Here is a 57,671-nt window from a genome sequence, read left to right on the forward strand (position 1 = left end):
AGTACGATCTTCAAAGTTAAGATGATGGTATGACAATTTTATATACTCCATAAACCCTTTAAATTAATTAGGTGGTTTATGTCGCACTTCAAGTTTTACTCTGCCCTATTTTATGATGCAGATGCCTTTCAGCGATATTATAGGGATAATACAGCCCCACATACTGTTGAACAAATCAAAGACGATATTTTTTACAGCATCATCGATTTATGTTGTTTGGGGAGTTACAAAGATACCTTAGATAAGATTACAGCAATATTAGGTGAGGTTACAAAGATTCAATTATCCGGGGATATTTCATTGTATGCAACAAACTCAGTAAGACAGGGTTTATGCCATCATTTAGTTAATGAAGGACATTTGAATTGGAAATTATAGAGCAGAAGAATATTAATATATTTAATAGTCCACTCGAGGTTGGATTCAGAGTGTTGATTATATTGGATGCTTTTTACCCGAGATCTTTAGATTTAACTTATTTGACTTGGTTTGATCATTTGGTAATTAACTCTGCAGATTTTGGTGGTGAGAGTAGCCTTCATCCTAAAATACCTTTTAGGGTGGGAGAGATATTGGTCAAAAGAAATTTAATTAAAGATGGGTTGGAACTAATGATGAAATATAGGCTTATCCATATTGTTAATAGTAATAATGGTATTTTGTATCAAGCTACAGATGAATCAAACTTCGTAATAGATTTAATATCAAGTGAGTATGGGATAAACCTGAAAGATAGATCGAATTGGCTATTAAATACCTTTGGAGAAAAAAGCTTTAGTGAGTTGAAATCGGTGATAGAAGATAAACTTGGTAAATGGAATGTTGAATTTCAAAATAGCTATAAAGATGGTGTTTAAAAAATGAAGCAAGTTAGAATAATTTTTTTGGAAATTCATGGTGATAATAAAATTCCTGCTAAGGTGGAGTTTTCAAAAAAATTAAACATTATCTATGGTGCATCTAATACGGGAAAATCATATATTCTTAAAGTCTTGGATTATATGTTTGGTGCGGAAAAGCTAAATAAAAAAATAAAATTTGCAAATGGTTATTCTAAGATTTTAATGGGTTTTTATTTGGATGGTAAAGGTGATTTTATTTTAGAGAGAAATATTAAGGGGGGAGATTTTTTACTGAAAAGCACGATGAATGATGAAGAAAAAAACATTATATTAAAATCTGATAATTCGAGTGTAGATAGTTTTTCATCTTTTATATTGGAGTATTTAGGGTGGGATTTAAAAAAATTAGCTAAAAACGCTAGTGGAGAAACTCAAAGTCTAACATTGAGAAATTTAGCATTTTTATCCTTAGTAGATGAGGTTTATATACAGTCTGAAGTATCACCAATATTAACTACTATTTATACTGAAAATACAGTTAGAAAAAGCTTTTTTAGATTTTTGTTAACATTCAAAGATGATTCTAATATTGTTGCAGTTGTGGATGATAAAACATTCAAGGTGAATAAAGAGGCTACTATAAAGGTTTACCAAGAAATTTTAGAAGATCTTAATTCTAGATTAGAAAATATTGATGATTATAATAATATTGAGGAGCAACTGGAGAGAATTGAAAATTTTATAAAATCATCATTTTTAGATATTGATAGATTGAAAGGTGATGTGAATTTAAAATTGAAAGAAAAGAGGTATTTTGTAAACAAATTAAATGAGTTTCAAGATTTAATAGCACAATCAAATATTCATAAAAATCGGTTTGTCACTCTAGATGATATTTATAATAGCGATATTGAAAGGTTGAAATTTGTTGAGGAAGCTGGTTTTTTAACTTTATTGAATGATCCAGAAAGATGTAAAAAATGTGGTTTTGAAATTCAAGATTCTAATTTTAGTATTTCTAGTAGTATAAAATCATCTGAAGTTGAAATAAAAAAAATTCAGTCTTTAAAGGAAGATTTGTCTTTAACTATTAAAGATGTAGATATTCAATTGAATGAATACAAAAGGGAATTGAAGTATACGGAAGAGCTTATTGTTAATATTGATTTTTCTATTAACACATTGTTGTCTGATTTAAATGTTCAACAAGAGAGTATTAACAGTTTGTTTTTGCAACGTGATTTTTTAAAACAAAGTCTAGATATCTTAGAGCAGAAAAAAAGATACACTAAAAAATTAATAGATGTGGAAGAAACTCGAAAGCCTCAAAAAAATGATAAACCAAATTTAGAATTTTCTCCAAATGATCTTAAATTATTTTCAGATATTGTATCCGACATACTTAAAGAGTGGAAATTTCCAGGTAGCAATGAGGTTGTATTTGATCTGAAAAGTTCAGACCTTGTGATTGATGATCAAGATAGGGTAAGTAATGGTAAAGGTGTTAGAGCTTTAACACATACTGCTTTTAAAGTCGCTACTGTATTATATTGCCATCAAAAAAATATTCCCCACCCTTCCTTTATGGTATTAGACACACCTCTATTGGCTTATAGAGATCCTATTTTACATAAAGCAGGACTTCTTGAAGAAGATGAAATTCAAATACAACATAATTCTGTGAAAGAGGCTTTTTTCAGGCATTTATTAAAAATATCAGATATATGTCAATTTATAATTTTAGAAAATATAGATCCTCCTGACTTTTTATATCAAGAACCTGATGTCAAAATAATTCAATTCAGTGGTAATAGTCAGCAAGGAAGGCCTGGATTTTTTCCAATTAGATAACTTTCTTATGGAAGTTTTATTATATTTGTATTTCCATGACTCTGAGGGATTTAATGATTATTGTTCGAAATCTGCTACAATTGCGCCAATTTTAAGTTATCACTTCACTGGCTTGATACACATTTATAAATGTGTACAAAACTGTGTACATATTGAAGATTTCCCATTATGTTTAAAGATCAATTAGCTAGAGAAGTAGCGGCTCGCAGGACTTTTGCTATTATTTCCCACCCCGATGCCGGTAAAACGACCATGACAGAAAAATTACTGTTATGGGGGCAGGCGATCCAGGTTGCCGGTATGGTAAAAAGCCGTAAGTCTGACCGTGCGGCGACTTCGGACTGGATGGAAATGGAAAAGGAACGTGGTATTTCGATCACGACCTCGGTCATGCAGTTCCCGTTTAAAGACAAGACGATCAACCTGCTCGATACCCCGGGGCATGAAGACTTCTCGGAAGATACCTACCGTACCCTGACTGCTGTGGACTCGGCGCTGATGGTAATTGATGGTGCAAAAGGTGTCGAGGACCGTACCATTAAATTGATGGAAGTGTGTCGTATGCGCGATACACCAATTATCTCTTTCGTCAACAAAATGGACCGTGAAATCCGTGAGCCGCTTGAGCTTCTAGACGAGATCGAAAACGTCCTGAAAATTAAATGTGTGCCAATCACCTGGCCGCTGGGTACTGGTCGTGACTTCGCTGGTGTATACAACCTGATTGAAGAAAAATTCTATGTCTATAAGGCGGGTTTCGGTTCAGTGATTACTGACATCGAAGTACGTGATGGTTATGACCATGCGGATCTGCGTGAAAAAGTAGGTGAGCTGGCATGGGCAGCATTTGAAGAATCTCTTGAACTGGTTCAAATGGCCAATGAGCCATTAGACCGTGAAGAATTCCTGGCAGGTCGCCAAACACCAGTGTTGTTCGGTACGGCATTGGGTAACTTTGGTGTAGACCATGTCCTGAATGCATTTAGTGAATATGCACCGGAGCCGAAAGCACATCCAACACAAAACCGTAAAGTTGAAGCAACTGAAGAAGGTTTTAGTGGTTTCGTCTTCAAGATCCAGGCCAATATGGATCCGAAGCACCGTGACCGTATTGCCTTCATGCGGATCTGTTCAGGTAAGTATGAAAAAGGCCTGAAAATGAAGCATGTGCGTCTGGGTAAAGATGTACGTATTAGTGATGCATTGACCTTCTTGGCGGGTGACCGTCAGCATCTGGAAGAAGCATGGCCAGGCGATATTATTGGCCTGCATAACCACGGTACTATTCAGATTGGTGATACTTTTACTTCAGGTGAAGATCTGCAGTTCACAGGTATTCCACACTTTGCGCCGGAAATGTTCCGTCGTGTACGTCTGAAAGATCCATTGAAATCTAAGCAGTTACAAAAAGGTCTGAAAGAGCTTTCTGAAGAAGGCGCAACCCAGGTCTTCATGCCGCAACATAATAATGACCTGATCGTTGGGGCAGTGGGTGTGCTACAGTTCGAAGTTGTCGCATATCGTCTGAAAGAAGAATACAAAGTAGACTGCGTGTACGAGCCAGTGAGTATTAATACTGTGCGTTGGGTTTCTTGTGATGATGAAAAGAAATTTAATGAATTCAAGAAAAAAGCCCATGACCAGTTGTCTGTTGATGGTGGCGGCCATCTGACTTATCTGGCACCAAGCCGTGTCAATCTGCAACTGATGCAGGAACGTTACCCTGACATCGTGTTCCGTAATACCCGTGAACACTAAGTAATAAAATGATTTAAAAATAAAACAGCTTCTCAGGAAGCTGTTTTATTTTGTGCTACATTCACTTATCTTTTCAAATTTGCTTGGGAATATGAAACTTAGCAATGCAGTCATGCTGAGTTCAGCAATCAGTTTAGGATTATTGCTGGGCGCCTGCGATCAAAAAAAATCAGAACCAGAAACAAAAACTCAGGATACGGTAGTCGAAATTAAGCAAGTAGAAAAGGCAGATGTATTGCCTTATCTGAATATTCAGGAACAGCCGGCCAAGATTGCACTCCCATTTTGTGAAACCAAAAACTGTATCGAACTGGATATTCAGACATTGGATACGGTAGATCCATGGCTGAACCAGTGGATGGAACGTAAACAGGCACTGGTGATTCAGGATCAGATTCGGGATAAAGATCAGCTGCAGGACATGAACTTACAACAGGCCGTCAATGCCTATGTAAAAAAGTCAGATGCCTGGCAGGAACAGATTAAAATCAATAAAGCCTATCAACTATCCATGTATACCCGCATCCCTTATCAGCATAATCAGTATGTGTTAATGCAGATTGGGGTGGATACAGAGCAGGAAAATGTTACGGTGAAGGAACGCTATTATTTTTATGTGGCAGACCGCCGCAGTCAAAAAAATCTGACGGCCTTAGATATTATTGATCCACAAAGACGGGTCACGATGGACAAGATCGTGCAAGATGCTTATGCAAAATGGCTAAAAGAAAATAGTAAAGAAGTCCGACAAACTGCTCCGAAAAAACTGTATTGGGGGCAAGCTGACTGGTTCTTTGATCAGGAGGGGATTGGGCTGCATTATCGTGGTAGGGAAATTGTCAAGGATGCTAAACAACTTGATATTTATCTTAGTCAAGAACAAACACAACAGGTCTTGAAAGCTGAAGTGTATCAGCATATGTTTTAGGATTGATGCCCGAAAACGGGTGGAATGTGATGTAACACAAAAGGGTATTGAATGCCAAAATATAACAAGATATTCGGCCTGTCTCTATTGGCGACAGTGATTCTGTTGACTGCCTGTCAGCCTCGAGAAAAGGAAGCCAAAGAGGTTAATCCACCGGAAGTCACTCAGGCAGAGCCTGAAATCGTCCAGCTCAAGGGTGAAACCGAAAAGCTTAACCTGGATCTCCCGGAATGTGATGGTAAAAGCTGTCCTGAAATCACCATTGAACGTCTGAACAGTAATCAGCGTTTTATTGATGAATTTATTGATCAACAGATTTTAGCCCGGCTGAAGGGTATGCTTGATGTTGATGCGATTACGTCAGCGAAAGTACAAGCTGCCAGTGAGCCAACACCTGCTCAATTCGCAGCTTCAGAGGCAGCTGTAACTCAACCCCAGCTCAGTGCACGTCAGCAGCTGGAAAAGCAGACTATTCCTTATATGCAGACTTTCCTGAATCTGGACAAGGAGCTGAAAGCACTCAGTGCCAATCACAGTATTAGCCTGATGATCAAGCCGAAGATCCTGAATCCTGGAAATCCGCTGGCCACAGTAGTATTAAATAGCACACATTATCTGGGTGGGGCACATGGTTCTACTGCACAGAACTATTATAACTTTGACCTGGACAGTAAAAAGCTGGTCAAACTGGATGATATTGTCCTGCCAAAACAAAAGGCGCAGCTGGAAGCTAAAGCGCATGAAGCCTTTAAAACCTGGGTAATTGATTCAGAGCTGGCAACTGATGTTGCAGAATACGAGCAGGCCTGGAAATTCAAGTTAACGGATAATTTCTTCCTCACCAAACAAGGTCTGGCACTGCAATATGCAGAATATGAAATTGGACCTTATGTGGTCGGCTTGCCGCGTTTAAATATTCCTTATAGTGATTTACAGGGAATCTTAAAACCAGAGTATCTGCCGAAAACTGAACAGGCTGCTTCAGAAGCTCAAGTTGCAAAATGAGCCTAAAACTGTTTGATACGCATACCCACTTCGATGTTCCTGATTTTGAGCATGATCGGGAACAGTTAGCTTATGCCGCTAAAAAGGCAGGAGTGGAAGGGCTAATCCTGATCGGCTTTTTACAGCAGCGTTTTCAGGACCTGATTCAAACCCAGCATTTTTTAAATAATCTTGCCGATGCGCCAAGGAGCTATCTAGCCCCCGGCTTACATCCTTTTTATATCGAGCAACATCAGCAGGATCATTTGCAGGATTTAGAGCAGATCCTGCAAACTGAAGACTGTATTGCCATTGGTGAAATCGGCCTGGATACGTTTCTGAAACAGCATAAGCAAGCAGAAATTTTCCAGAAGCAGAAAGACTTTTTTGCTGCTCAGATTGAACTGGCACAGCAGTATGACAAACCGATTTTACTGCATATTCGTAAATCCCATGCGGAAGTACTCAAAATACTGAAAGAGCATCAATTTCAACAGGGCGGTATTGCGCATGCCTTTGGTGGGGGAATTGAAGAAGCCAAGGCTTTTGTCAAACTGGGTTTCAAGATTGGGGTGACAGGACAAATTACCAATTCCAATGCCCGAAAACTGCATCAGGTGGTACAGCAGATGGGCCCGGAACATCTGGTCCTTGAAACCGATTGTCCAGACATGACGCCCTTATGTTGTCAGCATTCTACTGAACAGCGTACCCGCAATACGCCTGCAAATCTGCCCTATGTGCTGCAAGGACTGGCTAAAAGTTTGTATATGGATCAAGAGGAACTGGCAGAACAGCTCTGGAAAAATACCCATCAGGCTTTGCTTCTGGATATCTAATATAAAATCCTTGCATCAGTTGAAAACTGTATTTCAATGTATGATCCAATGAAAAAAGGCGCATTATGCAATTTCTAAAATGCTTTAGACTTGGCATCATGCATATAAATTATTTTGAGTGAGATTCACATGGCACAAGGACTATTGGCGGGTAAGCGCTTCCTGATCGCAGGTATTGCAAGTAAATTATCAATTGCTTTTGGTATTGCTCAGGCATTACACCGTGAAGGTGCAGAACTTGCTTTTACCTATCCAAATGAAAAGCTGAAAAAACGTGTAGATGATTTTGCTGCACAATTCGGTTCTGAATTGGTATTTCCTTGTGATGTGGCGGTAGATGCAGAAATTGACCATGCATTTGCAGAACTGGCAAAACACTGGGATGGTCTGGATGGAGTCGTGCATTCAATCGGTTTTGCACCTGCACATACCTTAGACGGTGACTTTACTGATGTGACGGATCGTGAAGGTTTCAAGATTGCACATGACATCAGTGCTTATAGCTTTATCGCGATGGCACGTGCTGCAAAGCCACTTTTAGCTGCACGCCAAGGTTGTCTACTCACTCTGACTTATCAAGGTTCTGAGCGCGTGATGCCGAACTACAACGTGATGGGTCTGGCGAAAGCATCACTAGAAGCGGGTGTACGTTACCTGGCATCTAGCTTGGGCGCAGACGGTATCCGCGTTAATGCCATCTCAGCTGGTCCAATCCGTACCCTTGCAGCGTCTGGCATTAAATCTTTCCGTAAAATGCTGGATCTGAATGAAAAAGTGGCTCCGCTTAAACGTAATGTCACCATTGAAGATGTTGGTAATGCTGCATTATTCCTGTGCTCACCATGGGCGAATGGCATTACTGGCGAAATCATGTATGTTGATGCCGGTTATAATACGGTTGGCATGAGCGCAGAGCTGATGCTGGATGCAGAATAAGATTTTTAATACTTATTTCAAGCAAAGAAAACCCCTCAATTGAGGGGTTTTTATTTTTTATACTAATGGACAATGATGTAAATCTGATGACATCAAGTCTAAAAAATAGGATGAAGATAATTTATCTTTTAATACTTTGCCATTAAGATGCTTAAAACAAAAAAATCAGGAAAATAACCATGTTTAAATCACTGTGGATTAGCATCATTTTCGTTATAGGCTTAGGTCTGGGAACTTCGGCTATGGCAGTAGAAGAGCACCAGCATTACAGCATGCATGACTTGGATAAAAATTTGAAAAAATTTAAAGCTGCAGAGGATTCTAAAGAGGCACAAGCAGCATTACAGATCATGCAGCAAACTGTAGAAAGCTACCAGAAACATTTACCATCCAAGCTCCAAAAACTGAAGGCCGAAGATGCACATGTAGTGGCCTATCAGGGATTGCTAAAGGATTTACTAATAGAGATTAAAAAGGCAGAACAGCTGCTTGCTGCTAAGCAGTTACAGGAAGCCCAAAATTTGTCCGTGAAAATGGATGAGATTAAAAAGCAGGGGCATCAAGCCTTTAAATAACTTATAAACAGACCATAAAAAAGACCGCAATTGCGGTCTTTTTGATTCAGGATCAAACGATTAAGCTTGACCTTCAACAGCAGTAGCTTGCGCACGTTGCATGTTGGCTTCGAATTCAGCATCAAAGTTGATTGGTGTAAGCAGTAGCTGTGGGAAGCTACCTTTAGTGACCAGATCATTCACTGCTTCACGAAGGAATGGGAACAGGATGTTCGGACAGTACGCACCAAGAATGTAAGGCAGACGCTCTTCTTCAACGCTATCAATCAGGAAGATACCTGCTTGAGTGACATCAACGATAAACGCTGTATCACCTTCGTTGTTTGCCTGTACTACCACTTTTAAAGCGACTTCAAAGTGAGTTGGATCAATCTTTTCTGCAGAAGAAGACAGGTTGATGTTCAGCTCAGGTTGCCATTGCTTGGTAAAAACTTGTGCCCCAGGTACTTCAAAAGAAATGTCTTTGGTATAAATACGCTCTAATGCCAATTGTGGTTGAGCTTGTTGTTCTTCACTCATTCTTTAATCCTTAATATGAGGTGATAATTAAAGGGCAATTAAGCCAGTAATTCGTCGAGTTTGCCTTCACGCTCTAAAGCATAAAGCTGGTCAAAACCGCCGATGAATTGTTCATTAATAAAAATCTGTGGCACGGTACGGTGATTGGTGCGTTGCATCAAATCAAGACGAACCTGCGGATCTTCTTTAGACAGATTAATTTCTTTATATTCTACGCCCTTACGCTCAAGGAGCTGTTTTGCACGGACACAGTATGGACACACAGTCGTTGAATAGATAATGACTTCAGCCATGAATGAATCTCCTGATCGTAAATTATTTACTTTTCACCAAAGGTAAGCCTTGGGCTTTCCAGTTGCTGATGCCGCCATCAAGACGGTAAGCATCTGCATGACCGACCTGTTGTAGCGCAGTACCTGCAACTTGTCCAAGATTACAAATGAACACCAATGGGCGATCTGCTGTTTTTAACTCTTCGACATGTTTGGTAATTTGGCTGTATGGAATATTACGGCTACCGCTGATATGACCTTCACGGAAATCTTTGGCATCACGCAGGTCAATCAGCATGGCATTTTTTGCCTTAACCAAAATTCCCAGCGATTGCGGAGAAATTTTACGACCGTTACGTTGACCTTCGATAATGAAGAACAAAACCACCAATGCTGCAAGTGCACCAAACAAGAAGGGGTGATTCCCCATAAACTCGAACCAACGTTCCACAATTCACCTAATTACAATTTCAAAATTGCCAAGAGTATAGCTCATAAATATGGTGATCAAAATCACCGCTTCAAGGGCTAAAGCTTAAGAATATCAATTTTTTTGTTGAGCTTCCGTGATTTCATCAATTAATCGCAGATAGCTGTCCAAACGACGCGGCAAAATTTCACCTGAATCTGCTGCCTGACGTAAAGCACATTGCTTTTCATGCTTATGCGTGCAGTTACGGAACTGACAGTGCCCCAGCAGATTTTCAATCTCTGGAAAACCGGTTTGTACCTTGTCTAAAGTCAGATGCCACAGGCCAAATTCACGAATCCCCGGAGAGTCAATCAGGGCAGCGCCATCACCAAAGGAAATCAGACGTGTTGATGTCGTTGTATGCTGACCAAGTGCCGAGTTCTCGGAAATGATATTGGTTTTCTGTGCTGCATCCGGCACGATCGCATTAATCAGCGTACTTTTCCCGACACCGGACTGACCGACAAAAGCGACCGTTTCATTTTCCAGACGGTTAGATAAAGCGCTCAGGTCGCCATCGGATTGGGTCTGCATCACTTCATAACCGAGGTCTTGATATTCTTGCAGCAGTTCCAGAATTGGATCATTTTCCTTGAGCAAGTCTGATTTATTCAGGACTAGTAGTGCGGGAATCTCTGCATCGGCACAAGCCACCAGATAGCGGTCGATCAGGCCTGGTGCTGGCTCAGGCAATGGTGCAAATACAATCACGATCAGGGAAATATTGGCTGCGACCGGTTTAACCTTGTGATAACGGTCAGGTCGGGTCAGCAGCGATTTACGCGGATGAATCGCAGTGATAATTCCCAAGCCAGTATTTGGATCAGCCTGCCATTTGACCCGGTCACCTGTGACCAGCAATTCAAGGTTAGTACGGGTATGACAGCGCCACACACTGCCCATTTCAATTTCTTTCCAGAAGGGTTCAGGTTCACCTTCAGCCACCACCGGTTTTTCAGGATGCAGTTCAGGAACCGAAAGCGCCTGGACTTCTAGCTGTCGACCATAATGCTGCACGACCAGTCCTTCCAGGTCTTGGGAGGTATCCGCCTCTTCCTGACGCGTTTTGTGCTGTTTTTGAATACGACGTTGTTGTTGTTCAGTTAAACGACGTTTACGTATTAAAGCCATTCAAATCCTAAAAAACCATGGGAGCGAGATGGCAAAAATAGCATGAAGCAGGGTGTCAGTTACAGCATCGACGTAATAAATTTGCTACTATAAATGTTTTATAGCCTAATAAGATTGCACATTTATGAGCAGCACCCCGGATAGCCGCCTGATTTGGATCGACCTGGAAATGACAGGTCTGGATACAGACAATGACCAGATTATTGAAGTTGCAACGATTGTAACCGATGACAATTTAAATATTCTTGCCGAAGGTCCTGTCCTTGCAGTTCATCAGTCGGATCGTGTGCTCAATGCCATGGATGAATGGAATACCCGTCAACATGGACAATCGGGTCTGGTGGAGCGTGTGCGTCGCAGCAAACTTACTGCACAAGATGCTGAACAACAAACCATTGAATTCCTGAAAAAATGGGTCAATCCAAAAGTATCACCCATGTGTGGTAATTCGATCTGTCAGGATCGTCGCTTTTTGCACCGTCTGATGCCAGAACTGGAGCAATATTTCCATTACCGTAACCTGGATGTGTCTTCAGTGAAAGAGTTGGCAAAACGCTGGCGCCCGGAAATCATGAGTGGCCTCAAGAAAAATGCCTCACATCTGGCGATGGATGATATTCGTGATTCAATTGCTGAACTGAAATACTATCGTGAATATTTTTTCATTATGAACAAATAATCCGGACATGGAAAAAGAGGCGTAAAGCCTCTTTTTTATTTACTTGAAGGGAGTCTTTTATTATAAAAATTGTCGCTGCTTTCAAACAGTACCCAGGTGAGCAGGACCAAAGCCAGATGGATCTGGGTTTCATGTTGATCAAAGACAATTAAAGCAAATAATCCCAAGCTCAGTAAGCGGATCATGATACTGAGATAATAATTTTTCTGCTTTTTGAAAACTAAGCCATAAAGATAAAGCAGGAACAGAACAACCATGAGTGCATAAAGGGCGTTAAATAGCATGCTGACCTGACTCCTTGTAAGCTGAGAAGGATTAAAATATTCTGGTTATTAGGGTTTTTTCATAAATCATTTTTTAATCATTAAAATGAAATTTTCCTCTTTGTAGGAGATGAGTAGCACTGCTGCGCAAGGAAAAGGTTATATCTAAGAAATATCCCTCCTCCTCTTGCGAAGTAATACTTCTCATTCCAGAGGGAGAAGGAACTTTCAATATCCATTTAAATATGAATATAACGATCATGTTTTGATTTTTGAAAAAGATCTATTGTGATGATTTTAATGGTGAATAAAATTTGATCGATTTTAAGCTTTTTATGGATGGTTAAAGAATAGTTTTTTGACTGATTTTGTGTCTGAATTTTAGTGGCAGTCAACCGGCTGTGAATTTGCTAAAATGCCCCGATGTTTTTCTTGCTATTGATGACCTATGACTGATCTGCTTCAAGATGATGAATATGACCGCCGCTTTGCCGGTGTAGCCAAAATTTATGGCGATGACAGCTTTCATCATTATGAAAACAGTCATGTGATGGTGATCGGGATTGGCGGTGTCGGTTCATGGGCAGTCGAAGCACTGGCACGTACCGGCATCGGTGAACTGACTATTGTTGATATGGATGTAGTGGCGGCATCGAATATCAATCGCCAGTTACCCGCAATGACGACCACCTTAGGCCGTGAAAAGATTGAAATCATGGCTGAACGCTGCCGTGCGATTAACCCACGTATTAAAGTAAACTTGATTGATGACTATCTCACGCCTGAAAATGTCAAAGAAATCCTGGCAGGTAATCCTGACATTATTCTGGACTGTATTGATGATGTAAAAGCTAAATTTGCTTTGATGCTGCATTGTCGTTTCAATAAAATTCCTCTGATTGTCTCGGGTGGAGCAGGCGGTAAACTGGACCCATTAAAAATCCGGGTGGCTGATTTATCCAAAACTGAACAGGACCCGATGCTGGCAAAATTACGTGCACAATTACGTGCAAAAGGTATCTGTAAAAAACCGAAAGAGAAATTCGGCATTACCTGTGTTTATTCAATCGACAATCCCTTCTCCAGTGCCGATGTCTGTCCAAGCGCGGGCTTACGTTGTGGTGGCTATGGTTCAGCGGTAGTAGTGACTTCCAGTTTTGCCATGGTTGCAGTATCAGAAGTGTTGAAAAAGTTGGATATGAAGCGAGCAAAATCCTGATATACAAAATAAAAAAGCACAGTTACTGTGCTTTTTTTGTGCCTGCGTTTAGAATGAAGGCTATATTCATATAACAAAAAACAATATCAGGGAGCAGCTATGTGGTTCTTACTGGTGCTGATTTTGGGAATCGTGGCATTGGGGATCTGGATGTGGAAGCGTCCTGACCCGGTAACACGAGATCAAGCCAGGGCAGTGCAACATGACCTATGGATTGAACAGATTGAGGCCCAGCTCAAGCACGCGGCTCGTCTCAGTACTGAAGGGCAGCAGTCGAGTTATGCGCGTGCCTATCAGATCTATCAGGATCTGGCTCAACAGCAGGAAATCCCTCAGGCCTATGTCGGTATGGGGCTGATGCAACTCAAAGGTTTGGGGCGTCCGCAAAGTACCGAAAATGCGATTAATCTGTTTGAAAATGCATTCCGTCTTGGCAGTGATGAAGCTGCTTACCATCTGGGACAGGTCTTTGAGGATGACCGTTATCAGCATCGAGATCGCGAAAAAGCACTGTATTGGTATCGTCATGCTGTGGCACGCGGTAATCTGGAAGCCCAGTATCGAATTACCGAATTGTCCGAACCCACTCAGGATGCAGCAGAACAGCATCGTCTACAACTGCTGATTCAGAATGCAGATCAGGGACACTCGGGTTCACAGTACCAGTTGGCACAATACTATTTGGCAGAGGGTACCACCCAAGATTTAAGCTTGGGAATCCATTATCTGTTTCTGGCCGCGCAGCAAGATCATCTCGAAGCAACCCAACAGATTGCACAACTGTATGTACGCGGTGAGCTATTACCACAGGATCAGTCAAAAGCCTTACGCTTCATTAAACAAAGCGTTAATTTGGGTGATCAGAATGGTGCGTATGAATATTATGCTGGTGTATTACTAGGTACGATTGATGCTGATCAGCGGCAGCGGATCTTGCAGCATTTGCAACAGCTGTCTTATGAGCATAAAGATGCTCAAGCCAAAACTTTACTTGGTTTAGCCTATTTTCATGGCTGGTTTGTCGATAAGAATGAAACTATGGCCTTTCGCTATTGGAGCGAGGCTGCGAATACTCAGTTTCCTCAAGCTTTGTGCATGATTGCAGCGTTATATTATGAGTCTTATCTGGTCGATGAGCCTGAAAAAGCGTTTAGCCTGTATCAGGCTGCTGCCGGAATTGATCCAGCTTATTTCTATAGCCAGATGGGTCTCGCACTGTGCTATCTGCATGGTATTGGTACAGTTAAAGATACCGCTAAAGCCACGCAAATTATTCAGCAGATCGCGCAGCAGCACTGGAATATTAATACACAATCTGAAGCGGATCTAATTTATATCGTTGGACGCTTCTATAGCCTGCCGGAGTATCCATTGCCCAACCGTGATAAGGCCATTCAATATCTGAATCAGGCCGTAAGCAAAGGTTCGGCTGATGCCGCCTGGTATTTGTATCAGGCACTGTCAGGTCAATATCCGGTATTTACTATTGACGAAGATCAAGCCAAACGCTATTTACATCAAGCGGCTCAGTTCGGTCATGCACAGGCACAAGCACAGCTTGGGGTGATGTATCTTAAAGGTGAAGGCGTAGAGCAGCAGATTGCTTTAGGTCTGAATTATTTAAAGCAGGCTGCTGCCCAGCAAAATGCCATGGCCTTGAATGCACTCGGGGAAGCGATGGAACAGGGCATTAGCGTTGAAGCTAATATGGATCAAGCAATCCAGTTCTATTATAAAGCTGCTGCACAGGTCAATGCTGACGCTTATGGTCATCTGGGACGTGTATACACCAAGGGTATTGGTGTAAATCGTGATGTAACGCTTGCCCGAGCATGGCTAGAGAAGGGAAGTTTGCTAGGACATGCGGCTTCACAGGAGCAGCTCAACAATTTAAATGCCTATCTGCAAATGAAAAATAGACTGATATAAAAAAACCGCTGCCTCGGCAGCGGTTTTTTTATTTGAAGATATTATGGTAATTGCTTGATTGGACTACCACCCAGCGCCTGCAGCAAAGTGACATAAGCGTTGTATTGATTTTGACGCGTTTGTACCAGACTGAGGCGCGCATTACGTGTGGTTTCCTGCGCATCAAGTAAGTTCTTCAAGGCAACTGCACCATTATGATAACGTACTTCAGTCAAACGTTCTGTTTTCTCTGCCAGCTCGACATTGCGACGCTGTAGCTCGACCTGTTTCGTCAGCTCAGTACGATTTGACAGGGCATTTTCTACATCGGCAAAAGCTTCATAAATGGTTTGGCGATATTGCAGAATTGCTTTTTCATATTCCAGTTCATTCACTTGTAGATCACGCTTCATGTCATTCCATTGCAGGAAGGGCAAGGTGAGACCTGCGCCCAATGTTGCAACCGGATTTTTTAGCGCATCTGACAAAGACGTGCTGGTACCAATACCCGTACTTAAGCTACCGGTCAGACTAATTGATGGATAATAGCTGGCCTTGTTAGCATCTTTATTGGCGAGCGCTTTACGTAAACGCAATTCAGCAGCATTTAAGTCTGGACGACGTGACAGCAGACTTGCAGGCAAACCCGCTTCAATCGCAGGCAAGGCAATATTCGGCAGACGTTGTGGTTCCTGAATAGAAAGCTGCTGCACCGGCATATTCATAAGGACTGCGAGTGCGGTACGTGTTTCAACGCGTTGTTGCTCGATCTCACTTAAAGTAGCTTGCTGGCTCTGGATTGCCTGTTCGGCCTGGGTCAGGTCTAGGCCAGAAACGGCACCAGCACGATACTGTACCCGTACCAGGTCATAAGTCTTCTGTGCCGTTGCCAGGTTCTGCTGTACGACACTATAGCGCTCATTTAAATAAGCCAATTGCCAGTAAAGCTGTGCAGTCGTTCCAATCAGGCTTTGCGCCGTTGCCTGCAAGTCTTGTTCAGTAGCACGAGCTTCCCAACGGGCTGCTTCAGTCTGATTGGCAAGCTTGCCAAATAGATCCAGCTCATAACTAAGACCAGGATAACCTAGTGAAATCCCAGTAGAACGGTCCCCGTCACCATCCAGACTAAACTGACGACCAGTTGAAACACGTGCATCACCAATGCGTACACCTTGCTGGCTTTGCGTTTGTCTGGCCTGAATACGTGCCTGTTGCAGGTTAATCCCGGCTACTGCAAGGTTGCTATTGCGTGATAATACATCCTCGACAAGCGTATTCAGTTGAGGATCTTTAAATAAGGTCCACCACTGATCAGCCAGGACATCATCATAAATCTGCTTACTTAGCACAGTATTATTCTGAAAACTGCCAGGCACAGCTATGCTTGGCTGTTCGTAAGGTGTTTTTACCACAGCTGCGCACCCCACCAGTGAACTCCCGAGGAGCAGGGCACTGGCAAGTTTGGTTAAATTCATTTGCATATCAGATTCCTTATTCTCGAGAGAGGGCATCGACAGGATTCAGTCGTGCTGCATTACGCGCCGGGATAAAGCCGAACACAATACCGATCAGGCTGGAGCAGACAAAGGCTGCTACAATTGAAGTGGTCGAATATGCCATCTGGAAAGTACCTCCAGCAAAATGGGTAATGAGTTGACCAATCCCGAGGGATAGCAGCACACCCAAAATGCCGCCCAGAATACACACCAGTACCGCTTCAATCAGGAACTGTTGCAGGATGTCACTTTGACGGGCACCGACTGCCATACGTACACCAATTTCCTGGGTACGTTCTGTTACCGACACCAGCATGATGTTCATCACGCCAATACCACCGACGACCAGAGAAATGACTGCAATTGCAGAAATCAGCAAGGTCATGGTTTGGGTTGTCTGCTGAATGGTTTCACGAATACTGTCCGCATTCTGGGTGAATACATCCTGCGCACCGTGGCGCTGTACCAGTAAGTTCAGGATCGCATTTTCAGCCGCGGCACTTGGGTACTCATCTTTAATACGTACAATGATCTGACGCACATTTGACTGTCCCAGCATACGGCTCATGACAGTTGAATAAGGCAGGTATACATTTAGCGTATCATTGTTGCCCATCATGCCTTTTTGCGCATCAATGACCCCAATTACTCGGGTTGGTACACTACCCAGCAGAATCACTTGTCCAACCGGATTGGTGCCATCTTTGAAGAAAGTGTTTTGGGTATTGGTATCGATGACCACATCTTGGGCCTGTTCCGTAACACTTTCCTTATCAAAAGGCTGACCGGACTTAAAAGCCATACCTCTGACATAGAAGAAGTCTTCACTGACGCCGTTGACGGTGGTTGAAGCTTCAATTTCTTTATACCGTCCAGTGACACTGCTGTTGACCGATGGACTGACACCATCAACATAGGGCTGTTCTGCCAGAGCATCCGCATCGGCAGGAATTAGGGTTTTGGCTTGGGAGGACCGTGAATTATCCCCGAAGCCACGGCCCTGGAATACAGTAATAGTATTGGTCCCGAGACTGCTAATATTTTCCAGAATCTGCTTTTGCGAGCCGTTACCCAGCGCAACCACGGAAACCACGGAGGCAATCCCGATAATAATCCCAAGCATGGTCAGAAAGGTTCGCATGCGGTGGGCATTCATGGCCAGTAGCGCCATACGGAATGCTTCACCGAGGCGATCTACTGCTGAACGCCAGCTGGAGATTTTCTTCTGTTCACTGCGTTCTAGCGTTTGCTTTGTAAAACCATCATCGACTTCAGGTACATTCTGCTGGTCAGAAATAATATTACCGTCTGAAATCTCAATAATACGGGTCGCATTCTTGGCCACATTATGATCATGTGTGACCAGAATAATGGTATGACCTTTGGCATTCAACTCGCGCAGAATGCGCATTACTTCAATACCGCTATTCTTATCCAATGCCCCTGTCGGTTCATCGGCAAGAATAACGTCACCACCATTCATTAAGGCCCGAGCAATTGAAACACGCTGCTGCTGACCACCAGACAACTGACTTGGACGGTTTTCGGTTTTTTCACCTAGCCCCAAATCTGTCAGCAATTTGACAGCACGCTCATGACGTTCAGTTGAGTCCGCCCCCGCGTAAATGGCAGGCACTTCAACGTTGCCTGCAGCATTCAAGTCACCAAGAAGATGATAGCGCTGGAAAATAAAGCCGAAATATTCACGGCGTAACTGGGCCAGCTCGTCCGCTTCCAGTTCGCGGGTTTCACGCCCTTTGACTTTATAGCTGCCAGCAGTGGGTTTATCCAGACAACCCAAAATGTTCATTAAGGTTGATTTACCTGAACCGGACTGACCAACAATGGCAACCAGCTCGCCGGGATAGATTTCGAGGTTAACACCCTTGAGAATCTGAACCGTACTTTCACCCGCTGGGAATTCACGAATCAGATTCTTGACCTCTAACAGAGGCTGTTGTTGTTGATTCATGCTTACATTCTCATTGGGCCGGCGCCACTACGACCACCACCGCTTCGTTTAGCACTGTCATTTGAAGTGTCTGAACCATCGGCAATAACCACTTGATCACCACGTTTCAAGCCTTTAATCACTTGCGCTGTCACACGGTTATTCAGACCAATCAGCACTGGTGTCGGTTTTGCAGTACCGTCCGCTTGTAATACGCGAACCATGGCACGTTGAGCTTTCCCTTGTTCAATCAGAGCACGTTCTGCATCAGAAAGTTCCAGACGACGGGCAGGGCGTTCACCTTTTGCATTGTCAGCACGGCTTTCATCACGAGCAGCAGACTCTTCACCGCTTGGACGACCCTCACTACGTGTTTCTTGAGCACCTTCACCACGATTTGGACGTTGTGGGCGGTTAGAGGTTTGAATCGCAGCAGCTGGAATGGTCAATACATTTCGTGCTTCATCCAGCACAATATAGACTTGCGCCGTCATATCAATACGCAGTTTGCCATCTTCATTCGGTACATCGAACAAGGCGTTGTAATACACTGCAGAACTAGAAGATGAACTTGAAGTATTGGTATCGGTATTAATTGAATTTGGTGCTGGTTCTACCTGACGTAGTTTCGCGTAGATTTTCTTTTCACTGTTGCCTAGGGTGGTGAAATAAACCGTTTGACCTTCTTCAACTTTCATGACATCTGCTTCAGAAATTTCGGCTTTGATGGTCATGGTGTCAAGTTTTGCCAGCTTCACAATGGTCGGTGCACTCTGGTTTGCGTTTACGGTCTGGCCTTCTTCGGTCACAATCGCCACAATGGTACCGTCCATCGGTGCCACGATTTGGGTATAGCCCAGATCTTCTTTTGCAGTGGCTAAAGTTAAACGTGACTGTTCAATCTGAGCATTAATTGCAGTAATCTCCGCTTGTGCTGTCTTATAACTTGCCAAGGCTGATTCCAGCTCTGAACGGGAAGTCGCATCCTGTGCATACATAGCTTTCTGACGGTTATATTCTGCTTCAACTTTGGCCAGATTTGCTTGTCGCACTGCCAATTGAGCCATCTGGTTTTTAATACTGGCTTCAGCAGTTTTTAAATCATTTTCCTGACGTACAGAATCAATTTGAGCAATCAACTGACCCTGTTTAACCTGATCGCCCAGTTGCACATACATTCTTTTCACCTGACCAGAAACCTGCGCACCGACGCTAACCATCTTGGTAGCTTCCAGTACACCTGTTGCCAGTACCGAGTTTTCAATATCTCCCTGAGTCACCTCAGCAGTAATGTATTGTGTTGGCTGTTCTTCAGGTTTGAGGAAATACCACCCGGTGGCTATAAGTGCAATGGCAATGACTACTGCCATGATCAGTTTGGACGGTTTTATTTTTGGCATAGTGAACAGATTTAAGTCAGAGATATGTGAGTGATTATAAAAGCGAATTAAGGATAAATCGTGAATTTTTTAACAAATAAGAATGATTATTATTTTATTTATCTGATGATTAAGCTCTTAATGAAATAAAGTTTTGCCACACATGCTGGCAATGGCTTGCTGCACCAAATGTTCAGGGTTTTCATGCCCCAACCCTTTGATAGAAGCATCAATTCTTAATAACAGGGCCGGCCAAGCTAAAAAGGTTTGTGGGCTAAGTCGACGTAAAGCCTGTTGATATAGGCTAACTTTGGTTTTCCAGATACCGATCTGTAGCGCATTTTGTGGCTGTTCAAACAGCTGCATTAACAAACGCATTTCCTTGCTGATACTCCACAGAATTAAGCTCAATGGCTCACCAGAAGCAATCAGATACTGAAAAATTTTAATCGATTGTGCCAGATTGCCATTTAGCAAGGCATCACTCAGGTCATAGGTACTATAACGTGATTGATCTTGCAGGCAGGCATACAGATGATCCACCTGGATTACATCGATCTCAGCAAAGGTATCACTAACACGCATCAGACTATTTTTGGCTGCCAGCAGGTTATGCTCATGGTGTTGTTCCAACCATACCCAGGCATCATTGGCAAGTTTAATGCCGAGCTTTTCTGCCTCAACTGACAAAATTTGCTGACGGTCGCGCGGATAATTGGCTGTCAGAGAGACATTGACGCCATTGGCATCCATGACCTGGAAAAAGCTGGATTTCAGGCTGCTACTATCCTGTTTAGGCATGATGATCAGCAATAAATTGTCACTGTCCTGCTGCAAATAGCTTTTTAATAGCTTGATGCCACTAGCGTCCGGCTTGATGTTGCCATGTACTTCAACCGCTAATTGAGTCGAAAACAGAGACAAACTATTTAATGCATTAAAGACATTTTTCCAGTCACTGACCGAACTGACATCATAGCGCTGACGTTCAACTTCCCGCTGTTGCCAGCTGGTACGAAAAGCATCCATCAAGTTCTGCTCAAGCAGAGGTTCCTGACCATGTAACACCCAGGCACCGCGAGCATCGGAGACACGTTTTAATGCCTGAAGGTAATCAAGTTTCATGGTTCAGTCTTATTGTGCCGGTTGAGTAGGAGTTTCAGGTTTTGCCAAAGGTAGACGGTTCGACGAAATCTGACGCGCAATCTGTTGTGCTACATCATCAATGAGAACCTGTTTCAGGAAAACCTGTTCCTGGTCATCAGTATTTACTGTCTCGATATCATATTGATAGGTGCGGGTCGCGACGATCGTACGCGGTTCAGTCACAGGATTACCTTGTGCATCTTCAATACGGAAGGTCACATTGAGACGTAATAATGTTTCTACCAGTTTACCGTTTAATTCCAAACGACGCGGAGTATAATCCAGTACACGCAATACATAGGCATTTGGTGAATTTGACAATTGTACGCCAGCCGCACCCAGATAAATTGCTAGTTTTTCCTGAAGTTCCTCGGTATTGGCAGGTAAAGCCAGACTCATTACTGAATAAGCCACAGGTACCGAGCTTGGATTATTACCTTTAAGATGGAAGCCACAGCCGACTAGGCCTGCACTCAGGCCACAAGTTAAAACAATTACTGCTAAACGTTTGCCCAAATGCATGCGCTGTCCTCTGTTTTTCCAAAATGGGAAAATATTGAAATTCTGTAGGGGATTGTAAAGTCAAAGCCCGTTGACTGGCAACGGGCTTTGTTTGGGAATTGTTTTTAATCTCTACCTTTATGTGAGGAGGGATTATTCCTTAAAGTCCCTTCTCCCTCTGGGATGAGGAATATATTCCGCAAGAGGATGAGGTTAATAGATTTAATTGCCCATATCCCCCCTTGCGGAATTGTTTAAAGCAGTGCTTAAACAATTCCTCAAGATTTAAACCACCAAATTCACTAATTTATTCGGTACCACAATTTCTTTCTTGGTTGGACCCGTCAAGAATTGTTGCACTTCAGGCAATGCTTTGGCTTGTGCAAGAATGTCGTCTTTAGATGCATCAACAGACACTTCAAGCTTGCCACGAAGTTTACCGTTGACCTGAACCACGATGGTTTGGGTATTACGGGTTAATGCAGACTCATCAACGCTTGGGAATTGAGCAGAAGTTAACTCAATACCAAACTGCGCCAATAAAGTCTGGCTTAAGTGTGGTGCAAACGGTGCAAGTAAAGTCAAAAGCGTGATGATCGATTCACGAGCAACAGCCACGTCATTGTCATCTTTCGATTCAAACTTGTTGTTTGCGTTCAGAAGTTCCATCATCGCTGCAATGGCAGTGTTAAATGCATGACGACGTTCAATGTCATCACCCACTTTTTGGATGGTTTCATGCGTCTTACGGCGTAAGTCTTGCGCAGCAGTTGAAAGCGATGCTTTGTCGATAGTTACAGCAGCATTACCTTGTTCAAGGAAGCCCGTTGCCAAACGCCATACACGTTTCAAAAAGCGGTTTGCACCTTCCACACCTGCATCCGACCATTCAAGAGATTGATCAGGTGGTGCAGCGAACATCATGAATACACGTGCAGTGTCTGCGCCGTATTGGTCAATAATCGCTTGCGGGTCGATCCCGTTGTTTTTCGATTTCGACATCTTCTCTTGACCGCCAACGACAACGTCTTGACCATCTTCTTTGTATTTCGCAGAAGTGATACGACCTTTTTCGTCTTTTTCAAGCTCGATGTCCGCAGGGTTAAACCATGTTTTCTTGCCTGACTCTGCTTCACGGTAATAGGTATCAGCAAGCACCATACCTTGTGTTAAAAGGTTAGTGAATGGTTCGTTACCTTGTACCACACCTTCATCACGCATCAATTTGTGGAAGAAACGTGCATAAAGCAAATGTAGAATCGCGTGTTCAACACCACCGATGTATTGATTGACAGGAAGCCAGGTTTGACCCGCTTCAGGTTTCACCATGCCATCGGTAAAGTCTGGAGATGCATAACGTGCATAGTACCAAGATGATTCTACGAAAGTATCCAAGGTATCTGTTTCACGACGTGCGTCGCCACCACAGCTTGGGCAAGATGTTTCATAGAACTCAGGCATCTTGTTCAATGGGTTACCTGAACCATCTGGAACTACGTCAGTCGGCAGCACAACAGGAAGTTGTTCTTCAGGCACTGGCACTTGACCACACGTTGGGCAGTTGATCATTGGAATTGGACAACCCCAATAACGCTGACGAGAGACACCCCAGTCACGTAAACGGAATTGAACTTTTACATTCGCAAGACCTTGTGGCTCAAGTTTCGCTAAGAATGCATCAAATGCGCCTTGGAAATCTAAACCGTCAAATTCGCCTGAATTGACCAATTTGCCTTCTTTCGAACCGTACCATTCTTGCCATTGTGTTGCATCAAAGTCCGCATCATCTGCGCCTTTGGCATCAATCACTTGCTTGATGATTAAGCCATATTTGTTGGCAAATTCGAAGTCACGTTCATCGTGTGAAGGTACCGCCATCACCGCACCTGAACCGTATGACATCAACACATAGTTTGCGATCCAAACTGGAACTTGTTCACCTGTTACAGGGTGCTTAACTGACAAACCTGTTGCCATGCCTTTCTTCTCGGCAGTGGCAAGATCCGCTTCTGCCACAGAACCCATACGGCATTCTTCAATAAATGCTTTTAATTCAGGATTCGTTTCAGCCGCTTTTAGCGCCATTGGGTGTTCTGCTGCAACAGCAACATAAGTCACACCCATCAAGGTGTCGGCACGTGTGGTAAATACAGTTAGACCATCTGAGTAAACTTCAGGATTTGCTGAAGGGAAGGTAATTTCCATCCCTTGCGAACGCCCAATCCAGTTGCGTTGCATGGTCAAGACTTGCTGTGGCCAGCCATCTTTTAAAGTTTCTAAATCGTCTAATAATTCTTGGGCATAATCGGTAATGCGGAAGTAGTACATTGGAATATCGCGTTTTTCTACCAATGCACCTGAACGCCAACCACGGCCATTTTCGACCTGTTCATTGGCCAAAACTGTTTGATCGACTGGATCCCAGTTCACGGTTGAAAGTTTACGGTAGATCAGGCCTTTTTTATAAAGCTGAACGAATAGCCATTGTTCCCAGCGGTAGTATTCAGGTGTGCAGGTTGCGAATTCACGATCCCAGTCCACTGCAAGACCTAACTTTTTCAACTGATTACGCATGTAATCAATGTTTTCAAAGGTCCATTTTGCTGGTGCGACCTGGTGTGCAATCGCTGCGTTTTCAGCAGGCAAACCGAACGCATCCCAACCCATTGGTTGCAGCACGGTTTCGCCTTTAAGGCGGTGGAAACGGCTGATCACGTCACCAATCGTATAGTTACGCACATGACCCATATGCAGTTTGCCACTTGGGTAAGGGAACATCGAGAGGATATAACGACGTGGACCTTCTACAGTGTCGGCAACTTTAAAGGCTTTCTGCGATTCCCAGTCCTGTTGGACTTGAGGCTCAATCGCACTGGCTTGGTATTCTGAGTCAATGTGAGTAGTCATATACGTAATACAAGAGAACGGTTAAAAAATTATGAGGCACAGCATAGCGCAAAATGCACTTATAGTGAATTTTGCACTCACATTTCCCGAAGAAAAAACGACTGTCCTATTAGAGGGATGCCTTATAAAGCGACTGCACGCTTTTTAGATTGTTGCAAGGCTTCGTTCGCTTCGCGTTGCTGCTGGTCTTGATCCGCTGGAGCTTGAGGCAATTGTTGCAGCTGTTCTTGAGATGCGTGCTCAGTTTGTTCAGCAGGTTCAGTATTTCTAGGAGGGGTTGGGGCTGAATTTTTCCAGCCATAAGTTTCCACTTTACCTGCTTTTTTTGCATTTTTTGGCGGTGGTGTTTTGGTGTAATGCGTTACTCCCTTGGCATCGACCCATTTATAGTATTGATTTGCCATGGTGTTTCCACTCATAAAACAGAGTAGAAGGGTGTTTGTTAACATGGCAAACAGTGAACGTCTCATGGTTATTGATCCTTTGCAGTTTCAGCATTCAGGTTGTGCATATTGTAGTCAGTTTAAATAATCAGAGGAGTATTTTTATCGACTTTTCGTAATAAATGCAGAAAAAGCTAATTGAAGAAAATATAAACAGACCAATAAGTAAATTTATTTATAAACATTAAAATCAAAAAATAGAAAAATTCATTCATTTTTTTTATATAAGGCATACTAAAATTTTATAGAAATAAATATTTATGATAATGATTTTATTAAATATTTTTGCTAGATAAAGAGGGTCTATGAAGCTATACCTTGAATAAAAGTTTAGAAAAACAGCAAAAACCCTAAAAGCTAGATGAATCAGAGTGTTTTTTGAACTTGACTTTACAGACTGAAAACACAAGAATGCTGCAATAGTTTTATATGCCTTAGATCGATCACCCTTCGAATAAGTGTCATTTCATGCAGTGGGCGATTTCTCTAGCCGAGAAATTGAACAAAGCTAAGCAAAATATGTTTATCCCAACATGTTTTAGGTCTTGTATTGCTCGAACAGTAAAGAGGCCAGATTTTTTTTCCTATTGCTATGAAAACTATGAAATTTATGTGCTATAACAGTGCAGACAGTTAATGAATGAACACTGCAAATGCCTCCCATTTGTGCAGTGAATAATATTAGGGTGAATCACGTTGGAACTTCTATCTGGTGGTGAAATGCTCGTTCGCGCATTAGCGGATGAAGGCGTTGAACATGTTTTTGGATATCCAGGCGGCGCAGTTCTACATATCTACGACGCGCTATTTCAACAAGACAAAATTAATCATTACCTCGTACGTCACGAACAAGCTGCCGGCCATATGGCAGATGCATACTCGCGCGTAACAGGTAAAACTGGTGTCGTGCTTGTGACATCAGGTCCGGGCGCAACCAATACCGTAACCCCAATTGCAACAGCTTATATGGATTCCATTCCAATGGTGATCCTGTCTGGTCAGGTTGCAAGTCACTTAATTGGTGAGGATGCGTTCCAGGAAACGGACATGGTTGGTATTTCCCGTCCGATTGTGAAGCACAGCTTCCAGGTTCGTCATGCCAGCGAAATTCCGGCAATTATCAAAAAAGCATTCTATATCGCTGCTTCTGGTCGTCCAGGTCCAGTCGTTGTTGATATTCCGAAAGATGCGACCAATCCAGCAGAGAAATTTGCTTACGAATATCCTGAAAAAGTGAAGATGCGTTCGTATCAGCCACCATACCGTGGTCATTCAGGTCAAATCCGTAAAGCGATTGACGAACTGATTCATGCTAAACGCCCAGTGATTTATTCTGGCGGTGGTGTGGTTCAAGGCAATGCTTCAGCACAATTGACTGAACTTGCACATCTGTTGGGCTTCCCAGTAACCAATACCTTGATGGGTCTTGGTGCATTCCCGGGCGATGATCCACAGTTCCTGGGCATGCTCGGTATGCATGGTACTTACGAAGCCAACATGAGCATGCACAATGCAGACGTGATTCTGTGTATTGGTGCGCGTTTCGATGACCGTGTAACCAATAATCCTGCGAAATTCTGTCCAAATGCCAAAGTCATTCACATTGATATTGACCCAGCGACAATTTCTAAAACTATCATGGCGCACATTCCAATCGTGGGTGCAGTAGAGCCTGTACTAAACGAAATGCTAAACCAGCTGAAACAGATGAATGTGTCCAAGCCAAATCCTGAAGCGATTGCGGCATGGTGGAAGCAAATTGATGAATGGCGTCAAGTGAACTGCTTGAAGTTTGATCTACCGACTGATGGTTCGATGAAGCCTCAACAAGTAGTTCGTGCGCTCGACAAAGTGACCAATGGCGAAGCGATCATCACCTCTGACGTGGGTCAGCACCAGATGTTCGGCGCATTGCACTATCGCTACAAGCGTCCACGTCAATGGATCAACTCAGGTGGTTTAGGAACGATGGGCGTAGGTCTGCCATATGCAATGGCGGCTAAGCTTGCATTTCCGGATCAGCAAGTGGTGTGTATCACTGGTGAAGCATCGATCCAGATGTGTATCCAGGAGCTTTCAACCTGTAAGCAATACGGCTTGAACGTGAAAATTCTGTGCCTGAACAACCGTGCATTGGGTATGGTAAAACAGTGGCAGGATATGAACTATGAAGGTCGTCACTCTAGCTCTTATGTAGAGTCATTGCCGGACTTTGCAAAATTGATGGAAGCTTATGGTCATGTTGGTATTCAGATTGATCATGCAGATGAGCTTGAGTCTAAGCTTGAAGAAGCGATGGCAATCAATGATAAGTGCGTATTTATTAACGTAATGGTTGATCGCTCTGAGCACGTTTATCCGATGCTTATTGCAGGTCAGTCAATGCAGGATATGTGGTTGGCAAAAGGGGAGCGCACAGCATGAGACATATCATCTCTGTACTTGTTGAAAACGAAGCAGGCGCGCTTTCCCGTTTAGTGGGTTTATTCTCACAACGTGGCTACAACATCGAAACATTAAACGTTGCGCCAACTGAAGATCCAACACTTTCTCGTTTGACATTGACCACTTATGGCGATGATCACAAGATCGAACAAATTACTAAACAGCTGAATAAATTAGTTGAAGTAGTAAAAGTAGTGGATCTGTCAGAAGGTGCGCATATTGAACGTGAACTGATGCTCATTAAAGTCAAAGCACTCGGTTCATCGCGTGATGAAATCAAACGTACTGCCGATATTTTCCGTGGTCAGATTGTTGATGTAACACCAACGACTTATACCATTCAAATTGCAGGTACAACTGAAAAGGTGGATGCGTTTATCGATGCACTTGCAGAACATACCATTTTAGAAGTGGTTCGTTCAGGTGTTTCGGGTATCGCACGCGGCGAAAAAGTACTGACAATCTAATTTTAAAGTATTTCCTCATCCTAAAAAGAAGGGGGTATCAGGCAGTGTAAATACAAGATTCACTGCCTGGTTAAACAGACAAACAAGCATTAAGCGGAGACAGCAATGCAAATTTTTTACGATAAAGACTGCGACTTATCTATCATCCAATCTAAGAAAGTAGCGATCATTGGTTATGGTTCACAAGGTCACGCGCACGCGCTTAACCTTAAAGATTCTGGTGTAGACGTAACTGTAGGTCTTCGCGCTGGTTCTACTTCTTGGAAAAAAGCTGAAAACGCTGGTCTTAAAGTTGCTGAAGTTCCTGCTGCTGTTGCTCAAGCTGACGTAGTGATGATCTTGACTCCAGACGAGTTCCAAGCACAACTTTATCGTGACGTAATCGAGCCAAACATCAAAGAAGGCGCGACTCTTGCATTTGCTCACGGTTTCTCTGTTCTTTACAACCAGGTTGTTCCACGTGCTGATCTTGACGTAATCATGGTTGCCCCTAAAGCGCCTGGTCACACTGTGCGTTCTGAATATCAACGTGGTTCAGGTGTTCCTGACCTGATCGCTATTCATCAAGATGCTTCTGGTAATGCTCGTAACGTTGCACTTTCTTATGCATCAGGTGTTGGTGGTGGCCGTACAGGTATCATCGAAACTTCTTTCCGTGAAGAAACTGAAACTGACTTATTTGGTGAGCAAGCAGTTCTTTGTGGTGGTGCTGTTGAATTGGTTAAAATGGGCTTCGAAACTTTGGTTGAAGCTGGTTATGCGCCTGAAATGGCATACTTCGAATGTCTACACGAACTTAAATTGATCGTTGACTTGATGTTCGAAGGCGGTATCGCGGACATGAACTACTCAGTATCTAACAACGCTGAATACGGCGAATATGTAACGGGTACTGAAGTTATTAACGAACAGTCTCGTGAAGCAATGCGCAATGCACTTAAACGTATTCAATCAGGTGAATATGCGAAGATGTTCATCCAAGAAGGTGCGTTGAACTACCCATCTATGACTGCACGTCGTCGTCAAAATGCTGCTCACGGTATCGAAGTAACGGGTAACAAACTTCGTGCGATGATGCCTTGGATTCAAGCGAACAAGATTGTAGATAAAGAAAAGAACTAAGTTCTAATTTCTAAGTCTAAAAGCCCTTGTTTTTAACAGGGGCTTTTTTGATGTCTCGTAAAAAACAAAACTGATTTATTTGAGTTGAACTTCATGCCTCAAATAGATGAAAACAGTGTGCTTTCACTTCTTGTGCTTCATTCAAAGCAGTGCTTTGCCTCCTTACACTTCTTACAAAACAGTGTTTTGTACTCGTTCATACCTTGGATTCAAGCAAACAAGATCGTTATAAAGAGTAAAACTAATTTCTCGGATCATTTGATTTAAAGGAAAAAACCACTCAAATTGAATGGTGTTTTTATATTTTTATTTTTAGAAATGTAAATTATTGGGTGTAAAAATAATTAATTATTTATTGATTATTAATTTTCTTTGATAAGTTGGAAATGTGGATAATTAGATCTAAGGGTGGATTATACTAACTTAATAAATAAAATTAAAATAAAATAAGCTATAGGAAGATAATGGTTTATATGATTAATTGAAAATTATTCTTAAGTATTAACAGGTCTTAAAAATTAGAAGCAATTAAATTTTTTATATTTAAAATGAAAAATAATTTAATTATTTTAATATAAAGTTAATTGAATTATTATTTGAACTGAATTTATATCCAGTAAAATTATCTTAAAATTTAAGGTTGAATGAATTTGTATAGAAAAAGAAATAAAAGTCATTAATTGTGATACAAGTATTAAAATAGTGAAAAATAATTTATTAAGTTATTGATTGTAGAAGTTTAATTATTTATATTGAATGGTTTTTTGATGAGAAGGATAATGTAAATATATGAAAAATCAAAAAAATAAAATTAGTAATTTTTTTTATTTTAAAATATTGGATTGTAAATTGTAAGGTTTTGTAAGTTTTTAATATTTAATGAAACTATTTTTTATTTAATATAAATAAAATAAAAAACAATAACTTATTTTTAATGGGTTTTTTAGATTGAAAATATTGATAGAAAATTGGTTTTATAAATTTCTCTTTAATTCGCCTTAATTGCAAAATTCGAAAAAAATAATTCTTTAGAATATAGTGATCTAAGACAAAAGTGTGTCTTTATTAAAGAATAATAAAACATATTGTGAAAGTTATCACATTTGTATGTTTTGGAACTAATAATAATAAGATAAGCCTACGGTTAGGTAGCTACACTCATAACAATAAGAGTTTTGCATTAACCGTTCTTCGAAATAAATATTTATATTCTTTTAAAAGAATGGAGAAAAAAATGAATAAAATAGTTCTAACAGCATTAGCATCAGTTGTACTTGGCTTAGGATCAGCAAGTGTATATGCAGGTGGCCCAGATCGTGGCCCAGGTCCATCTAAACCGACTAAACCACATAAACCAGGCAAGCATGCTTGTGGTGATAAGTGTGATGGAAAAATTAATGTAGTTCTAGATGTCGCTCGACATTGCGACCTAGATGTCGTAGATGAAACCTTAACACTGGCTCAAGCACAAAATGGTACTTGGACAGATACAGGAACATTTAATGTACGTACAAATGCACCATACAGACTGCAAATCTCAGCACCAAATACCTTAACTGGAGCGGGTGGCGCAGTACCGGTACAAGTGAGCACACGTCAAAATGGCGCTGCTGATGCGTACAATGGTGGTACTTTAGCTAGTACAGGCAATGCCGATCAGGCATTTAATGTAACTGCAACAGTTGCACAAAATGATTATAATAACGCTGATGCTGGTACTTACCGTGGTACTTATACAGTAGCGGTTCGATTCTAAAAATAAGAAAATCATTCTTATAAAATAGTTACACCGTTAGGAGATGTTTTAAACATCTCCTACTTTAATATAAAAAATTAATAATAATTATATTTAAATATTTGGAGTCAAAGGTGAATATAAAATTAATAGGGTTGCTAATTATGCTCCTCTACAGTGCTTCTTTGTCTGCAGGAATTAAATTTAATCCGATACAATTAAATATCCAAGATTTTAAAAGACAGAAAAGTACTACGGTTAATATCGAAAGTACTGGTCTATCTAAATCTAAAATCTATGAAGTTAATGCATATAAATGGCAGCAGGATGAAAAAGGAGAAGATGTTCTTGTAGAAGATAGAACTTTATTATTTAATCCAAAAACTTTTGAACTTAAACCAGAAAGTAAGCAGATTGTGCGTATTGGCTTTAGTCAGCCGCCGGAAAACCTGGAAAAACAACAGTCTTGGAGAGTGGTTTTTAAGGAAGTAACACCAGTTGCAGAGGAGTCTGCGATTAACTTTTTATTTAATTTTTCTTTACCACTTTTTGCTGGAAAGGTAGTTCCTCCAAAGCTCAGTGTGGATCTACACAAAATTAATAATATAGCCTATCTCAATATTATTAATTCAGAAAATTCTTTTGCGAAAATTACTGAAGTTGTTGTACTCGATAATAAAAATAATGAATTACTTCGACAAGATTTAGCTTTGTATGTGTTAAGCGGTAATAAAATTAAATTTGAATTAGGTGAAATTAAAACTGGGAACATAGCCAAATTAAAAATTAAATTAGATGAGCAGGCAGGGTATTTAGAGTTTCCAGTAAAAGGGTGATAGTTCTATCTCAGAAAAATAAGAAATAGTAAAAGGATCATGCTATGAAAGCCACAAAACTTTTCCTAATGATTGCATGTGGTATGGGAGTGATAAATGCAAATGCAGAACTTAGTCAAGAATCAAATCAACTAAAAAGTCCAGAAGTACTTATCGTTAATATATGGATCAATGGTGTGGATTATCACACTGAAACTGTAACATTTTCTGAGAATGGGAAAAGATTTGTTGAATGTGAAGCTTTATCTGATATTGGAATACGGGTAGAAAAAATTTCACGACACCTGGCTAAGAAAGATTTTTGTTCATTAACACAGCCAGGAATTACAGTCGAGGATGATTATAGTCTTCAGGCGATTAAAATCTTCTTTCCTGCAGATTTTTTCGTAGGAACCGATTATGAGCTGGAAATAGAAGTTCCGGAAAAAGCAAACTTTGGTGGCTTTGTGAACTATAGTCTGTTTTATGGTAAGGATGAAGAAGATCAGGAGTTTAATACGTTCTCAGAGTTTGGAATCTTTAAAGATTATTGGTTGTTTAAAAATGCGTTTCTCTATCGGAATGAACCTGAGGAAACAGAACAAACGTTTTTGCGCGTAAACAGTACCTTAGATATCGATTTTCCGACAAAATTTTTAAAGCTGACTTTCGGTGATACGACCAGTCCTTATAACTTGCTAAATAATTCTTTTCGTTTTGGCGGTTTAAGCTTTGGAACCAATTATATTGATCGTCCTGATTTTGTGTATTGGAATATTCCTGCCTTAAATGGTAGCGCCAGCTTACCCTCTACGGTAGATCTTTTTATTAATGGTGTAAGACTTTACCGGGATTCAATCACCCCAGGTAATTACAATTTACCAGCTGGAGGAGTTGTCAATCAGGCAGGTGATGCTCAAATTGTGGTGGAAGATATACTTGGAAATCGTACTGTTCGGAGTTTTCCTGTTTATATTAATAGCCGGTTATTGAAGCCAAAGTTAAATGAATACAATATTTCGTTAGGAAAGCTGCGTTATAACTATGATCTTGTGGATGATGATTATCGTGATTTTTTTAGCAAACTCTATTTCCGCCGAGGGATCACTTCTTCTACAACCTTGGGTCTAGATTTACTTTATAGCGAAGATGTTAGCAATGTAGATGTGTTGTGGACCCAAGGTATCAGTAAGTATTTTCTTTTAGATACCGCCGTATCAGCAAGCAAGGCAGATCGTATAGATGAGCAAGGTTATGCTGCTGCAGTTGGCTTGAGTCGAAGTTCCCAATACTGGTCAGTTGGCTTAAATAGTCGATATTTTACGCAAGAGTATCAATATTTGAATACTGATTTATATGATTCCGAAATTGAGACTTCAAGTATTTTATATTTTAACTTTTCTAATCTTAAAATTATTGATGGTCTAAATTTTAATTTTATTTATCAATCTTATTATAATGAATTTGATGATTCACCTAGAGAAGACCGTAAGTTTTTTGATATTAGAGCGACAAAAGGTCTAACGAGAAACTTATATACGGATTTTGGCTATTATAAAGATTTTAGTGAGGACGGAGATCAGGGATTTCGTATCGCCTTTTATTATAACTGGGGCGAACGAGGGCGGATTTCTCTGGATCATGATACCGCAGATAATGAAACAAGTTTAAGTTATGCCCATCGAACCATGACCCAGAATGGCTTTGATTATGTCGTGGGTGTAAACCGAAGTGATGAAGAAATTAACTACAATGCTTATGGTTTATGGAAAACCAGCGTAGGTAACTTGCAATTATCTCATGATGAATATGAGGATCGCCGTAATTCACAAGTTACATTTGATGGCGCATTAGTTTGGATGGGGAATAAAGTTGCATTGACCAAATATGCCGATAACGCTTTTGCCTTGGTTAATGTGGACCAACATTCAGATATTGATATTTATCGCTCGGCAACACGTGTAGGAAGTACCAATAAACAAGGGTATATGTTTGTTCATAATCTTATTCCTTATATTCATTATGACATTTCTTTTGATCATAACCAGCTGGCAATGGATGAAACTTTTGAACACTCTTCTAAGAAACTGGTGGGCTTAGATCAACGCGGATATCGTTTGGATTTTCCGATTTATAAAACAAAACGGGTTGCTGTCAAACTTAAGGATGCACAGCAAAATTCGCTGGTTGCAGGGTCTGAAGTTCTTGTAGACGGACTCAGTCAGGAAGCTTCTTTTGTTGATAGCCAGGGTATGGTCTATCTTTATTTATTTAAGGCAGGTGCATATAACCTGAAAATTAAAACTCAAGGCGGAAAGCAATGCCAGGCACAATTTAATCTAAATGAAATACAATTCCAGAATGCGGACAAACATGTTTTTGAAACGGTTTGCAAGTAGGAGAAAACTATAATGAAACAACTCTTGTTATTAATAGCAGTATCCGCGATGAGCACCATGGCATCTGCTCAATATTGTTCAATTGATGGCTTTGCTAATGATGAGCTTCGTTTGCAAAGCTACCAGCGTAGCCAGGCAGCCACGTCTTTTAATATCAGTTGTGATACTGGTTATTCAATTTTATTTAATAGCCAAAATCTGGTTAGTACTGATGGTATGAGTTATGTATCTAATGGCGCCTATAAACTCCGCACTAAGTTAAATTTAAGAGGAGCAAGCGGTAATGCGTGGGGAGTACCACTCCAACAGAGCGCAGCCCAGCGACAGAAATTTATCGTATCTGTTCAACTGGTAGATAATCCTTTTAATGGTGTTCCAGCAGGTACTTATCGTGATCGGATTTCAGTCGATATTAATTTCTAAATTTGATTTAAATAATTCGGTAGCTAAGAATCGATAAAATGAACTGAAAATATTACAGGAAGCCAAACGGTGAAATTCCATCATGCAAAACAAAAATTAATGGAGATGGATTTAAAAGGTTGCGTAGTATTAAATCATCTTTCGCATTCTGGACGTGTGGCTGTTTTTTTCAAAATTATCAGCCGGCTTGGCAATGGCGTATTCTGGTACGTGATGATCATCGCTACCTGGGCGCTACAAGGTTTATTATACAGCCTACAAATGCTGTATTTAATTTTGGGAAGTACTGTTGGTACGGCAATCTACAAGGTACTAAAAACCAAAACTGTACGCCCCCGACCTTATCAGGTGCATCAGCTTATTCGTCTCGGTGACCATCCTCTAGACTATTACAGTTTTCCCTCAGGACATACCTTGCATGCCGTCATGGCAACGACGATGCTGGGTTATGCAGTTCCAGTTCTACTGATTTTAATGCTGCCTTTTACTGTGTTGGTCGCAGCCTCACGAATGATACTCGGTCTGCATTATCCGAGTGATGTAGCAATGGGGGCTGTCATCGGTATAACTGTGGCGGTAAGTTTTATATCTCTGGCACCGCTCTTGAACATTGTGTTATAAAAATATAGCTCTGGAATCGTTAAACACTCGCAGATTCTGCCAGATTTGCTAAAGTACCACATCGAAGCAAATGGCTATTAGGAATAGATATGGGTTTACGTTGGACTGATACTCTTGATATCGCAATTGAACTGTATGAAGCACACCCGGACGTGGATCCGCAATGGATTCGTTTTACTGATTTGCATGCATGGGTTTGTGCACTTCCAGACTTTGAAGATAATCCTGAAAAATCAACTGAAGGCCTGCTTGAAGCCATTCAAATGGCATGGATTGACGAGGCGCGCTAAGACCTCATCTAAAAAAGCGATTTTTTTACAGAGTAAAAGCAGAAAATTGCGGATTATCTCGGTATAATGCGCCAAATTTTCATGTCAACCATTGACTAAAGGAGCCAATCATGGCTATTGAACGTACATTATCTATCGTTAAACCAGATGCAGTTGCTAAAAACGTAATCGGTGAAATCTTTGCTCGTTTCGAAAAAGCGGGTCTTAAAATTGTTGCTACTAAAATGAAGCACCTGACTCAAGCTGAAGCTGAAGGCTTCTACGCTGAGCACAAAGAACGTGGTTTCTTTGGTGACCTAGTTGCATTCATGACTTCTGGTCCAGTTGTTGTTTCAGTTCTTGAAGGTGAAAACGCAGTTCTTGCTCACCGTGAAATCCTTGGCGCAACTAACCCTAAAGAAGCTGCTCCTGGTACTATCCGTGCAGATTTCGCTGTAAGCATCGACGAAAATGCTGCTCACGGTTCTGACTCTGTAGCATCTGCTGACCGTGAAGTTAACTACTTCTTCGCTCAAACTGAGATTGCTCCACGTACTCGTTAATTCGCAGTATTCAAGCCAGATAAGTGTTATTATACTTATCTGGTTTTTTTATTCCCTGAATAATTCTTTGCTCAGATATTGAGCTTCTCCTTTCATCTTTAGACATGGTTTAGGTAATACACATGAGTACTGAAGCAGTCGCTGTATCAGCAGTTTCTGAGGCACAGCAACACACTCCATCCGCTCCAGCACAGCAAAAGGCTGTCGAGAAAGTGAACTTACTTGGCATGTCACGTCCGCAAATGGAAAAATTCTTCGAAGATATGGGTGAGAAGAAGTTTCGTGCCGGGCAGGTGATGAAGTGGATTCACCAATTTTTTGTGACTGATTTTACTGAGATGACCAATATCTCAGGCAAGTTGCGTGAAAAGCTGGAAAAAATTTGTGAAATTAAAGCGCCAGAAGTGGTGCATAAAAATTATTCTAAAGACGGTACGCGTAAATGGGTGTTCCGTGTCGGTGATGGTGAAGGTTCACTGGTTGAAACTGTCCTCATTCCAGCAGAAGATAAAACTGGCTCACGTAAGACCTTGTGTATTTCTTCACAGGTGGGCTGTGCACTGGACTGTTCATTTTGTTCAACGGGTAAACAGGGTTTCCAGCGTGATCTAAGCCAGGCTGAAATTATCGGCCAGTTATGGATGGCAAACTATTCCTATATGGAAGATGTGCCCTTGCTTGAGCGTGAACGTTCAGTGACCAATGTGGTGATGATGGGGATGGGCGAACCGTTATTGAATTACGATGCTGTACTCAATTCAATGCGTATCATGCTGGATGACTTTGCCTACGGTATGTCAAAACGCCGTGTGACACTATCAACATCAGGTGTGGTGCCTAAAATTGACCAATTGGCTCAAGATATTGATGTCGCTCTGGCGATTTCATTGCATGCACCTAATGATGAACTGCGTAATGAACTCGTGCCAATCAATAAAAAATATCCGCTTGAGCAACTTATTGCAGCATGTCAGCGCTATATCACTAAAGATGGCAATGAAAGCGCACGTAAACATGTGACCATTGAATATGTCATGCTGGACGGCGTGAATGACAAACCGGAACATGCCCAGCAGATGATTAAATTATTGAAGAATTTGCCAAGTAAAATTAACCTGATTCCATTTAATCCGTTTCCGCATGCGCCTTATGGCCGCTCAAGCCGTAACCGTATTATTTCTTTCCAAAAAACTTTGTCTGATGCAGGTTTTGTGTGTACGATTCGTCAGACACGTGGTGATGATATTGATGCTGCGTGTGGTCAATTAGTGGGACAAGTTGCTGACCGTACCCGTCGTGCGGAACAGTGGAAGAAGAAAATCGCGCAGTCCAATGAGATCATGCGCTCACAAGGATAACAAGAGGTCACCAATTGAGAAATCTGACATCTAAAATTGCTTTTATTTCAACAGTATGTGTTTCTATTGCTCTATCTGGCTGTCAAACGGCAGAAGTGGGTAAAAAGGATCCTAAAAAAGCGACCCAGGTGCGTACTCAATTGGCGGTTGAATATCTGAAGACTGGTGATCTGGATTCAGCGAAAAGAGCGCTAGATGAGGCGCTTAAAATTAATTCACGTGATACTCAAGCCAATATGATGATGGGTGTTTTGTTACAGCAGGAAGGTAGTAGGCTGAACTTGGATCGTGCCGAAACTTATTTTAAGCGCGCGATTTCAGCCGAACCTAAAAATGCACAGGCACGTAACAATTATGGCACCTATTTGTATCAGCTTGAACGTTATAATGATGCAATTGAACAGTTTGCAATTGCAGGCGCGACACTGGGCTATGACCAGCGTTATCTTGCGCTTGAAAATATGGGGCGGATCTACCTGAAGCAGGGCGATCTGGTGAATGCTGAAAAATCATTCAAACAGGCCCTGCAAGCCAATCGCGATTCTTACATTTCAATGTTAGAGTTGGCAGAGATTTTTTATCTGAATCAGCAGTTCCCGGCGGCGTCGAATATGTATCAACAATTTGTACGTTCAGTGGGACAGAAAAACCAGGGTGCTCGTGCGCTCTGGATCGGCATTCGTACTGCGCGTGCCGAGGGTGATCAAATGGGCATGCAAGTATTGGTCAATCAATTGCGCGCATTATTCCCTGAAAGCCCGGAATACCAACGTTATTTGCAATTACAGTACACTACTGAGGCCGTATGGAAGTAAATCCTAATTCACCATCGAATAATTCGAGCGTAGCGCCAAACGCGTTAGGAAATGTTCAACGTCCAGGTGAGTACTTGCGCCAGATTCGTATCAACCAGAAACTTGAGCTGGAAGATGTTGAAAGTGAACTGAATATTCCAGTCAAAACTTTGACTGCTCTGGAACAAGATGATTATAAAGCTTTACCGGAAGCGACCTTTATCAAGGGTTATTATCGTACTTATGCGAAGTTCTTAGGCGTCGACGCATCGAATATCATTCAGCGTTTTGATGAGATTTATGCTAATGATACTGGTCTGTTGCCGAATCATGCCTTGAATAATTCCCCAATCAAGATTATGGGTAAATTACCGGGCTCTAATCGTGACCGTAACCGTAAATGGTTAAAACGCGGTTTAATCGCATTAGTGGCGTTGGCAGTTTTAGGTGCATTGGTCGCGATGATCCAAAACTGGTCAGGCAATAGTAGCGCTGAAGTAGAACCGGAAGTAATGACTCAGGTATCAGACGTTGAAATCATTAATATGGATTCCAATGCAGCAGTATCTGGTGATCAGCTAAAACTTGAGTTTAGCCGTCCTACTTCAGTCCATATTGTTGACTCAACCGGTAAAGTGCTTGCTACTGGTCGTCAATCATCAACATTGGATTTAAATGGTGAAACTCCATTTCAGATCCGTCTTGATGATGCAACCGCCGTGGCCATGACCCTGAATAACGAAAATATTTCATTGTCACCATATACTGTAAACGGAAAAGCAGAATTCCGTTTATCACGTTAATGGCAAGAGAGTAGAAACAAATCATGATTGTGAATCCGATTCAACGCCGTCCAACCCGCAAGATTCGTGTTGGTTCTGTTTATGTCGGTGGTGACGCGCCTATCAGCATCCAGAGTATGACCAATACCGAAACCTGTGATGTAGCCGCAACGGTCGCACAGATCCAGCGCTGCGTCGATGCGGGAGCTGATATCATGCGTGTTTCTGTACCAAGTATGGAAGCAGCGGCAGCGTTTGGGGAAATTCGTAAACAGGTGAGTGTGCCATTGGTTGCAGACATTCACTTCGACTACAAAATTGCCCTAGCAGTAGCTGACTTGGGCGCAGACTGTCTGCGTATTAACCCAGGTAATATCGGTTCAGAAGCCAAGATTCGTGAAGTCGTGGCAGCTGCGCGTCATAACGATATTTCCATGCGTATTGGTGTCAATGCTGGTTCATTAGAAAAAGACATCCAGAAAAAATATGGCGAGCCGACAGGCGAAGCACTGCTTGAATCGGCGATGCGTCATATCGATATTTTAGACCGTTTAGATTTCCATGAATTTAAAATATCGGTAAAAGCATCGAATGTGTTCCTGACTATGGATGCTTATCGCCTGCTCTCTAAACAGATTGATAACCCGCTGCACTTGGGTGTGACTGAGGCGGGCATTTACCGTACAGGTTCGGTGAAGTCTGCAATCGCCCTTGGTGGTCTGTTGATGGAAGGCATTGGTGACACCATGCGTATTTCATTGGCAGCAGAACCTGAAGAAGAAGTGAAAATTGGTTTTGATATTTTAAAATCGCTGGGTTTACGTTCTAACGGGATTAACTTCATTGCCTGCCCCAGCTGCTCACGTCAGGAATTTAACGTAATTAAAGTGATGCAATCGCTTGAAGAACGTTTGGAAGATATTCGTACACCAATGGATGTATCGGTGATTGGCTGTAAAGTAAATGGTCCGGGTGAAGCTAAGGAAGCCGACATTGGTGTAGTAGGTGCAAGTCCGCGTTCACTGGTGTATCGTAATGGCGAAAAGAGCCATTTAATCGATACCGATCAACTGGTTGATGAAATCGAGGCTATGGTTCGTCAACGTGTTTCCGAGCTTGAAGAAGCTAAATCTAAAGAAATTATTCGTACAAGTTTTCCTGAGTAGATCATGAGTTCAATCGTCGCAATCAAAGGTTTTAATGACATTCTCCCAACGCAAACCCCAGCTTGGAGACGTCTTGAACAGCATTTATCGGGTCTGATGGATGCCTATGGTTATCAACAAATTCGTTTGCCAATCGTTGAACAGACGAATCTGTTCAAACGTTCAATCGGTGATGCAACGGATATCGTTGAAAAAGAAATGTACACTTTTCTGGACAAAGGCAATCCACCGGAGTCTTTGACGCTGCGTCCTGAGGGTACAGCAGGTTGCGTACGTGCCATGCTTGAGCATAACCTGCTGCGTGGTGCGACCCCGAAAGTGTGGTATGTCGGACCTATGTTCCGTTATGAAAAACCACAAAAAGGCCGTTACCGTCAGTTCCACCAGTTTGGTGTGGAAACTTTTGGTGTAGCAACGCCAGATCAAGATGCTGAATTGATTTTAATGACAGCGCGTTTATGGAAACGCATGGGTGTTGCTGATAAAGTTCAACTTGAACTCAACACTTTGGGTGAGTCTGAAGAGCGTGCAAACTATCGTTCGGCATTGGTTGAATTTTTGGAGGCGCATAAAACCGATCTGGATGAAGATTCTCAGCGTCGTTTGACCACGAATCCATTACGTATCCTGGATTCTAAAGATGCCAAAACTCAGTCTATTTTAGAAAATGCACCTAAACTGCATGACTTTATGGGTGAAGAAACACTGGCGCACTTTAACCAGTTACAGCAATACCTGACTGATGCAGGCGTCAGCTTTGTCATCAACCAGAAACTGGTACGTGGTCTGGATTACTATAACAAAACCGTATTTGAATGGACCACAACGCATTTAGGTTCACAAGGTACAGTCTGTGCCGGCGGTCGTTATGATGGTCTGGTGGGTCAGTTAAAAGGTAAGGCAGACCAGTCTGTACCTGCGGTTGGTTTTGCGATGGGGATGGAGCGCTTACTGCTTTTACTGGAGCAAGTTGAAGACAACACACCTGTACGTGATTGTGAAGTATTTCTGGTGGCAGACCCTGCTTCTCAAGGTCAGGCACTGGTCTTGGCTGAACAGATCCGTGACCAGTTAGAAGCTGCCGGGAGTAGCATTCGCCTGAAAGTTGGCTCACAAGGTTCAATGAAATCGCAAATGAAAAAGGCAGACCAGTCTGGTGCGATCTATGCCGTGATTATGGGTGAACGTGAACTGGAAGCACAGACTTTTACCGTAAAAGAGCTGGCAACGGCAGAGCAATCAGATGTGCCATTTACTGATTTTGTGGCATTCTTCACAACTAAAATTTCTTCAAAATAATCGATAAAACATTAGGAAAGGGGTAATCACATGAGCGCAATTGGTGGTGATGAACAACTTGAAAGTTTGAAATCCTTCACAAAGAAGTATGGCTCTTCAATCATTACCGGGATTCTGGTTGCGCTGATTGCCTTTTTTGGATGGGAATATTGGCAGAAGAAGAACCTGGCAGAGTCGCAGAAGCAAACTGCCAAGGTACAGCAGTTAATGGATGATGCACGTTCTACTCAGGGCGATGCGTTTGCTAAACTGTCTGATACTGCGGACAAGATTGTCAAGGAAGCACCTGACTCAGCGCAGGCGATTCAGACTCAGCTAGTAATGGCAAAACTGGCTTATGACAAAGAAGATTATGCAGCAGCTGAACGTGCACTGAAGAAAGTTGAAAACTCCAAGGTGGATGATGCAGGTCTGGTGCAAGTAGTTAAACTTCGTCTGGCGTATGCCCAGCTGGCACAGAAAAAATATGATGCAGCATTGAAAACTTTAGAAGCGGTGAATGAGCCTGCTTTTAAAGCAACTGCGGATGAAGCACGTGGAGATATCTATGTTGCCAAAAATGATATTGAAAATGCCAAGAAAGTGTATCAAAGTGCATGGGATGCTTTGGTAGAACGCAAAGAAGAACGTCAGATTTTACAAATTAAACTAGAAAGTGTTGGCGTATTGGTCGATGATCCTGAAATTGAACGCCCGATTATAGATACACAAGTGGAAGAAACTGAATGAATAGAAAATACAAACTCACCTGTGCCTTAACCGTTTTGACCCTTGTTTTGGCAGGTTGTGCGGGGAAAACCATTAAAGTGGAAGAAGCCAAGCCAAATCCACTTCCTAAACTTGCACAGGCAAAATCACTAGTTCCTGTATTTTCTAGCAGTGTTTCTTCTACGGATGAAGCAGATCCATTACGTTTACGCCTCGATGCAGACAACGGTGTGATTTTTGCCATTAATCCAAATGGGGAAATTTCTGCTTATCAGGGCAAGCAACGTCTTTGGCAGAAAAAAGTGTCTAAAGCGGGCTTAAGCGCGGGTGTGGAGGCGGCTTCTGGTGTGGTGATTGCAGGCAATACCAAAGGTCAGCTGTTTGCTTTGGATCAGCAGACGGGTGAACAGCGTTGGGCTGCTCAATTGTCGGGTGCCATTATTGCGCCCTCTTTAGTGCATGCAGACCGTGTGATTACCGTAGCGAATGACGGCATGGTCTTTGCTCATGAAGTTAGTACTGGTAAACAGGTGTGGACTTATAAGCTACCTAATGTACAATTCAGCCTGCGTGGTATGGCGGCGCCAGTTGCACTTGACCCACGTCATGTATTGATTGCTTCAGCAAACGGCTATATTTATGCTCTGGATGCAGTTACCGGTGTGCCAAAAATGCAGCGCCGTGTAGCGGTATCTGATGGTCGCTCCGATATTCAACGGCTGAATGATATTGATGGTGAGCCGGTCGTTGCTGGTCAGTTTGTAGTAACAACCAGCTATCAAGGTCAGGTGACTGTGCTTGATCTGGCTTCACAACAGGTAATCTGGAGTGAAGATGCCAGCAGTATCCAGCGTCCAGAAGTTGTAGGTAATGGTGTCTTTGTAGCCCAGACTGATGGTAAAATCACCGCCTATGAAATTACGTCTGGCCAGAAACTCTGGGAAAATGACCAGCTGTTAAACCGTCAGCTGAGCAACCCGGTCATGCTGGGTACAGACCTTGTAGTCGGTGACCTGGACGGTGTATTACACCTGATTGATCCGTCTACTGGACAGATTGTTGGTCGTTCCAAGACTTCTGGTGAAGTTCGCACACTGCGTGTGATCGACAACCAGCTCTATGTGTCGACACGTAAGGGTGCTTACAGTATCTGGCAGAATCGTTAATTTTTCTGTGGCTTATGCTAAAATAAGCCAACCGTATTTTTTACGCGGGGTGATTGAATGTTCAATGCCCCGTGTTTTTATTTATTTTAGGCTTTAATCCTATTCCCATTTTCTTCCAGAACTTTCTGATGTTCAGGCCATTTTTAGATAGCCTGATATTGAATAAAGGTTAATCTATGAAACCCGTAATTGCGCTCATTGGTCGTCCGAACGTCGGAAAATCAACTCTGTTCAACCAGATAACCAAGAGCCGCGACGCATTGGTGGCAGACTTTGCAGGTCTGACACGCGACCGTAAATATGGCGATGCTGTCTATCAAAATAAATCCTTCATTGTCGTTGATACTGGCGGTATCGGTGAGAACGAAGGTGGGATCGACTCTTACATGGCAGAGCAGTCTAAAACTGCAATCCATGAAGCAGATATGATCATCTTTGTGGTCGATGCACGTGCCGGATTGTTGGCATCTGATGAACAGATTGCCCGTGAGCTGCGTACTTTGGGTAAAAAAGTCTTCCTCGTTGCGAACAAGGTGGATGGAGTACATGCAGAAGCTGCTTTAGTTGAGTTCTATAAACTTGGCATGGGCGAGCCGATGCAAGTGGCGGCGAGTCATGGTCGTGGTGTACAGCAGATGCTTGAAGAAGTACTTGCAGATGTGCCCGAAGATGAGTCTGAAGCTGAACACGATAAAAATACCGGTTTGCGTCTCGCGATTATTGGTCGTCCGAACGTTGGTAAATCCACCTTGGTCAACCGTTTACTGGGTGAAGAGCGTGTGGTTGCATTTGATCAGCCAGGTACAACCCGCGACTCGATTTACATTCCATTTGAACGTGATGGCCGTAAATACACTTTGATCGATACCGCAGGTGTACGTCGTAAAGGTAAAGTCGATGAGATGATTGAGAAATTCTCAATCGTGAAAACTTTGCAGGCGATGAAAGATGCGCATGTGGTTGTCGTAGTTGTTGATGCACGTGAAGGGATTGTAGAGCAGGACTTGCACTTGATCGGTTATGCGATTGAAGCAGGCCGTGCCATGGTGATTGCGATCAATAAATGGGACAACATGTCTGAATATGATCGTAAGCAGTGCAAGTTGGATGTGGAACGTCGTTTTGACTTCATTCCATGGGCGAAGATTCACTTGATCTCTGCATTACATGGTACCGGTGTCGGTGAGCTTTATCCTTCGATCCACCGTGCCTATGATTCTTCACACCTGAAAGTCTCTCCTGCAAAAATCACCCAGATTCTGCAAGATGCGACTGAAGCTCACCAGCCGCCAACTGTTCAAGGCCGTCGTATCAAAATGCGTTATGCGCATATTGGCGGTCAGAATCCACCGACCATTGTCATTCATGGTAACAAGGTCGATAAAACTCCTGCGGATTACCGTCGTTACCTGGAAAATGTATTCCGTAAAGTTTACAAACTTGAAGGTACACCAGTAAGAATTGAATTCAAGACGTCTGAAAACCCGTTCGAAGGTCGTAAGTCACAAATTGATGAACGTACTGCAGCACGTAAGCGTCGTTATGTTCAGAAATTCAAGAAAGCTGAGAAGAAATTCAAACGCGGTTAATCTGTATTTGAATAAAGTAAAAAGCCTGCAATAGCAGGCTTTTTATTTCTTAAATTTTATAAAAATTAAAAGCTATCAGTTTAAGTATTGAAACCTAACTGTTTAAAAAAAAAGTTTAAAGTTCAATGTAAATAACATGTAATTTGTAATATATTTGTGTGAAATTGTTAATGTATTAATTGATATTGTTACTTTAAGTAATACAAAGAATAACAACCTAATTTACAGATTCGGGGTGAGGAAATGAAAAAGACAGTATTGGCTTTATTATATGCAACAGTTTGTACTGGGGTAGCACAAGCTGAAATGATTAAGGTAAATGGTGAAGGTAGCAGCCCAATTAATAAAAAGGATGCTATTGCGACTCGGAATCAAGCCTTTGCACAAGCTAAAACGGATGCTGTCATTGCTCTGATTAAGAAAATTAATGGTCCGCAAGCGATGCAGGATGCCGAACCTTTTTTAGCAGATATTGTCAAACAAATTGATAATAACTATGTATTCAATCGTGGTAGCCAAAGTACCAAAACTGAACTAACCACTTCTGTATCCCTCGAGATGGATGATCAAGAATTTCGTAATATTTTAAATGATATCGGGTTGTCGAAGAAAACAAGCCGTACAAGTCCAATCATGATCGTAATGGACGAGTACTTTGGTGTGCCACGTGATAATTCCAAACCAGTCAAAGAATTTACTTCGTATTTCTCTGATAAAAGCTATGCTTATGATGAAAAGGCTAGCTATGATGCAAAAGAGAGTGCTAAAGCGAATGAAAGTTCATCTTATTCATCGAAAGGAAAGTCATCAGCTGCATCAGGATATGCTTATGACAATTATTATGGCGCAGGTGTGGGTGTCGCAGCACGTTCATCAAGCCATAATAATTCTGGGAAATCAGCATCTTCAGCAAGTTATAACGCTAGTGAATCCGCACGTTATAGTCAGTCAGAGCGTCAGAATGATATCCAAAGCTTTGTTAAATATGTGGAATATCAAACCCCATCGACTATACCTGAACGACAAAATCATACCTTAAATGCGATTGCAGGCTCAGCATCAAAATATGATCTGCGTTTAATGGATTCCGATCTATTCCGTAGTCGCTATTTAAAAGGTAAAAGCATGTCCATTCAGCAATTACTGAGTGATGCAGAGCTTGCCAAACTTGCAGCCGCTGCACGTCAGGAAAAGGCAGACTGGTTTATGGTTGGCAGCTCACATATTTTTGATCGTGGTCGTTCAGGTGCAACGGGTCAGTTTGTTTGTGATGGTGCACTTAGCTATAAAATTTATTCAGTTGATGATGGTACGCTGATGGGCGGCGATACCCGTACCGAATCATCAGCAGCGGCAACGACAGATTCTTGTCGTACGAATGTTGCCCGTAAACTGGGTGAAATGACTCTGTCAGAAGTTGGTCCACAAATTCTAGCCTATTCGAAAAACCGCAGCATGTATGGCAAAGAAATTACTCTCTTTGTGAAAAATGTATCGGGTAGCGTCTCTAGCCGTTTGGGGGATGATCTCTATATGGCTTTAGATGAAATGGACGGTGCTGAAAATATCGATATCCGTACTCAAGATGGCAAACTGGTCGAAATAACCATGACCTATAAGAGTCAAAAGCCTTTAAGTGCTGAACTTGCCAAAGCATTACGCCGAGTGAATCCTGTTTTATCTAATGCAGAACGCTTGCAAGCAGGAAATACCATTACTTTATGTATTGGTGGTACACAGTGCAAGTAAACACAGTACTGAAGCAACTGAGTATTGCATTAGGCTTGGCATTTGCTGCAAATGCCCAAGCCAATATCCAAATTTTCCCGGTACAGGGGATTTTTGGATTGGAACAGCCATGTCGTAAATCCGCAGATTTAATTGAAGCCAATGGCTCTTCAATTTCATGCGACTTTACTCAAGCGGTTTCGAGTACTGCAATCCGTAATCAAGTATCGCAAACTTTTTTAAGCCAGCTTAAGCAAAGTTTACCGAATCAAATTGTCGACTCTATTTCCAAGCAAAATAAGCATCGTACCTATGTGGCTTCTTTAGAAGTACTGCGTGCGAGTGAGTATGTGGTCAATAAAGAGTCTACAGCAGAAATCTTTTTACCGGTTACAGTCAGTTTGAAACTGACCAATGTACTTTCAGGTGAAGTGATTTACAGTAACAGTGCGACGCTGTCCCAACCAATTCAAATTTTAGCATCGGATATTCAGTCGGCGGCAACGCGTCAAGCGGTACAGCAAAAGTTTCAAAGTAGTTTAGTTACCTTAAGTCAGCAACTTGCACGTGATTTACAGCAGAATTTTCAAGTCTCTGAAATCGATGCCATAGTGATTGATCGTTGGAAGTCTTATATCGTTTTAGACAAAGGCTTTAAGCAAGGCATTGCCAAAGATGATGAACTGAGTTCAGCTCAAGGTGATTTGATTCGTGTGGTACATGCCGACAGCGATTATGCGGTGGCTTTGCCGGTACTTATCAATGGTAGTCCAAGTCAGTTTACTAAAGTCTCGACCAATACTCGTCAAGCAATGAATAAGCCAAAAGCATTGCTTGTAGATGTATTGACCTATCAAGGTGAATCCAAGGATTTGATTGAGCAAATTTTTTCAGATGCTGTCGGTGAAAATGCGTCATTCACCCTGACCCCTGTTAATAAACGCTTTAGCAATTTGGTGCAAAGCATCGCGGAACAAACTGGTTTAAGCAATCAAGAAGCAATTCATCGACGTGAATTGCCGGACTTCTTTATTCGTATCAGTGTGATTCCGGTGATTGGGTATGAAAAGCAAATCGGTAAAATGACACAGCAGCAAGTGGTGCATAGTGAGGTCTTTGCTGAAATGATCGATCAATCAGGGCGCGTGCTTTATTCAGCACATGCCACTGATGAGCTGAGCGATACTATTTCAGCAGGCATGGGCTTCTCGATGGAGGCACGTAAAGAAATTGCACTCAAAAATGCCTTAATCAAATTGGGGCAGCAATTCCGTCAAGGGGTGCAATTTACCCGTTCAGATTTGCAAGTTGTAAGCGGTGGCTCAGATCATATTCAAATTAATGATCCAGGTGAACGTTTAACTACAGGTATGAAAATTCATGTCTATAACCGTGAAAAGGCAGCGCAGCGTGATGTGTTGATTCCAACCTGGGAGGCGACTGTGATTGAGCGTCAAGGCAATAAAGTTAAAGCACAGCTTGATTTCCCTGTCAGTGGCAATGACCGACTGCCTGTGCATTCAGGAGACAGTATTTTAGTTGATAGCCATGCGCCGGCGGGTGACTCGAAGCAAGCACGTGTGCTGTGTGAAAGTTTACATACTGAACAGGTGGGGGAAATTCCATTCTATGGTTTTGGTCCATTGATCTATCACGCGTTCACGAGCCAATCCAAACGTCCGTTTTATGCAACAGGTGTAGGCTTCAAAGGACAAACTAAGCTTGCTGATTCGATCGTGAGAATGACCGAAAATGCTGGCTTTAAAAAGGATATGAAACTCAAGCTGTATGTCCCGAAAGAAGAATGTTTACAGCCAGCGTTCCGCATTCAAGTCAAAGAAGAAACTATCAAGTGTAATGCCGATAAAACCAATTGCGATGCAACTTTGGTTCTTGCGGGTGGTGCGCGTCGTTTTAATCAAAAGTTAGAGCGTGTAGGCGCTTATGGCTTGCAGCAGGAAATTAATCTAAAAGGCATTGATCATAACCATCGCTATGCCATGTACAACATTCAAATGTTTAATGCCTTACCTAAAATTTTAAATCAAATCGTGCAAAAAGCCGATTCAACACAATAGAGAACCACTATGAAAAAACTAACAGCTGTATGCCTTATAGGGACAATATTCTTCGGTACAAATGCATTTGCAGGTTTTGGATCCCTTAGCGGCTTGGCTTCACAGTTAACTGAAGCAGCAACAGGTGTATCATCAAATAATCTAGATTTGGCAGGCTTTTTAAAACAAGCACAAGCAACTAACCAAATGTTCACACAAAGCCGTACATCTTTAGCAACTTTATTTGCTGAGCGTAAAGACGCTGAAGAGTTGAAAACGAAGCTAAACAGCTTGAAAACGACTTCTGACGCGAAAGAAAAAGAAGCAATTCAAAAAGAAATTATTAAGCTGACCAATGATGTGTTAGATGCATCTAAAAAAGATGAAGCAGCAACCGTTGAAAAGATTAATGCATTAAATGCAAGTCAAAAACAGCAGCTAACGAAATCTATGACTAACTTTGTCTTGGCTGGCCTTTCAGCTCGAGAATTAGTTACTAATAGTAAAAGTGTTTCAATGCAGTTATTAAGCAATCCAATGGCTGTAAGCAGTAGTGGCATGTCTCTAGTGGATGCTAAGGGTTTATTAAGTGATGTGACGGGTATTGCAAAAAACTCGACGATGGCTTTGGTTGAATATCCACAGTTATTGAAAAAAGCAGGTGTAAACTTTAAAGCACCAGAATCATCCGCAGCTAAACCTCAGGATATTTCTGAATTCTTGTAATACGTGTGATCCTAGAAAAAAAGCCTGTATCTGCAGGCTTTTTTATGGCTATATAATTTTGCTAGTCGTGAGCATAGTCAAAGCTGTATTAACTCTTTTACAATCAGACTCAATCTAAATATAGGTGAAGGGCAGTTGTGGCCAGACAAATTCAAATTGATGTATATCCGCTGGCGCCGCTGAGTAACTTAGGCATGGATCGAAGGGCTCAAATTGCTGCACGTAAAATTGAAGTCGCACAGTTACGCAATCACTGTCTATCCCAGTATTTTGATCTTGAAATACAGGATGAGAATATTACCCGAACCGATTTTGGGAAGCCTTATCTTCAAGAATTTCCAGACTACGCTTTTAATTACACGCATAGCCAGAACTTTTATGCCATGGCAATGAGCCAACGCATGCAACACATCGGTGTGGATATTGAAGAGCTGAGTCGTAAAGTTCGTTTTGATGCATTGGCACAGCATGCCTTTCACCCTGAAGAATACGCGAGCTGGCAACAGCTAGACTGTGATCCTGAATACTGGTTTAAGGTCTGGACCACCAAAGAAGCAGTATTAAAAGCACATGGTATGGGTATTCGTATGAACCTGAGTGAGCTCAATACTAAAGTACATCCACAGCAGCAGGGTGGCCTGTGTCAGCATGTGCAGCTTGGTGTCTTTGCATTTCACAACTATGTACTTGGTGATTGTGTGCTCAGCGTGGCATGGCAGGCTGAGCAGTCCTGCCGTGGTTTTACTTTTCCTCGGATTCAGATTTACCAGCATCCTCCACTCTAAGTGCAAGTATATTAAAAATCAGGATTTCCGGGCGATTAGCAGATTACTTATGCGATTGACAAACTGCGGACTGAAACGTGACAGATGGTATAAAAACTGGCTTTTAAAGCCGACTGGCTGATGGGTAGGAACCAGTAAATTGCCCTTGCGCTGTACCAGTTTTAAAATATCCTGAGCGACATCTTCTGCACTCAAATGTACGCCCATTTTCTTAATGCTTTCTGCCTGCATATCCTGAACCATTGCAGTGCGCACAAAAAGTGGCATTACATCCATGACCCGAATGCCATGCTTGTGCCATTCAATATCCAGGCTTTCTGTCAGGCCTCGTACGGCAAATTTACTGGTCGCATAGGAAGCAAGATCAGCCTGACCATAGATCGCGGAAGCAGAGGAAAGGTTAATGACCCGGGCAAAAGCAGCACGCTCCAGAAAGGGAAAGGCCGCATGACAGCCATTGATCACACCCTTGATATTAATATCGACCGTACGGTGGTGTGCTTCAATAGGGGTCTTTTCAAAATTTCCTGAATAGAGAATGCCGGCATTATTCACCAGAATATTGATCTTGCCTGCCCAGGCTTCAAAATCCTGTAAGGCGGTTTGCCAGGATGCATAACTGGCAACATCCAGATAGCTAGCGTGTGCATTCGGGCCTAACTGTTCAGCCAATTGTTCGGCAAGGCTAATATTCAGATCATAAATACCGACCTTGTAATCCTCGCGGCAAAATAGGCTGGCAACAGCAGCACCGATTCCTTGTGCTGCACCGCTAATAAAGATACTGTGCATTGAGCTCACCTCCATGTTGACTGTTTTTAGAGCATAGCAAACATTGAGCAAAAGATATTTTCTTGTCCGATAAAATAAAGAGGTTTTAAGGTGGAACAATTACTGAGCATCATGCGAGAACTACGTGAAAAATGTCCGTGGGATCAACAGCAGACGCCTGAATCATTAACGCGTTATGCGATTGAAGAGGCGTATGAAGTTGAAGCGGCTGTTCGTTCCGGTAAGACTGAAGATGTACGTGATGAGCTTGGTGACCTGTTATTACAAGTGGTTTTCCAGTCGCAGATGTACAGTGAGCAAGGTGCTTTTAATTTCCAGGATGTAGTGCAGGCGATTAGCGATAAATTAATCCGCCGTCATCCGCATGTATTTCAGGCTGAACAGTTTTCCAAACTCAGCCCTGAAGATGTGGCTGTATTGTGGAAAAAGATTAAGACACAAGAAAAACAGGGTAAGCCCCGTTCCCGTCTGGATGATGTGAAACATGCACCGGCACTCGTACAGGCAGATGAAATCCAGAAAAATGTAGCACAAATTGGTTTTGATTTTCCTAATGTGGATGGTGCATTCGGTAAGCTTGAAGAAGAGTTAGGTGAATTTAAAGAGGCAATGGTAGGACAGAAATCCGACGAAATTCTGGAAGAATTTGGTGATTGCTTATTCTCTCTGGTTAATGTTGGTCGTAAACTTGGCATTTCGAGTGAGATGGCACTATTAGGTACCATCCATAAATTCCGTACGCGATTTGCCTTGATGGAACATCAGGCAGTACAACAGAATCTGAATATAGAAGACCTGTCACTGACTGAACTGGATCAGTTGTGGGAACAGGCGAAACAAGAATTAAAACAACGGGCCACGCATGAAAATCATAAAAATTCGGTCAATCAGCAGAGAACTGATTAGTATCATCCTTACAATTTTATCTGTACTGTGCAGTTCGTTTGCAGCTGCTGCTCAAAATGGAAGTTATGCTGACTGGAAGGCTAAACAGCAACAATATGATGCACGGCTGAAACAACAGCAGAATCGGCCATCCCAAAATCATAGCAATCACTATCTGGCGAAGCCGGAGCTTACAGCTGTTTCCAGTGCAGACAGGATCCGGCTGAATTCCGCTACGGTCGAGCAGTTGCAGCAGCTGCATGGCATTGGTCAGAAGAAAGCAGAAGCAATTATTGAATATCGCAATACGCATGGCAAGTTTAAACGTGTTGAAGATATTCAGCTGGTCAAGGGGATTGGTCCCGCACTATTTGCTAAAAATCAGGCTCGACTGGCGCTGTAAATCATCTAAATTTAAAGTGAATCCTCTATCATTGCTGGATACAGGATTGACATAATCAAATTGCCCTTTAGCCGTGTAAGCGATATGATTAGCGTCATCTTAGAATTTTACGTTCAGACGTAGGAGACAGCGTCTTTTGCAAACTTTGCGCGCGTCAAAATGTGGTTTATCAACCGCTCAATTACCTTCTTATATCCTCGATGTGATTGATGCCTTAAATAAGGCCGGCTATGAAGCTTATATTGTTGGTGGTGGTGTACGAGATCTGATGCTGGGCTTGAATCCCAAGGATTTCGATGCTGTCACTAACGCAACTCCCGCTCAGGTCAAAGAAGTATTCGGGCGACGTTGTCGTATTATCGGGCGTCGTTTTGAGCTGGTTCATGTCTATTCTGGTCGCGAACTGGTAGAAGTCGCGACTTTCCGGGCACCGCCGAAAAAGGCCGTCACTTCAGCGCAGGGCATGATTCTGCGTGACAATAACTGGGGAACTATCGAGCAGGACTTTGCTCGCCGTGATTTCTCGATTAATGCAATGTATTACCAGCCACGTAAAGGTATTGTGCTGGATTTCTGCAATGCAGTAGATGATATTAAACATAAAACACTGCGCCTGCTGGGTGATCCAACGCTCCGCTTCGAAGAAGATCCAGTCCGTATGCTGCGTACGTTGCGTTTTGCAGCAAAATTAAATTTCAATATTGATGAAGCGATTCTGGATATCTTTACGCCAGAAATGACCCAGCTGCTTCGTGATGTATCTCCGCATCGTCTTTATGATGAGTCACAGAAGCTGTTCACCATGGGGCATCTCAACCGCGTCTTGCCAATGCTGATTGATTTCGGGATCTGGCGTCAGCTGTTTGCAGAGATCAAACCTGAAATCACGCCGTTTATTGAACGTGCTGCGACCAATACCGATCAGCGTATTTCGATTGGCAAGACGATTAATCCTGCATTCTTCTATGCTGTATTGTTATGGAAGCCATTCCTGGAGCGTTGTGATTTCTACTTGAGTAAAGGCATTATTCCAGCTGAAGCACGTGCTCAAGCAGGCCTGGATGTTTTGAAGCGTCAAGCAACCCGTACCATCATTCCACGTTTTGCGGAAACCTTTATCCGTGAAGTCTGGGAAATGCAGACCCGGCTGTTGAATCCAAAACCGCAGCAGATTGAAGCGCTGTCTGGTCATGCGCGTTTTCGTGCCGGCTTTGACTTCCTGTTACTCCGCGAAAAATCAGGTGATGAAACGGCACAGGGCATGGGGAGCTGGTGGGATGCTTATCAGCAAATGGGCGGTGACGAAAAAGAACGTGCCATTGCACAGTATAACCGTCAGCGTGCCAAGAGCCGTCGTAAAGCGACTCAGGAAGAGCATCTGGAACAGCGTCTGGCTGTTCAGGAAACCACTGAGATTGAGCCATTAGTCAATGAGCCGGAACCACGTAACCGTCGTACCCGCAAACCTAAGCCAGCAGCAGAGAAACCAGTTTCTCATGCAGCAGCGAGTGCAAGCGGTGAGATTGGTCCGGATCATCCAATTATGAAACGTAAGCGTGTACAGCGTGATTTAAGCCAAGTTGTTTTTGGACCGACACAATGACCATTACTTATATTGGCTTAGGCAGTAATCTTGGTGATTCGCGCCAGATTATGGCTGAGGCGGTACAGAAACTGGCAAGCTTGGGAACAGTGAAAATATCCCATTTGTATTACAGTCCACCGATGGGTCCACAGGATCAGCCAAATTATCATAATGCTGTGGTGCAGTTGATTACCGATCTGGCACCACTCGATTTACTGGATCGTCTACAGGCATTGGAACAGGAAGCGGGTCGGGTACGTTTACGCCACTGGGGTGAACGTACCCTGGATTTGGACCTGCTTATTTACGGTGATGAACGTATTCAGAATGAGCGTTTGACTGTGCCGCATGTCGGTATAATGGAACGTGATTTTGTATTATTGCCGTTGTTGGATATTGATACTGAATTACAGCTGAATGGACAATCATTAAAAGACCTAGACATCGTAAAACAATCGACCTTGACGGTCCTTGATCGCACGAATTGGGCAAATATTTAATTTTTATTTATTGGTATGTTCGCGAGAACTTCAATAAGAGAGGAACACCTTCATGATCAGTCTGAGCGACTTAAGACGATTCAAGGCGGACGGCCGTAAATTCTCCTGCCTGACCTGCTACGATGCCAGCATGGCCAAAGCCATGGAAATTGCCGAAGTAGATACGATTCTGATCGGGGATTCCCTGGGTATGACCATTCAGGGGCATGATTCTACTTTGCCAGTGACTGTAGCCGATATGGCATATCACACCGCTGCAGTGCGCCGTGCAAATCAGCATGCCTTTATCCTGACTGATCTGCCATTTATGAGTTATGCAACATTGAATGATGCCTTGCAAAGTGCCCGTACCGTGATGCAGGCGGGTGCTCAGATGGTCAAGCTGGAAGGTGGAGCATGGCTGGCTGAAACCGTACAGGTCATGACGCGTAACGGTATTCCAGTTTGTGTACACCTAGGTTTGACACCACAATCAGTGAATGTATTTGGTGGTTATAAATTACAGGCACGTAACCGCGCAGCGGCAGATCAGCTGCTTGCTGACTGTAAGGCTGTGGTTGAAGCCGGTGCTGCCTTGTTATTGCTTGAATGTGTGCCTGCACAACTTGGCAAAGAAGTGGCTGAGTTATTCCCGGAGATTCCAGTGATTGGTATTGGTGCGGGTGTAGATACGGATGGTCAGGTGCTTGTAGTGCAAGACATGCTGGGCCTGAACTTTGGTCATACGGCTAAATTTGTACGTAACTTTATGAAAGAACAATCAGGTGCCAATGCAATCCTGGATGCATTCAAGGCCTATCATGCTGCCGTGCTCGACAGCTCATTCCCTGCACCTGAACATACATTCCAGGTTGAGTTATAACATGAAAACAGAAACTACCATCCAGGGTTTGGCGGCCTCATTAAATCCGGCTCGTTCAGCACGTAAAATTATTGGCTTCGTACCCACCATGGGGAATCTGCATCAAGGTCACTTAAATCTGGTACGTGAAGCCCGCAAGTTATGTGATGTAGTCGTGGTCAGCATCTTCGTGAATCCGATTCAGTTTGGGCCAAACGAAGATTTTGATAATTATCCACGTACCTTGGAGCAGGATCAGCAGTTATTGGCTGAAGTAGGCTGTGACATCGTCTTTGCTCCAAGTGTGGAACAGATGTATGGCAACAAGCCGCGTCTGACCAATATCAGTGTTTCGGATATCACTAATGACCTGTGTGGTTTACAGCGTCCGGGTCATTTCGATGGCGTAGCAGTTGTCGTGACAAAATTGTTTAACATGGTTCAGCCAAACTATGCTTTCTTTGGTGAAAAAGATTATCAGCAGCTGGCAGTGATTCGCCAGTTTGTGCAAGACCTGAATATTCCACTGGAAGTGATTGGGGTGCAGATAGCGCGCGCTGAAGATGGTTTGGCACTGAGTTCACGGAACGGTTATCTGACCGAGCAGGAACGCCAGACTGCACCAGTGATCTACCGCAGCTTAAAAGTAGCGGAACAGCAGCTGCATGAAGGTGTAGTGTTAGATACTGTGTTGACTGGTATTCGCCAGACCCTCACTGAGGCTGGTTTTGTGGTAGATTATATTGAGGCACGTACGCCAGAATTGCAAAAGATTGATGAATTTAATCAGGATCTTGTGTTATTCATTGCGGCGAAATTAGGTAAAACACGTTTGATCGACAATCTGCAGGTAAAATATTCTGCACGTCATTAATAGGGTAGCAGTGCATGAAGCGCATCTTAATTGTGACAGGCCAATCTGGTTCAGGTAAGTCATCTGCCTTGCAGGTGCTGGAAGACCTAGGTTATTACTGTATCGATAACCTGCCGCTGGCACTGCTTCCTGAAATTGTCGCGAAACTGGATCAGGAAAATAACCTGGAACAGTTGGCATTAGGAGTGGATGTTCGTAGCACCCGGGCGGATCTGCAAGAATTCGATCATGTGTTTGAACAGCTGCAACAGCATGGCACAGTCGATATTATTTATCTGACTACGCAGGATCAGGAGCTGATTGCACGTTTTAGTGCTTCACGCCGTCCGCATCCGCTGGCTGCACGTTTTAAAAGTCTGAATGAATGCATTCAGGAAGAAAAATTACTTTTGCTTCCGATCCAGTTGCGCTCGACGGTGCATATCGATACTTCTGACAAAAGTGTGCATGACCTGAAGCATACCTTACTGCATAAGCTCGGTCAGACCGATAACCTGATTTTGATTTTACAGTCCTTTGGTTATAAGCATGGTATTCCATTGGATGCCGATTATGTCTTTGATGTACGTCATCTGCCTAACCCGCACTGGGATCTGGAACTACGTAAATTTTCCGGACTGGATCAGCCTGTACAGACTTTCCTGGAAAAGAGTGAGCAGGTAGAAGACATGTTCCAGGACATTTACCACTTTTTGGAAAAATGGCTACCGGCTTTTGCTGAAGGGCACCGTCACTACATCACAGTTTCTGTGGGTTGTACCGGTGGTCAGCATCGTTCTGTTTATATTGTGGATAGACTAAAAAAAGCGCTTGAGGCAAAATGGTCTGTTCAAGTCCTCCACCGAGAAATGAAGCACTGGTCATGATTGATACGACGGTTGACGTAATTAACAAATTGGGTTTACATGCGCGGGCATCGGGTAAGCTCATTGAAGTCACCACGAAATTTCGTTCCAATATTCAGATTGGAAAGGGTGACAAGCTCGTCGATGCAAAAAATATCATGTCCTTGCTCATGCTAGGAGCGGGCAAAGGCACAACATTACGCTTGGTACTTGAAGGAGCAGATGAAGAAAAAGCTTTATCTGAAATTCAGGCACTGTTTGCGGCAAAATTTTATGAGGCAGATTAATCGTGGCACGTCGACCGAGCAGTTTAACTGAAGAAGATTTCGAATCTTTAGAGGGACGCGCAAGTAAAACCGAACAGAAAAAAGCAGTCCAGCGTATGGCTGCTTTAGGCGCACAGTTGGCAGAACTGAGTGCGAAACAAATCAAGAACCTTCCTGTTGAAGAGCGTTTGATTGAAGCTTTGCTGGATGTTCAGCAAATTAGTTCACATGAAGCACGTCGTCGCCAATTCTCCCGTATTGGCAAATTACTACGTAACGAAAATGAAACCGTGATTCTGTCCTACCTGACCCCTAAACAGGGTTTGAAAAAGACAGCACAATTACAGCGTTGGGTTGACCGTATTGTCAAAGATGGTGATCCGGCGATTAACGAATTTACCAAAACCTATAATGCAACAGAACGTCATACCTTACGTCAGCATTATTTGCGTGTACATCGTGATCTAAAAAATCAGGCACCTGAAGAAGAGGTTGCAGCATCAAAGCTGAAACTGTTCAACTATGTACAGCAAGTAGCCTTGATTTCAGATAATTGATTTCGTGTCGATAGAGAAGGCGATCCTAAAAGGTCGCTTTTTTTATATCCGTATTTTACCAGACGGAAAATTATATAAGATTCATGATCTGGAATTATGAGCTTAAG

56 protein-coding genes are annotated in these 57,671 nt (G+C 42.4%); 43 read left to right on the top strand and 13 right to left on the bottom strand.

The window, feature by feature from the left end:
- The first annotated feature begins 78 nt into the window (after window positions 1-78).
- From ACS72_RS04865 to ACS72_RS04905, 9 genes are all read left to right on the top strand, one after another.
- Window positions 79-378, top strand: coding sequence for an ABC-three component system protein (locus tag ACS72_RS04865; protein ID WP_048881408.1), 300 nt, complete (start codon window positions 79-81; stop codon window positions 376-378).
- Window positions 366-857 carry an ABC-three component system middle component 2 gene (locus tag ACS72_RS04870; RefSeq protein WP_048881409.1) on the top strand — a complete coding sequence of 164 codons (492 nt, stop codon included), beginning with the start codon at window positions 366-368 and terminating at the stop codon, window positions 855-857. The genes ACS72_RS04865 and ACS72_RS04870 overlap by 13 nt, the downstream gene beginning before the upstream one ends.
- Window positions 858-860: 3 nt before the next feature.
- Window positions 861-2,693 carry a hypothetical protein gene (locus ACS72_RS04875; protein ID WP_048881410.1) on the top strand — a complete coding sequence of 611 codons (1,833 nt, stop codon included), beginning with the start codon at window positions 861-863 and terminating at the stop codon, window positions 2,691-2,693.
- A gap of 165 nt (window positions 2,694-2,858) precedes the next feature.
- Window positions 2,859-4,451 (top strand): peptide chain release factor 3, encoded by a 1,593-nt coding sequence (locus ACS72_RS04880; protein WP_171249843.1) that lies wholly within the window; start codon window positions 2,859-2,861, stop codon window positions 4,449-4,451.
- 91 nt (window positions 4,452-4,542) lie between these two features.
- On the top strand, window positions 4,543-5,379 hold the full coding sequence (locus tag ACS72_RS04885; protein WP_048881412.1) for a hypothetical protein: 837 nt from the start codon (window positions 4,543-4,545) through the stop codon (window positions 5,377-5,379).
- A 51-nt stretch (window positions 5,380-5,430) separates the two neighbouring features.
- Window positions 5,431-6,384 carry an RsiV family protein gene (locus ACS72_RS04890; RefSeq protein ID WP_048881413.1) on the top strand — a complete coding sequence of 318 codons (954 nt, stop codon included), beginning with the start codon at window positions 5,431-5,433 and terminating at the stop codon, window positions 6,382-6,384.
- Window positions 6,381-7,202 (top strand): TatD family hydrolase, encoded by an 822-nt coding sequence (locus tag ACS72_RS04895; RefSeq protein ID WP_048881414.1) that lies wholly within the window; start codon window positions 6,381-6,383, stop codon window positions 7,200-7,202. Before ACS72_RS04890 ends, ACS72_RS04895 begins: the two co-directional genes overlap by 4 nt.
- Before the next feature lie 129 nt (window positions 7,203-7,331).
- The gene (locus tag ACS72_RS04900; protein ID WP_004890043.1) at window positions 7,332-8,138 is read left to right on the top strand and encodes an enoyl-ACP reductase; all 807 of its coding nucleotides are present in this window, start codon (window positions 7,332-7,334) and stop codon (window positions 8,136-8,138) included.
- 179 nt (window positions 8,139-8,317) lie between these two features.
- Window positions 8,318-8,713 (top strand): cytochrome b562, encoded by a 396-nt coding sequence (locus ACS72_RS04905; RefSeq protein WP_008301992.1) that lies wholly within the window; start codon window positions 8,318-8,320, stop codon window positions 8,711-8,713.
- 60 nt (window positions 8,714-8,773) lie between these two features.
- On the opposite strand, the gene secB is transcribed toward ACS72_RS04905, so the two are convergent.
- The 4 genes from secB to rsgA form a co-directional block, all read right to left on the bottom strand.
- Window positions 8,774-9,232, bottom strand: coding sequence for a protein-export chaperone SecB (secB, locus tag ACS72_RS04910; protein WP_004813149.1), 459 nt, complete (start codon window positions 9,230-9,232; stop codon window positions 8,774-8,776).
- A gap of 38 nt (window positions 9,233-9,270) precedes the next feature.
- Window positions 9,271-9,525, bottom strand: coding sequence for a glutaredoxin 3 (gene grxC / locus ACS72_RS04915; protein WP_004813145.1), 255 nt, complete (start codon window positions 9,523-9,525; stop codon window positions 9,271-9,273).
- Window positions 9,526-9,547: 22 nt separating this feature from the next.
- On the bottom strand, window positions 9,548-9,955 hold the full coding sequence (locus ACS72_RS04920) for a rhodanese-like domain-containing protein (RefSeq protein ID WP_004813143.1): 408 nt from the start codon (window positions 9,953-9,955) through the stop codon (window positions 9,548-9,550).
- Window positions 9,956-10,048: 93 nt separating this feature from the next.
- A complete protein-coding gene (rsgA, locus tag ACS72_RS04925; RefSeq protein ID WP_048881415.1) occupies window positions 10,049-11,107 on the bottom strand; it encodes a small ribosomal subunit biogenesis GTPase RsgA in 1,059 nt (352 codons plus the stop codon).
- 124 nt (window positions 11,108-11,231) lie between these two features.
- Between rsgA and orn the strand changes: the two genes are divergently transcribed.
- Entirely contained in the window at window positions 11,232-11,786 is a 555-nt protein-coding gene (gene orn, locus ACS72_RS04930) for an oligoribonuclease (protein WP_004813140.1), read from the top strand.
- 35 nt (window positions 11,787-11,821) lie between these two features.
- Here orn and ACS72_RS04935 read toward each other — a convergent pair whose 3' ends face one another.
- Window positions 11,822-12,070 (bottom strand): hypothetical protein, encoded by a 249-nt coding sequence (locus ACS72_RS04935; RefSeq protein WP_048881416.1) that lies wholly within the window; start codon window positions 12,068-12,070, stop codon window positions 11,822-11,824.
- Between the two features lie 427 nt (window positions 12,071-12,497).
- On the opposite strand from ACS72_RS04935, the gene ACS72_RS04940 reads away from it, so the two are divergent.
- Complete coding sequence (locus tag ACS72_RS04940) at window positions 12,498-13,268, top strand: ThiF family adenylyltransferase (RefSeq protein ID WP_048881417.1); 771 nt, start codon at window positions 12,498-12,500, stop codon at window positions 13,266-13,268.
- A 99-nt stretch (window positions 13,269-13,367) separates the two neighbouring features.
- Window positions 13,368-15,197 (top strand): tetratricopeptide repeat protein, encoded by a 1,830-nt coding sequence (locus ACS72_RS04945; protein WP_048881418.1) that lies wholly within the window; start codon window positions 13,368-13,370, stop codon window positions 15,195-15,197.
- A 41-nt stretch (window positions 15,198-15,238) separates the two neighbouring features.
- Here the strand turns inward: ACS72_RS04945 and ACS72_RS04950 are convergent, their stop codons facing one another.
- The 7 genes from ACS72_RS04950 to ACS72_RS04980 all read right to left on the bottom strand — a co-directional run bounded on the left by ACS72_RS04950 (window position 15,239) and on the right by ACS72_RS04980 (window position 25,005).
- Window positions 15,239-16,657, bottom strand: a complete 1,419-nt coding sequence (locus tag ACS72_RS04950) for an efflux transporter outer membrane subunit (protein ID WP_048881419.1) — start codon at window positions 16,655-16,657, stop codon at window positions 15,239-15,241.
- A gap of 10 nt (window positions 16,658-16,667) precedes the next feature.
- Window positions 16,668-18,644, bottom strand: a complete 1,977-nt coding sequence (locus ACS72_RS04955) for a MacB family efflux pump subunit (protein ID WP_048881420.1) — start codon at window positions 18,642-18,644, stop codon at window positions 16,668-16,670.
- 2 nt (window positions 18,645-18,646) lie between these two features.
- Window positions 18,647-20,023 (bottom strand): MacA family efflux pump subunit, encoded by a 1,377-nt coding sequence (locus ACS72_RS04960; protein WP_048881421.1) that lies wholly within the window; start codon window positions 20,021-20,023, stop codon window positions 18,647-18,649.
- Window positions 20,024-20,140: 117 nt separating this feature from the next.
- Window positions 20,141-21,127, bottom strand: a complete 987-nt coding sequence (gene holA / locus ACS72_RS04965) for a DNA polymerase III subunit delta (protein ID WP_048881422.1) — start codon at window positions 21,125-21,127, stop codon at window positions 20,141-20,143.
- Between the two features lie 9 nt (window positions 21,128-21,136).
- Window positions 21,137-21,670 (bottom strand): LPS assembly lipoprotein LptE, encoded by a 534-nt coding sequence (gene lptE / locus ACS72_RS04970; RefSeq protein ID WP_004813132.1) that lies wholly within the window; start codon window positions 21,668-21,670, stop codon window positions 21,137-21,139.
- Between the two features lie 264 nt (window positions 21,671-21,934).
- Entirely contained in the window at window positions 21,935-24,556 is a 2,622-nt protein-coding gene (gene leuS, locus ACS72_RS04975) for a leucine--tRNA ligase (protein WP_048881423.1), read from the bottom strand.
- A gap of 122 nt (window positions 24,557-24,678) precedes the next feature.
- Window positions 24,679-25,005 carry a DUF4124 domain-containing protein gene (locus ACS72_RS04980; RefSeq protein ID WP_228145441.1) on the bottom strand — a complete coding sequence of 109 codons (327 nt, stop codon included), beginning with the start codon at window positions 25,003-25,005 and terminating at the stop codon, window positions 24,679-24,681.
- 690 nt (window positions 25,006-25,695) lie between these two features.
- On the opposite strand from ACS72_RS04980, the gene ACS72_RS04985 reads away from it, so the two are divergent.
- The 22 genes from ACS72_RS04985 (at window position 25,696) to ACS72_RS05090 (ending at window position 50,016) form a co-directional block, all read left to right on the top strand.
- Complete coding sequence (locus ACS72_RS04985) at window positions 25,696-27,423, top strand: acetolactate synthase 3 large subunit (protein ID WP_004813127.1); 1,728 nt, start codon at window positions 25,696-25,698, stop codon at window positions 27,421-27,423.
- The gene (gene ilvN / locus ACS72_RS04990) at window positions 27,420-27,911 is read left to right on the top strand and encodes an acetolactate synthase small subunit (protein WP_004813125.1); all 492 of its coding nucleotides are present in this window, start codon (window positions 27,420-27,422) and stop codon (window positions 27,909-27,911) included. Before ACS72_RS04985 ends, ilvN begins: the two co-directional genes overlap by 4 nt.
- Window positions 27,912-28,016: 105 nt before the next feature.
- Entirely contained in the window at window positions 28,017-29,033 is a 1,017-nt protein-coding gene (gene ilvC, locus ACS72_RS04995) for a ketol-acid reductoisomerase (RefSeq protein ID WP_004813124.1), read from the top strand.
- Between the two features lie 1,234 nt (window positions 29,034-30,267).
- Window positions 30,268-30,789, top strand: coding sequence for a DUF4402 domain-containing protein (locus ACS72_RS05000; protein WP_004813123.1), 522 nt, complete (start codon window positions 30,268-30,270; stop codon window positions 30,787-30,789).
- 113 nt (window positions 30,790-30,902) lie between these two features.
- On the top strand, window positions 30,903-31,604 hold the full coding sequence (locus ACS72_RS05005) for a molecular chaperone (protein WP_048881425.1): 702 nt from the start codon (window positions 30,903-30,905) through the stop codon (window positions 31,602-31,604).
- A 44-nt stretch (window positions 31,605-31,648) separates the two neighbouring features.
- On the top strand, window positions 31,649-33,982 hold the full coding sequence (locus ACS72_RS05010; RefSeq protein ID WP_048881426.1) for a fimbria/pilus outer membrane usher protein: 2,334 nt from the start codon (window positions 31,649-31,651) through the stop codon (window positions 33,980-33,982).
- 12 nt (window positions 33,983-33,994) lie between these two features.
- Entirely contained in the window at window positions 33,995-34,405 is a 411-nt protein-coding gene (locus ACS72_RS05015) for a hypothetical protein (RefSeq protein ID WP_004890015.1), read from the top strand.
- Window positions 34,406-34,474: 69 nt separating this feature from the next.
- A complete protein-coding gene (locus tag ACS72_RS05020; RefSeq protein WP_048881427.1) occupies window positions 34,475-35,026 on the top strand; it encodes a phosphatase PAP2 family protein in 552 nt (183 codons plus the stop codon).
- Window positions 35,027-35,115: 89 nt separating this feature from the next.
- The gene (gene iscX, locus ACS72_RS05025) at window positions 35,116-35,316 is read left to right on the top strand and encodes a Fe-S cluster assembly protein IscX (protein WP_004813114.1); all 201 of its coding nucleotides are present in this window, start codon (window positions 35,116-35,118) and stop codon (window positions 35,314-35,316) included.
- 110 nt (window positions 35,317-35,426) lie between these two features.
- Entirely contained in the window at window positions 35,427-35,858 is a 432-nt protein-coding gene (gene ndk / locus ACS72_RS05030) for a nucleoside-diphosphate kinase (protein WP_004813112.1), read from the top strand.
- Window positions 35,859-35,980: 122 nt separating this feature from the next.
- Window positions 35,981-37,216 carry a 23S rRNA (adenine(2503)-C(2))-methyltransferase RlmN gene (gene rlmN, locus ACS72_RS05035; protein WP_048881428.1) on the top strand — a complete coding sequence of 412 codons (1,236 nt, stop codon included), beginning with the start codon at window positions 35,981-35,983 and terminating at the stop codon, window positions 37,214-37,216.
- A gap of 14 nt (window positions 37,217-37,230) precedes the next feature.
- Entirely contained in the window at window positions 37,231-38,031 is an 801-nt protein-coding gene (gene pilW / locus ACS72_RS05040; RefSeq protein WP_048881429.1) for a type IV pilus biogenesis/stability protein PilW, read from the top strand.
- On the top strand, window positions 38,022-38,813 hold the full coding sequence (locus tag ACS72_RS05045; protein WP_048881430.1) for a RodZ domain-containing protein: 792 nt from the start codon (window positions 38,022-38,024) through the stop codon (window positions 38,811-38,813). The genes pilW and ACS72_RS05045 overlap by 10 nt, the downstream gene beginning before the upstream one ends.
- A gap of 23 nt (window positions 38,814-38,836) precedes the next feature.
- Window positions 38,837-39,958, top strand: a complete 1,122-nt coding sequence (ispG, locus tag ACS72_RS05050; RefSeq protein WP_048881431.1) for a flavodoxin-dependent (E)-4-hydroxy-3-methylbut-2-enyl-diphosphate synthase — start codon at window positions 38,837-38,839, stop codon at window positions 39,956-39,958.
- Window positions 39,959-39,961: 3 nt separating this feature from the next.
- Window positions 39,962-41,257: a histidine--tRNA ligase gene (hisS, locus tag ACS72_RS05055; RefSeq protein WP_048881432.1), complete on the top strand. Its 1,296-nt coding sequence runs from the start codon at window positions 39,962-39,964 to the stop codon at window positions 41,255-41,257.
- Between the two features lie 30 nt (window positions 41,258-41,287).
- The gene (locus tag ACS72_RS05060) at window positions 41,288-41,986 is read left to right on the top strand and encodes a tetratricopeptide repeat protein (protein WP_004889998.1); all 699 of its coding nucleotides are present in this window, start codon (window positions 41,288-41,290) and stop codon (window positions 41,984-41,986) included.
- Entirely contained in the window at window positions 41,983-43,131 is a 1,149-nt protein-coding gene (bamB, locus tag ACS72_RS05065) for an outer membrane protein assembly factor BamB (protein ID WP_048881433.1), read from the top strand. Before ACS72_RS05060 ends, bamB begins: the two co-directional genes overlap by 4 nt.
- Before the next feature lie 176 nt (window positions 43,132-43,307).
- Entirely contained in the window at window positions 43,308-44,720 is a 1,413-nt protein-coding gene (gene der / locus ACS72_RS05070; protein ID WP_004889995.1) for a ribosome biogenesis GTPase Der, read from the top strand.
- A gap of 243 nt (window positions 44,721-44,963) precedes the next feature.
- A complete protein-coding gene (locus tag ACS72_RS05075; RefSeq protein ID WP_048881434.1) occupies window positions 44,964-46,469 on the top strand; it encodes a hypothetical protein in 1,506 nt (501 codons plus the stop codon).
- Entirely contained in the window at window positions 46,460-48,526 is a 2,067-nt protein-coding gene (locus ACS72_RS05080; protein WP_228156238.1) for a hypothetical protein, read from the top strand. The genes ACS72_RS05075 and ACS72_RS05080 overlap by 10 nt, the downstream gene beginning before the upstream one ends.
- Before the next feature lie 9 nt (window positions 48,527-48,535).
- Window positions 48,536-49,231: a hypothetical protein gene (locus ACS72_RS05085; protein ID WP_048881436.1), complete on the top strand. Its 696-nt coding sequence runs from the start codon at window positions 48,536-48,538 to the stop codon at window positions 49,229-49,231.
- Window positions 49,232-49,368: 137 nt separating this feature from the next.
- Complete coding sequence (locus tag ACS72_RS05090) at window positions 49,369-50,016, top strand: 4'-phosphopantetheinyl transferase superfamily protein (RefSeq protein WP_228156237.1); 648 nt, start codon at window positions 49,369-49,371, stop codon at window positions 50,014-50,016.
- Window positions 50,017-50,034: 18 nt separating this feature from the next.
- On the opposite strand, the gene ACS72_RS05095 is transcribed toward ACS72_RS05090, so the two are convergent.
- On the bottom strand, window positions 50,035-50,808 hold the full coding sequence (locus tag ACS72_RS05095; protein WP_048881437.1) for an SDR family oxidoreductase: 774 nt from the start codon (window positions 50,806-50,808) through the stop codon (window positions 50,035-50,037).
- 90 nt (window positions 50,809-50,898) lie between these two features.
- Here ACS72_RS05095 and mazG point away from each other — a divergent pair, with 90 nt between their 5' ends.
- The 9 genes from mazG (at window position 50,899) to yjgA (ending at window position 57,564) form a co-directional block, all read left to right on the top strand.
- Window positions 50,899-51,714 carry a nucleoside triphosphate pyrophosphohydrolase gene (gene mazG, locus ACS72_RS05100; protein WP_048881438.1) on the top strand — a complete coding sequence of 272 codons (816 nt, stop codon included), beginning with the start codon at window positions 50,899-50,901 and terminating at the stop codon, window positions 51,712-51,714.
- On the top strand, window positions 51,671-52,096 hold the full coding sequence (locus tag ACS72_RS05105; protein ID WP_048881439.1) for a ComEA family DNA-binding protein: 426 nt from the start codon (window positions 51,671-51,673) through the stop codon (window positions 52,094-52,096). The genes mazG and ACS72_RS05105 overlap by 44 nt, the downstream gene beginning before the upstream one ends.
- Window positions 52,097-52,232: 136 nt before the next feature.
- Window positions 52,233-53,699, top strand: a complete 1,467-nt coding sequence (pcnB, locus tag ACS72_RS05110) for a polynucleotide adenylyltransferase PcnB (RefSeq protein ID WP_048881440.1) — start codon at window positions 52,233-52,235, stop codon at window positions 53,697-53,699.
- The gene (gene folK, locus ACS72_RS05115) at window positions 53,696-54,181 is read left to right on the top strand and encodes a 2-amino-4-hydroxy-6-hydroxymethyldihydropteridine diphosphokinase (protein ID WP_048881441.1); all 486 of its coding nucleotides are present in this window, start codon (window positions 53,696-53,698) and stop codon (window positions 54,179-54,181) included. Before pcnB ends, folK begins: the two co-directional genes overlap by 4 nt.
- A gap of 52 nt (window positions 54,182-54,233) precedes the next feature.
- The gene (gene panB, locus ACS72_RS05120) at window positions 54,234-55,043 is read left to right on the top strand and encodes a 3-methyl-2-oxobutanoate hydroxymethyltransferase (protein WP_004813084.1); all 810 of its coding nucleotides are present in this window, start codon (window positions 54,234-54,236) and stop codon (window positions 55,041-55,043) included.
- 1 nt (window position 55,044) lies between these two features.
- Window positions 55,045-55,896, top strand: coding sequence for a pantoate--beta-alanine ligase (panC, locus tag ACS72_RS05125; RefSeq protein ID WP_048881442.1), 852 nt, complete (start codon window positions 55,045-55,047; stop codon window positions 55,894-55,896).
- 14 nt (window positions 55,897-55,910) lie between these two features.
- A complete protein-coding gene (rapZ, locus tag ACS72_RS05130; protein ID WP_048881443.1) occupies window positions 55,911-56,762 on the top strand; it encodes an RNase adapter RapZ in 852 nt (283 codons plus the stop codon).
- A complete protein-coding gene (locus ACS72_RS05135) occupies window positions 56,759-57,028 on the top strand; it encodes an HPr family phosphocarrier protein (RefSeq protein ID WP_008303424.1) in 270 nt (89 codons plus the stop codon). Before rapZ ends, ACS72_RS05135 begins: the two co-directional genes overlap by 4 nt.
- Before the next feature lie 2 nt (window positions 57,029-57,030).
- Complete coding sequence (gene yjgA / locus ACS72_RS05140) at window positions 57,031-57,564, top strand: ribosome biogenesis factor YjgA (protein WP_048881444.1); 534 nt, start codon at window positions 57,031-57,033, stop codon at window positions 57,562-57,564.
- Window positions 57,565-57,671: the final 107 nt, after the last annotated feature.

It is taken from the genome of Acinetobacter sp. VT 511 (genome assembly GCF_001077515.1).
Lineage (GTDB): Bacteria > Pseudomonadota > Gammaproteobacteria > Pseudomonadales > Moraxellaceae > Acinetobacter > Acinetobacter schindleri.

Bases quoted from the DNA above. Each gene is read 5' to 3' on its own strand.
- ACS72_RS04865 (WP_048881408.1), top strand. From the start codon at position 79: ATGTCGCACTTCAAGTTTTACTCTGCCCTATTTTATGATGCAGATGCC.
- ACS72_RS04875 (WP_048881410.1), top strand. From the start codon at position 861: ATGAAGCAAGTTAGAATAATTTTTTTGGAAATTCATGGTGATAATAAA.
- ACS72_RS04885 (WP_048881412.1), top strand. From the start codon at position 4,543: ATGAAACTTAGCAATGCAGTCATGCTGAGTTCAGCAATCAGTTTAGGA.
- ACS72_RS04890 (WP_048881413.1), top strand. From the start codon at position 5,431: ATGCCAAAATATAACAAGATATTCGGCCTGTCTCTATTGGCGACAGTG.
- ACS72_RS04895 (WP_048881414.1), top strand. From the start codon at position 6,381: ATGAGCCTAAAACTGTTTGATACGCATACCCACTTCGATGTTCCTGAT.
- ACS72_RS04900 (WP_004890043.1), top strand. From the start codon at position 7,332: ATGGCACAAGGACTATTGGCGGGTAAGCGCTTCCTGATCGCAGGTATT.
- ACS72_RS04905 (WP_008301992.1), top strand. From the start codon at position 8,318: ATGTTTAAATCACTGTGGATTAGCATCATTTTCGTTATAGGCTTAGGT.
- secB (WP_004813149.1), bottom strand. From the start codon at position 9,232: ATGAGTGAAGAACAACAAGCTCAACCACAATTGGCATTAGAGCGTATT.
- grxC (WP_004813145.1), bottom strand. From the start codon at position 9,525: ATGGCTGAAGTCATTATCTATTCAACGACTGTGTGTCCATACTGTGTC.
- rsgA (WP_048881415.1), bottom strand. From the start codon at position 11,107: ATGGCTTTAATACGTAAACGTCGTTTAACTGAACAACAACAACGTCGT.
- orn (WP_004813140.1), top strand. From the start codon at position 11,232: ATGAGCAGCACCCCGGATAGCCGCCTGATTTGGATCGACCTGGAAATG.
- ACS72_RS04935 (WP_048881416.1), bottom strand. From the start codon at position 12,070: ATGCTATTTAACGCCCTTTATGCACTCATGGTTGTTCTGTTCCTGCTT.
- ACS72_RS04940 (WP_048881417.1), top strand. From the start codon at position 12,498: ATGACTGATCTGCTTCAAGATGATGAATATGACCGCCGCTTTGCCGGT.
- ACS72_RS04945 (WP_048881418.1), top strand. From the start codon at position 13,368: ATGTGGTTCTTACTGGTGCTGATTTTGGGAATCGTGGCATTGGGGATC.
- ACS72_RS04950 (WP_048881419.1), bottom strand. From the start codon at position 16,657: ATGCAAATGAATTTAACCAAACTTGCCAGTGCCCTGCTCCTCGGGAGT.
- ACS72_RS04955 (WP_048881420.1), bottom strand. From the start codon at position 18,644: ATGAATCAACAACAACAGCCTCTGTTAGAGGTCAAGAATCTGATTCGT.
- ACS72_RS04960 (WP_048881421.1), bottom strand. From the start codon at position 20,023: ATGCCAAAAATAAAACCGTCCAAACTGATCATGGCAGTAGTCATTGCC.
- holA (WP_048881422.1), bottom strand. From the start codon at position 21,127: ATGAAACTTGATTACCTTCAGGCATTAAAACGTGTCTCCGATGCTCGC.
- lptE (WP_004813132.1), bottom strand. From the start codon at position 21,670: ATGCATTTGGGCAAACGTTTAGCAGTAATTGTTTTAACTTGTGGCCTG.
- leuS (WP_048881423.1), bottom strand. From the start codon at position 24,556: ATGACTACTCACATTGACTCAGAATACCAAGCCAGTGCGATTGAGCCT.
- ACS72_RS04980 (WP_228145441.1), bottom strand. From the start codon at position 25,005: ATGTTAACAAACACCCTTCTACTCTGTTTTATGAGTGGAAACACCATG.
- ilvN (WP_004813125.1), top strand. From the start codon at position 27,420: ATGAGACATATCATCTCTGTACTTGTTGAAAACGAAGCAGGCGCGCTT.
- ilvC (WP_004813124.1), top strand. From the start codon at position 28,017: ATGCAAATTTTTTACGATAAAGACTGCGACTTATCTATCATCCAATCT.
- ACS72_RS05000 (WP_004813123.1), top strand. From the start codon at position 30,268: ATGAATAAAATAGTTCTAACAGCATTAGCATCAGTTGTACTTGGCTTA.
- ACS72_RS05010 (WP_048881426.1), top strand. From the start codon at position 31,649: ATGAAAGCCACAAAACTTTTCCTAATGATTGCATGTGGTATGGGAGTG.
- ACS72_RS05015 (WP_004890015.1), top strand. From the start codon at position 33,995: ATGAAACAACTCTTGTTATTAATAGCAGTATCCGCGATGAGCACCATG.
- iscX (WP_004813114.1), top strand. From the start codon at position 35,116: ATGGGTTTACGTTGGACTGATACTCTTGATATCGCAATTGAACTGTAT.
- ndk (WP_004813112.1), top strand. From the start codon at position 35,427: ATGGCTATTGAACGTACATTATCTATCGTTAAACCAGATGCAGTTGCT.
- rlmN (WP_048881428.1), top strand. From the start codon at position 35,981: ATGAGTACTGAAGCAGTCGCTGTATCAGCAGTTTCTGAGGCACAGCAA.
- ACS72_RS05045 (WP_048881430.1), top strand. From the start codon at position 38,022: ATGGAAGTAAATCCTAATTCACCATCGAATAATTCGAGCGTAGCGCCA.
- ispG (WP_048881431.1), top strand. From the start codon at position 38,837: ATGATTGTGAATCCGATTCAACGCCGTCCAACCCGCAAGATTCGTGTT.
- hisS (WP_048881432.1), top strand. From the start codon at position 39,962: ATGAGTTCAATCGTCGCAATCAAAGGTTTTAATGACATTCTCCCAACG.
- ACS72_RS05060 (WP_004889998.1), top strand. From the start codon at position 41,288: ATGAGCGCAATTGGTGGTGATGAACAACTTGAAAGTTTGAAATCCTTC.
- bamB (WP_048881433.1), top strand. From the start codon at position 41,983: ATGAATAGAAAATACAAACTCACCTGTGCCTTAACCGTTTTGACCCTT.
- der (WP_004889995.1), top strand. From the start codon at position 43,308: ATGAAACCCGTAATTGCGCTCATTGGTCGTCCGAACGTCGGAAAATCA.
- ACS72_RS05075 (WP_048881434.1), top strand. From the start codon at position 44,964: ATGAAAAAGACAGTATTGGCTTTATTATATGCAACAGTTTGTACTGGG.
- ACS72_RS05085 (WP_048881436.1), top strand. From the start codon at position 48,536: ATGAAAAAACTAACAGCTGTATGCCTTATAGGGACAATATTCTTCGGT.
- ACS72_RS05095 (WP_048881437.1), bottom strand. From the start codon at position 50,808: ATGCACAGTATCTTTATTAGCGGTGCAGCACAAGGAATCGGTGCTGCT.
- ACS72_RS05105 (WP_048881439.1), top strand. From the start codon at position 51,671: ATGAAAATCATAAAAATTCGGTCAATCAGCAGAGAACTGATTAGTATC.
- folK (WP_048881441.1), top strand. From the start codon at position 53,696: ATGACCATTACTTATATTGGCTTAGGCAGTAATCTTGGTGATTCGCGC.
- panB (WP_004813084.1), top strand. From the start codon at position 54,234: ATGATCAGTCTGAGCGACTTAAGACGATTCAAGGCGGACGGCCGTAAA.
- panC (WP_048881442.1), top strand. From the start codon at position 55,045: ATGAAAACAGAAACTACCATCCAGGGTTTGGCGGCCTCATTAAATCCG.
- rapZ (WP_048881443.1), top strand. From the start codon at position 55,911: ATGAAGCGCATCTTAATTGTGACAGGCCAATCTGGTTCAGGTAAGTCA.
- ACS72_RS05135 (WP_008303424.1), top strand. From the start codon at position 56,759: ATGATTGATACGACGGTTGACGTAATTAACAAATTGGGTTTACATGCG.